This is a genomic window from Pantoea sp. GL120224-02 (assembly GCF_900215395.1).
Taxonomy (GTDB): domain Bacteria; phylum Pseudomonadota; class Gammaproteobacteria; order Enterobacterales; family Enterobacteriaceae; genus Pantoea; species Pantoea communis.
In genome coordinates, this window is record NZ_OBEC01000004.1 from 259600 (window position 1) to 317270 (window position 57671).

The 57671-nt window shown below is 53.8% G+C and carries 52 protein-coding genes, 1 tRNA gene and 1 pseudogene (2 of these 54 only partly in view); 22 read left to right on the forward strand and 32 right to left on the reverse strand.

All coding sequences use genetic code 11. The features are described 5' to 3' along the window. Positions 1-136: the 5' end (the start) of a winged helix-turn-helix transcriptional regulator gene (locus CRO33_RS10270; RefSeq protein WP_097118081.1), read on the reverse strand. 230 nt of this gene lie to the left of the window's left edge; the window shows 136 of its 366 coding nt (coding positions 1-136); its start codon is at positions 134-136; the stop codon falls past the left edge of the window. A gap of 101 nt (positions 137-237) precedes the next feature. On the opposite strand from CRO33_RS10270, the gene CRO33_RS10275 reads away from it, so the two are divergent. Both CRO33_RS10275 and treF read left to right on the forward strand, forming a co-directional pair. Next, positions 238-1092, forward strand: a complete 855-nt coding sequence (locus tag CRO33_RS10275) for an SDR family oxidoreductase (RefSeq protein ID WP_097118082.1) — start codon at positions 238-240, stop codon at positions 1090-1092. Positions 1093-1409: 317 nt separating this feature from the next. Continuing rightward, a complete protein-coding gene (gene treF, locus CRO33_RS10280; RefSeq protein ID WP_097118083.1) occupies positions 1410-3065 on the forward strand; it encodes an alpha,alpha-trehalase TreF in 1656 nt (551 codons plus the stop codon). Between the two features lie 126 nt (positions 3066-3191). Here treF and CRO33_RS10285 read toward each other — a convergent pair whose 3' ends face one another. Beyond that, entirely contained in the window at positions 3192-4016 is an 825-nt protein-coding gene (locus CRO33_RS10285; RefSeq protein WP_097118084.1) for an alpha/beta fold hydrolase, read from the reverse strand. 217 nt (positions 4017-4233) lie between these two features. Here CRO33_RS10285 and CRO33_RS10290 point away from each other — a divergent pair, with 217 nt between their 5' ends. Continuing rightward, positions 4234-5823 (forward strand): MFS transporter, encoded by a 1590-nt coding sequence (locus CRO33_RS10290; protein WP_097118085.1) that lies wholly within the window; start codon positions 4234-4236, stop codon positions 5821-5823. 6 nt (positions 5824-5829) lie between these two features. Here CRO33_RS10290 and CRO33_RS10295 read toward each other — a convergent pair whose 3' ends face one another. Further along, positions 5830-6738, reverse strand: a complete 909-nt coding sequence (locus tag CRO33_RS10295) for a LysR family transcriptional regulator (protein ID WP_058959305.1) — start codon at positions 6736-6738, stop codon at positions 5830-5832. A gap of 129 nt (positions 6739-6867) precedes the next feature. Here CRO33_RS10295 and CRO33_RS10300 point away from each other — a divergent pair, with 129 nt between their 5' ends. Together CRO33_RS10300 and CRO33_RS10305 are read left to right on the forward strand one after the other, a co-directional pair. Beyond that, entirely contained in the window at positions 6868-7428 is a 561-nt protein-coding gene (locus CRO33_RS10300; RefSeq protein WP_097118086.1) for an antibiotic biosynthesis monooxygenase, read from the forward strand. Positions 7429-7447: 19 nt separating this feature from the next. After that, on the forward strand, positions 7448-9316 hold the full coding sequence (locus CRO33_RS10305) for an amidohydrolase (RefSeq protein ID WP_441339539.1): 1869 nt from the start codon (positions 7448-7450) through the stop codon (positions 9314-9316). Positions 9317-9418: 102 nt separating this feature from the next. On the opposite strand, the gene CRO33_RS10310 is transcribed toward CRO33_RS10305, so the two are convergent. Continuing rightward, a complete protein-coding gene (locus tag CRO33_RS10310; RefSeq protein WP_097118088.1) occupies positions 9419-10366 on the reverse strand; it encodes a sensor domain-containing diguanylate cyclase in 948 nt (315 codons plus the stop codon). 394 nt (positions 10367-10760) lie between these two features. Between CRO33_RS10310 and uxuA the strand changes: the two genes are divergently transcribed. After that, positions 10761-11825 (forward strand): mannonate dehydratase, encoded by a 1065-nt coding sequence (gene uxuA / locus CRO33_RS10315; RefSeq protein WP_034823371.1) that lies wholly within the window; start codon positions 10761-10763, stop codon positions 11823-11825. A gap of 66 nt (positions 11826-11891) precedes the next feature. Here uxuA and fabF read toward each other — a convergent pair whose 3' ends face one another. The 12 genes and pseudogenes from fabF to CRO33_RS10375 form a co-directional block, all read right to left on the reverse strand. Beyond that, positions 11892-13166 carry a beta-ketoacyl-ACP synthase II gene (fabF, locus tag CRO33_RS10320; RefSeq protein ID WP_097118089.1) on the reverse strand — a complete coding sequence of 425 codons (1275 nt, stop codon included), beginning with the start codon at positions 13164-13166 and terminating at the stop codon, positions 11892-11894. Positions 13167-13176: 10 nt separating this feature from the next. Next, positions 13177-14733 (reverse strand): DHA2 family efflux MFS transporter permease subunit, encoded by a 1557-nt coding sequence (locus CRO33_RS10325; protein ID WP_255253266.1) that lies wholly within the window; start codon positions 14731-14733, stop codon positions 13177-13179. Beyond that, a pseudogene (locus tag CRO33_RS10330) lies at positions 14730-15769 on the reverse strand (HlyD family secretion protein). The gene CRO33_RS10325 and the pseudogene CRO33_RS10330 overlap by 4 nt, the downstream one beginning before the upstream one ends. Continuing rightward, positions 15766-16308: a winged helix-turn-helix transcriptional regulator gene (locus tag CRO33_RS10335; protein ID WP_097118090.1), complete on the reverse strand. Its 543-nt coding sequence runs from the start codon at positions 16306-16308 to the stop codon at positions 15766-15768. Before CRO33_RS10335 ends, CRO33_RS10330 begins: the two are co-directional and overlap by 4 nt. A gap of 223 nt (positions 16309-16531) precedes the next feature. Beyond that, positions 16532-17224: an amino acid ABC transporter permease gene (locus tag CRO33_RS10340; RefSeq protein ID WP_034823323.1), complete on the reverse strand. Its 693-nt coding sequence runs from the start codon at positions 17222-17224 to the stop codon at positions 16532-16534. A 16-nt stretch (positions 17225-17240) separates the two neighbouring features. Continuing rightward, positions 17241-17930 (reverse strand): amino acid ABC transporter permease, encoded by a 690-nt coding sequence (locus tag CRO33_RS10345; protein WP_197080186.1) that lies wholly within the window; start codon positions 17928-17930, stop codon positions 17241-17243. 79 nt (positions 17931-18009) lie between these two features. Then, on the reverse strand, positions 18010-18825 hold the full coding sequence (locus CRO33_RS10350; RefSeq protein WP_097118091.1) for a transporter substrate-binding domain-containing protein: 816 nt from the start codon (positions 18823-18825) through the stop codon (positions 18010-18012). A 20-nt stretch (positions 18826-18845) separates the two neighbouring features. Then, positions 18846-19583 carry an amino acid ABC transporter ATP-binding protein gene (locus CRO33_RS10355; RefSeq protein WP_097118092.1) on the reverse strand — a complete coding sequence of 246 codons (738 nt, stop codon included), beginning with the start codon at positions 19581-19583 and terminating at the stop codon, positions 18846-18848. A gap of 12 nt (positions 19584-19595) precedes the next feature. Further along, positions 19596-20162 carry a peroxidase-related enzyme gene (locus CRO33_RS10360; protein ID WP_045814738.1) on the reverse strand — a complete coding sequence of 189 codons (567 nt, stop codon included), beginning with the start codon at positions 20160-20162 and terminating at the stop codon, positions 19596-19598. Continuing rightward, the gene (locus tag CRO33_RS10365; RefSeq protein WP_097118093.1) at positions 20159-20641 is read right to left on the reverse strand and encodes a CMD domain-containing protein; all 483 of its coding nucleotides are present in this window, start codon (positions 20639-20641) and stop codon (positions 20159-20161) included. The genes CRO33_RS10360 and CRO33_RS10365 overlap by 4 nt, the downstream gene beginning before the upstream one ends. Next, the gene (locus CRO33_RS10370) at positions 20638-22092 is read right to left on the reverse strand and encodes an NAD(P)-binding domain-containing protein (RefSeq protein WP_097118094.1); all 1455 of its coding nucleotides are present in this window, start codon (positions 22090-22092) and stop codon (positions 20638-20640) included. The genes CRO33_RS10365 and CRO33_RS10370 overlap by 4 nt, the downstream gene beginning before the upstream one ends. 412 nt (positions 22093-22504) lie before the next feature. Then, positions 22505-23467 carry a LysR family transcriptional regulator gene (locus CRO33_RS10375; RefSeq protein ID WP_097118095.1) on the reverse strand — a complete coding sequence of 321 codons (963 nt, stop codon included), beginning with the start codon at positions 23465-23467 and terminating at the stop codon, positions 22505-22507. Positions 23468-23897: 430 nt separating this feature from the next. Between CRO33_RS10375 and CRO33_RS24405 the strand changes: the two genes are divergently transcribed. From CRO33_RS24405 to CRO33_RS10420, 10 genes are all read left to right on the forward strand, one after another. Beyond that, on the forward strand, positions 23898-24671 hold the full coding sequence (locus CRO33_RS24405; protein WP_141399011.1) for an MrpH family fimbial adhesin: 774 nt from the start codon (positions 23898-23900) through the stop codon (positions 24669-24671). Between the two features lie 153 nt (positions 24672-24824). Continuing rightward, a complete protein-coding gene (locus CRO33_RS10380) occupies positions 24825-26219 on the forward strand; it encodes an MFS transporter (protein ID WP_097118096.1) in 1395 nt (464 codons plus the stop codon). 534 nt (positions 26220-26753) lie between these two features. Beyond that, positions 26754-27293: a fimbrial protein gene (locus CRO33_RS10385; RefSeq protein WP_034823335.1), complete on the forward strand. Its 540-nt coding sequence runs from the start codon at positions 26754-26756 to the stop codon at positions 27291-27293. Between the two features lie 76 nt (positions 27294-27369). Continuing rightward, positions 27370-27918 carry a fimbrial protein gene (locus CRO33_RS10390; protein WP_141399012.1) on the forward strand — a complete coding sequence of 183 codons (549 nt, stop codon included), beginning with the start codon at positions 27370-27372 and terminating at the stop codon, positions 27916-27918. Positions 27919-27932: 14 nt separating this feature from the next. Beyond that, positions 27933-30446: an outer membrane usher protein gene (locus tag CRO33_RS10395; protein WP_176505752.1), complete on the forward strand. Its 2514-nt coding sequence runs from the start codon at positions 27933-27935 to the stop codon at positions 30444-30446. 51 nt (positions 30447-30497) lie between these two features. Continuing rightward, complete coding sequence (locus CRO33_RS10400; protein ID WP_097118098.1) at positions 30498-31268, forward strand: fimbria/pilus periplasmic chaperone; 771 nt, start codon at positions 30498-30500, stop codon at positions 31266-31268. A 33-nt stretch (positions 31269-31301) separates the two neighbouring features. Beyond that, positions 31302-31901, forward strand: coding sequence for a fimbrial protein (locus CRO33_RS10405; RefSeq protein WP_176505753.1), 600 nt, complete (start codon positions 31302-31304; stop codon positions 31899-31901). Further along, on the forward strand, positions 31894-32394 hold the full coding sequence (locus CRO33_RS10410; RefSeq protein ID WP_097118100.1) for a fimbrial protein: 501 nt from the start codon (positions 31894-31896) through the stop codon (positions 32392-32394). The genes CRO33_RS10405 and CRO33_RS10410 overlap by 8 nt, the downstream gene beginning before the upstream one ends. Positions 32395-32737: 343 nt before the next feature. Next, positions 32738-33355 carry a glutathione S-transferase family protein gene (locus tag CRO33_RS10415; RefSeq protein ID WP_097118101.1) on the forward strand — a complete coding sequence of 206 codons (618 nt, stop codon included), beginning with the start codon at positions 32738-32740 and terminating at the stop codon, positions 33353-33355. A 10-nt stretch (positions 33356-33365) separates the two neighbouring features. Then, positions 33366-35408 carry an FAD-binding oxidoreductase gene (locus tag CRO33_RS10420; RefSeq protein ID WP_097118102.1) on the forward strand — a complete coding sequence of 681 codons (2043 nt, stop codon included), beginning with the start codon at positions 33366-33368 and terminating at the stop codon, positions 35406-35408. 62 nt (positions 35409-35470) lie between these two features. Here the strand turns inward: CRO33_RS10420 and ymcF are convergent, their stop codons facing one another. The 4 genes from ymcF to CRO33_RS10435 form a co-directional block, all read right to left on the reverse strand. Continuing rightward, on the reverse strand, positions 35471-35689 hold the full coding sequence (ymcF, locus tag CRO33_RS24785) for a cold shock small protein YmcF (RefSeq protein WP_441339537.1): 219 nt from the start codon (positions 35687-35689) through the stop codon (positions 35471-35473). After that, positions 35625-35837, reverse strand: coding sequence for a transcription antiterminator/RNA stability regulator CspE (gene cspE, locus CRO33_RS10425; protein WP_097118187.1), 213 nt, complete (start codon positions 35835-35837; stop codon positions 35625-35627). The genes ymcF and cspE overlap by 65 nt, the downstream gene beginning before the upstream one ends. A gap of 360 nt (positions 35838-36197) precedes the next feature. Continuing rightward, entirely contained in the window at positions 36198-36365 is a 168-nt protein-coding gene (locus CRO33_RS10430; protein WP_071845640.1) for a YhfL family protein, read from the reverse strand. 512 nt (positions 36366-36877) lie between these two features. After that, positions 36878-36953, reverse strand: a tRNA-Phe gene (locus CRO33_RS10435). A 194-nt stretch (positions 36954-37147) separates the two neighbouring features. Here CRO33_RS10435 and CRO33_RS10440 point away from each other — a divergent pair. From CRO33_RS10440 to CRO33_RS10460, 5 genes are all read left to right on the forward strand, one after another. Next, a complete protein-coding gene (locus tag CRO33_RS10440; protein ID WP_097118103.1) occupies positions 37148-38470 on the forward strand; it encodes a methyl-accepting chemotaxis protein in 1323 nt (440 codons plus the stop codon). Between the two features lie 102 nt (positions 38471-38572). Further along, positions 38573-39796: a SpoIIE family protein phosphatase gene (locus CRO33_RS10445; RefSeq protein ID WP_034828500.1), complete on the forward strand. Its 1224-nt coding sequence runs from the start codon at positions 38573-38575 to the stop codon at positions 39794-39796. 10 nt (positions 39797-39806) lie between these two features. Next, entirely contained in the window at positions 39807-40358 is a 552-nt protein-coding gene (locus CRO33_RS10450) for a SiaB family protein kinase (protein ID WP_097118104.1), read from the forward strand. A 7-nt stretch (positions 40359-40365) separates the two neighbouring features. Then, complete coding sequence (locus tag CRO33_RS10455) at positions 40366-40752, forward strand: DUF1987 domain-containing protein (protein ID WP_034828496.1); 387 nt, start codon at positions 40366-40368, stop codon at positions 40750-40752. Beyond that, positions 40749-41459, forward strand: coding sequence for a GGDEF domain-containing protein (locus tag CRO33_RS10460; RefSeq protein ID WP_080748190.1), 711 nt, complete (start codon positions 40749-40751; stop codon positions 41457-41459). Before CRO33_RS10455 ends, CRO33_RS10460 begins: the two co-directional genes overlap by 4 nt. A 100-nt stretch (positions 41460-41559) precedes the next feature. Here the strand turns inward: CRO33_RS10460 and mrdA are convergent, their stop codons facing one another. From mrdA to CRO33_RS10510, 11 genes are all read right to left on the reverse strand, one after another. Continuing rightward, a complete protein-coding gene (gene mrdA, locus CRO33_RS10465; RefSeq protein WP_097118105.1) occupies positions 41560-43437 on the reverse strand; it encodes a penicillin-binding protein 2 in 1878 nt (625 codons plus the stop codon). Positions 43438-43723: 286 nt separating this feature from the next. Further along, complete coding sequence (gene deoD / locus CRO33_RS24590; protein ID WP_034828492.1) at positions 43724-44437, reverse strand: purine-nucleoside phosphorylase; 714 nt, start codon at positions 44435-44437, stop codon at positions 43724-43726. Positions 44438-44470: 33 nt separating this feature from the next. After that, positions 44471-45694 (reverse strand): phosphopentomutase, encoded by a 1224-nt coding sequence (deoB, locus tag CRO33_RS24595; protein WP_034828490.1) that lies wholly within the window; start codon positions 45692-45694, stop codon positions 44471-44473. A 91-nt stretch (positions 45695-45785) separates the two neighbouring features. After that, a complete protein-coding gene (deoA, locus tag CRO33_RS10475) occupies positions 45786-47108 on the reverse strand; it encodes a thymidine phosphorylase (RefSeq protein ID WP_097118106.1) in 1323 nt (440 codons plus the stop codon). 79 nt (positions 47109-47187) lie between these two features. Next, entirely contained in the window at positions 47188-47967 is a 780-nt protein-coding gene (gene deoC, locus CRO33_RS10480; protein WP_097118107.1) for a deoxyribose-phosphate aldolase, read from the reverse strand. Positions 47968-48257: 290 nt separating this feature from the next. Continuing rightward, positions 48258-49034: a TatD family hydrolase gene (locus CRO33_RS10485; protein WP_097118108.1), complete on the reverse strand. Its 777-nt coding sequence runs from the start codon at positions 49032-49034 to the stop codon at positions 48258-48260. Continuing rightward, a complete protein-coding gene (locus tag CRO33_RS10490) occupies positions 49031-50083 on the reverse strand; it encodes a patatin-like phospholipase family protein (protein ID WP_058959207.1) in 1053 nt (350 codons plus the stop codon). The genes CRO33_RS10485 and CRO33_RS10490 overlap by 4 nt, the downstream gene beginning before the upstream one ends. Before the next feature lie 178 nt (positions 50084-50261). Then, positions 50262-50423, reverse strand: a complete 162-nt coding sequence (locus CRO33_RS10495; RefSeq protein ID WP_007893192.1) for a DUF1328 domain-containing protein — start codon at positions 50421-50423, stop codon at positions 50262-50264. A 95-nt stretch (positions 50424-50518) separates the two neighbouring features. Continuing rightward, positions 50519-51106 (reverse strand): molecular chaperone OsmY, encoded by a 588-nt coding sequence (osmY, locus tag CRO33_RS10500; RefSeq protein WP_097118109.1) that lies wholly within the window; start codon positions 51104-51106, stop codon positions 50519-50521. A gap of 257 nt (positions 51107-51363) precedes the next feature. Further along, positions 51364-52953, reverse strand: a complete 1590-nt coding sequence (prfC, locus tag CRO33_RS10505) for a peptide chain release factor 3 (RefSeq protein WP_058959205.1) — start codon at positions 52951-52953, stop codon at positions 51364-51366. Between the two features lie 344 nt (positions 52954-53297). Next, positions 53298-54401 carry a M20 peptidase aminoacylase family protein gene (locus tag CRO33_RS10510; RefSeq protein ID WP_097118110.1) on the reverse strand — a complete coding sequence of 368 codons (1104 nt, stop codon included), beginning with the start codon at positions 54399-54401 and terminating at the stop codon, positions 53298-53300. A 238-nt stretch (positions 54402-54639) separates the two neighbouring features. Here CRO33_RS10510 and ftnA point away from each other — a divergent pair, with 238 nt between their 5' ends. Then, a complete protein-coding gene (gene ftnA / locus CRO33_RS10515) occupies positions 54640-55149 on the forward strand; it encodes a non-heme ferritin (RefSeq protein ID WP_097118111.1) in 510 nt (169 codons plus the stop codon). Between the two features lie 170 nt (positions 55150-55319). On the opposite strand, the gene CRO33_RS10520 is transcribed toward ftnA, so the two are convergent. After that, positions 55320-57671, reverse strand: the 3' portion of a protein-coding gene (locus CRO33_RS10520) for a sensor domain-containing protein (protein WP_097118112.1). It continues 492 nt past the right edge of the window; only the last 2352 of its 2844 coding nucleotides appear in the window; its start codon lies beyond the right edge, outside the window — the gene reads right to left on this strand; it ends in the stop codon at positions 55320-55322.

The following is a 57671-nucleotide window of genomic DNA, read 5'->3' on the forward strand; positions in this document are numbered from 1 at the left end:
GCAGCGTTTCTTCGCGCAGCGCTAATAATACTAATACGCTCCAGCGGCTGGTAATGCGCTTGAGCACGTCACGTGAAGGGCAATTGACGTTAAGCAGCTCGCCGCGGATAAATTTATTACTCAATTTTTCAGACATTTATGCTGCCTCTTCCAAACTAACAAATCTGTAAGTACTTACTAAAAGTTAGTTTATCCCTTAGGCTGATTTCATTCCAGCTCAAACTGAAGGAGAACATCATGATTGCGATTACCGGTGCCACAGGCCAACTGGGCCGTTTGGTGATTAACGAGTTACTGAAAAAAGTGCCTGCCAGTGAAGTGATTGCGGCAGTGCGTTCACCTGAGAAAGCAGGCGATTTGAAAGCGCTGGGCGTGACGTTGCGCGCGGCGGATTACAGTAAGCCAGACACGCTGAAAAGCGCGTTCAGCGGCGTCGACAAACTGCTGCTGATCTCTTCCAGCGAAGTCGGCCAGCGTGAAGCGCAACACCAGGCGGTGATTGATGCGGCAAAAGCGGCGGGCGTGAAGTTTATCGCTTACACCAGCCTGCTGCATGCGGACACCACCACGCTGGGTCTGGGCGTTGAGCACCGTGCTACCGAAGCGATGTTAAAGGCCTCAGGCGTGCCCTATGCCCTGCTGCGAAACGGCTGGTACACCGAAAACTATGCCGCCAGCATTGCCCCGGCGCTGGCGCATCACGCCTTTATTGGCGCGGTGGGTGAAGGCCGCATCTCATCGGCCGCTCGCGTGGATTATGCCGCCGCCGCCGCTGAAGTGATCAGCCGTGACGATCAGGCTGGTAAAGTGTATGAACTCGCTGGTGATGAGAGCTATACGCTGGCCGAGTTCAGCGCCGAGATTGCTAAACAGTCTGGCGAGCAAGTGGATTACATCAACCTGCCGCCTGCTGAGTTTGAGGCAGCATTGAAAGGCGCCGGTTTGCCGGATGCGTTGGCAGAACTGCTGGCGGACTCCGATGCCGGTGCCGCACAAGGCGGGCTGTTTGATGACAGCCGAGCGCTGAGCAAACTGATTGGTCGCCCGACCACGCCTTATGCCGAGGTGATTAAAGCCACACTGGCAAAATAATGCCTGTTCAGGCCAGCCCGAGCTGGCCTGATTCCCGTCTCGTATGCCATCAAATGATCAAAGCCAAACGCGGTATTTAAGTCAAATAATGGCGATTTTCTTATTTACAGATAATTCTGTGCACTGATTTGAACCAGCATTTAAAACACTGCTTTCATTTCCTGAAATATAGCTTGTTGTAATCGCTGAAAATTCACTAAAAAGCCGGATCAATCGACAAGATTTATTACGTTCATAGATATTTCGCATTGTTGTCTCGGCTATTCAAAGCTCTATAATTTGTCCTTTGAGCAACCAGGCAATTTCAGGAGGCCGCTATTAATACTAACCAGCAACATCAAGCTTTCGGGGAACACGAAGCCCATGCTGATCTGGGGTATCAATACGATCCTCACGAATTTATCCGCGAAGGCATGGAGGATTCCGAGCCGGAACCGGAGCTGATCCAGGGTCTGCCCGCGCCAGATGCGCTCACCCCTGCCGATCGCTACCTTGAACTGTTCGAGCACGTGCAGATGTCGCGCATATTTCCGGATGGAAAAACCTTCCCGGACTGCGCGCCAAAATATGATCCGCTGGATATATTAATCCGCTATCGTCGAACTCGTCGCTCGGCCGAATTCGATCTCGAAAAATTCGTGCACGACCAATTTTATTTACCTCAGGTGAATGAAAGCTTTTATGTTTCCAATCCTGATAAATCGCTGACGGAACATATTGACGAGTTGTGGCCGGTGTTAACCAAAATGCCGCAACAGCATTTACCGCACTCATCGCTGCTGCCGCTGCCAAAACCCTATGTGGTACCCGGCGGACGCTTTGGTGAGACCTATTACTGGGACTCCTATTTCAGCATGCTCGGCCTTGCCGATGCCGGGCGTGACGATTTGCTGCGCGACATGGCAGATAACTTCGCATGGCTAATCGATAACTACGGCCACGTGCCAAACGGCAACCGGACTTATTATCTCAGCCGCTCACAGCCACCGGTGTTTGCCCTGATGGTTGAGCTGTTTGAAGAGGATGGGATTCGCGGTGCCAAGCGTTATCTCGACCAGCTGATGAAAGAGTATCAGTTCTGGATGGATGGCGCGGGCGAGCTGATGCCACATCAGGCTTATCGCCACGTGGTGCGCATGCCGGATGGCTCGCTGCTCAACCGCTACTGGGATGACCGCGACACCCCGCGTGATGAGTCGTGGATGGAAGACGTGGAAACTGCCAGCAAATCGAGCCGACCGGCTAATGAGGTGTATCGTGATTTGCGTGCCGGTGCCGCATCCGGATGGGATTACTCCTCACGCTGGTTGCGCGATCCGCAACGTCTGGCCAGCATTCGCACTACGCAGTTTATCCCTGTGGACCTGAATGCGTTTCTCTACAAGCTGGAGCTGATGATCTCCACGTTGTCGCATGCTAAAGGCGAAGAGCTGACGGCGCTGGCGTGGCAGAAGAAAGCCGACACGCGTAAGCAGGCGATTCATCGTTACCTGTGGGATGACACCGCAGGCGTGTACCGTGATTACAACTGGCGCGACGAACGCTTTGGTGCCTTCACGGCAGCGGCTGTGGTGCCGCTGTTCCTCGGCCTGGCCACGCCGGAGCAAGCGCATCTGCAGGCGGTGGCGCTGCGCCAGTTGCTGCTGACGCAGGGCGGTCTGGTGACATCGATGGTAGAGAGCGGTGAACAGTGGGATAAACCCAACGGCTGGGCACCATTACAATGGATGGCGGTAGTGGGTCTGAATCATTACGGCGAAGAGACGCTGGCGACAGAGATTGCCGTTAACTGGCTGACCACGGTGAAGAACTTCTATTCGCTGCATCACAAACTGGTGGAGAAGTATGACATCAGCGGCGATCGTGCCCGTCCGGGTGGCGGCGGTGAATATCCACTGCAGGATGGATTTGGCTGGACCAACGGTGTGACCCGCAGGCTAATGTCGATGTACGGGCATCTGCTGGCGGATTAAAACAGAAAGGGCGCATCAGCGCCCTTTCTTTTTGGTGGTCATTATCGCAGCGGCTTATTGCGCATCTGTAAGCGGCGATGCAGCCCTGGATTCGCGCGATAAATTGCGCCGCTATGCAACCTGCGCTTATTTATTTCCCTGCAAGAACGCCAGTAAGTCGTCGTTCAACTGATCCTGATGCGTCACCGCAAAACCGTGCGGGCCGTTTTCATACACTTTCAGCTCCGAGCCTTCGATCATCTCGTGTACCAGCTTACCGGTGGCTTCAAAGGGTACAATCTGGTCGTTGCTGCCGTGGATCACCAGCGTCGGCACATCCACTTTGGCGATATCGGCGCGGAAATCGTTCTCCGCAAAAGCCGTGACACAATCAATTGTGCCTTTCAGTGAGGCCAGCAACGCAATATTCAGCGTCTGCGTCATTACGCCATCTGAAATAGTCTGGCCGGCATTGGCACCATAAAACGGCGTGGCGAAGTCTTTGATAAACTGCGCACGATCTTTACGCAAGCCGTCTTTGATACCATCAAATACTGCTTTTTCAACACCTTCCGGATGTTCATCGGTTTTGCCGAAGATTGGCGTCACCGCGCCCAGTAGTACCAGCCCTTTCACTTTCGCCGTACCGTAGCGACCGATATAACGTGAGACATCACCACCGCCCATTGAGAAGCCCACCAGCGTGATGTCATCCAGTTGCAGATGCTCAATCAGCGCATGAATATCATCGGCGAAAGTATCGTAATCGTAGCCTTCCCACGGCTGCTCAGAGCGACCAAAACCGCGACGGTCAAACGCAATCGCACGATAGCCGCGTTCGGCGAGGAAATTCAGTTGGCTATCCCACATATCCGCATCCAGCGGCCAGCCGTGGCTGAACAGCACGGGCTGTCCTTTGCCCCAATCTTTGTAATACAGGTTAACGCCGTCTTTTGCTTTGAATGTGCTCATGTTTTTTGCTCCGTTTAGTGAGTGATGTTGTGTCTGCCAATCAAACTACATTCGGTTGCTGTAAAAACCTAAAGCAGAGATTTTGACAACTTGTTCAAAGATTTTTGCCCTGCAAAGCTGTCAAAAAAGCCTGAACAAGTTGGCCGATTTTTTCCACTATCAAGCGTCTGGCGGGATTCGTAAGGTGCATACATCGCACATTTACAGGAACACGATGATGAGCCAGCAAAACCCAACGACGCCACGCGGCGGTGCTTTTTCTCCCTTCGCCTACGGGCTGTTCGCCCTGATCTGGACCGCCTCGGTACTCGGTAATACCGGCAGCTTTATTCGCGACGTCGCCAGCGCCTGGTTAGTCACCGGCTTATCCGATAATCCGACCGCCGTGGCGTTGATGCAAACCGCCGCCACCCTGCCGGTGTTCCTGTTGGCACTGCCCGCGGGCGTGCTCTCTGATATCGTCGATCGCCGCCGTCTGCTGATCGTGGTGCAGATTCTGATGGCCAGCGTCAGCGGCACTCTGCTGGTGCTGTCGCACAATCACTGGCTCACCGTGGAATGGCTAATCGGCCTGACCTTTGTCGGTGGCATTGGTGCTGCGCTGTTTGGCCCGGCCTGGCAGGCGATTGTCCCTGAACTGGTGCCGCGTCATGAGCTAAAAAACGCCGTAGCGCTTAACTCGCTCGGCATCAATATTGCCCGCGCCATCGGGCCTGCCACTGGCGGTTTACTGCTGGCAAGTTTAGGCGCCATGGCGGCCTACGGTGCCGATGTGGCGAGTTATTTTTTCGTTATTGCTGCCCTGCTGTACTGGAAACGTCCGGCGAAAGCTAAAACCGAACTGAATGAGCACTTCTTTGGGGCCTTCCGCGCGGGCCTGCGCTATGTCAAAGCTAGCCGTGAACTGCACCGCGTGCTGTTCCGTGCCGCGATGTATTTCGCCTTTGCCAGTGCCATCTGGGCGCTGCTGCCGCTGGTAGCGCGCACCATGCTGCACGGTACCGCCGGTTTTTATGGTTTGCTGCTGGGCGCAGTGGGCGGCGGCGCGATTGCCGGTGCGCTGCTGTTACCGCGTCTGCGTAGCAAGCTGAGTAACGATGGTTTGATGTTGCTCTCAGCGGTGCTCAGTGCGCTGGTGATGCTGGCCCTGGCGATGAGCCCGCCGCAGTGGCTGGCGCTGCTGTTGATGCTGGTGCTCGGCATCGGCTGGATTATTGCACTGACCACCTTGAACGGCGTAGCGCAGGCGGTATTGCCGGATTGGGTGCGCGGCCGCGGTTTGGCGGTGTATCTGATGGTGTTTAACGGCACATTGGCCGGTGGCAGTCTGGCCTGGGGTCTAATCGCGCAGCAACTGGGGCTGGCCGCCACTTTGCTGATTGCCGGGGCCGGTCTGGTGATCACTGGCGTACTGCTGAAACGTCTGGCACTGCCTGCGGGTGAAGCCGATCTGCAACCCGCTGAGCATTGGGCCATGCCGGTGGTGCACGATGATGTCGATGTGCGTCATGGTCCGGTGTTGATTCAGATTCGCTACCGCGTGCCGCAGGAAGATCGCGCCGCGTTCAAAAAGGCGATTCACAAATTGGCACAGTCTCGCCGCCGTGATGGCGCCTATTCATGGGGACTCATGGAGCAAACCGACGATCCGACAGCATTGCTGGAGTGGTTTATGGTGGAGTCCTGGCAGGAGCATATGCGTCAGCACCAGCGTGTGTCGCACGCCGATGCCGAACTTCAGCAGGCCGTTCTGCAATATCATCAGGGTGAAGAAGCCCCGCAGGTCAGCCATCACATTGCGATATAACAGCCTTTACGCGGGAGAATAAATCTCCTGCAATCCTGGCAGCGTGAGCAGGTGCTCACGCCACCAGGTTGCCGCATTGCCGGTCGCGGTTTCATTCCACGCCAGATACGCCATATCGCGGCGGCATTCGCTATCCAGCTGACGCGCCACCAGCGCGCCACTCTCCAGATGCGGTCTTGCCAGATACAGCGGCAGATAACCACAGCCCAAACCATCCAGCTGCGCCTGCAGTTTCGCCGGGAAGTCATGCACGCTCAGCGTCTTCTGCTCATCCAGCACGCGTAAATCAATACCTGCACCGTGACGAGACGAGTCGTGCACTGTCACCGCGCGGTACTGACGAATCTGCTCGCGCAGCAGTGGTTCAGGTGCGGAAGCGAGAGGATGCTCCGGTGCGACAGCAAACACATAATCCAGCCAGCCGAGCGGCTGGCAGACAATCTCTTTGCGCGTGGCGGGTTCCTGCACCGCGCCAAAGACAATGTCCGCTTCGCCATAGTTAAGCGCTTCCCAGCAGCCAGCCAGCACGTCCTGGCGGAATTGCAGCTGAGTATGCGGATGCTCCTGATAAAACTGATCGATTAACGGGGTCAGAATGCGAAACGGCAGCGATGCATCGACGCTGATCACCAACTGGCTTTCCCAGCCGCTTTCGACGTAGCGCGCCTGTTGCTCTAACTCATTCACCGCGCGCAGCAGGGTGCGACCTTTTTCCAGCATCAAACGCCCGGTCGGGGTGAAGGTGGCGCGATGGCCAGAGCGATCCAACAGCGTGATCTTGAGATCGCTCTCCATCTTCTGCACGGTATAGCTCAACGCCGACGCGGTTTTAAACAAGCGCGCAGCCGCAGCGGCAAAGGTGCCGTGGCGATCCAACGCGTCCAAAATCAGCAGCGCCTCAAGGTTTAAACGCATACCCCATGCCTCCCCAAAAATTGTTGAACAACAACCCAAATTCTATCCGTTATCAATAAACGCTCTCATTTCGTATTTTTTTACTCAACGACGCAAGCACTTTCACCAGCGGAAACTCAGGAACTTACGATGAATTACTCACAACAAGCCAACCATGTGACGCTGGTGATTACCCACAGCATCCTGCCAGAACAGCAGGCCCATTATGAGCAGTGGCTCGACACCATCATGCCGCAGGCTGCGAGCTTTCCTGGCCATCTTGGCGTCAACGTGCTGCGCCCGGTGCACGGCGACAATGCTTACACCGTGCTGATTCGTTTTACCGGATTGGATGAGCTGTACGCCTGGCTGAAATCGGATCAGCGCAAAACGTTAATCCAGAACCTGCCAGCGATGCTGGCACTGCCGGAACACATTGAAGTGCGCCCCGGCGCCGCGTTCTGGTTTACCCCGACGCAAAAAGGCCAGGTCAAACCGGCGAAATGGAAACAATACTTACTGACGCTGGGGGTGATTTTTCCCTCTACCAACCTGGTGCCGTGGTTCTGGAATCAGGTGTTGCCCGCCGCGCACGGCACGCTGTGGGGCCACTTACTGAATGATGCCAGCGTGGTGGCACTGGTGGTGTTCTTGTGGATGCCGATCGTTACCCGTGTTTTAAAACAGTGGCTTATTGGCCGCAACGCGTAATCTAACTGGAGAAGAGATGATGACAACGGCCTCACTGATTTTTACCAACGGCAAATTCCATACCGTGGATCGCGCCAACCCGCTCGCCACTGCGGTGGCGATCAAAGACGGCAAGTTTCTCGCGGTAGGCAGCGAAGCGGAAGTGATGCGCTTTGCTGGTAACGACACGCAGATTATTGATGCCAAAGGCCACACCGGTATTCCTGGCCTTAACGACTCACACCTGCACCTGATTCGCGGTGGCCTTAACTACAACCTTGAACTGCGCTGGGAAGGCGTACCGTCACTGGCAGATGCGCTGCGTATGCTGCGTGAACAGGCGCTGCGCACCCCTTCACCGCAGTGGGTGCGCGTCGTCGGCGGCTGGAGTGAATTCCAGTTTGCTGAACGCCGCATGCCGACGCTGGATGAGATCAATGCCGCCGCGCCGGATACGCCAGTGTTCATCCTGCACCTGTATGACCGTGCCCTGCTGAACCGCGCTGCGCTGCGCGTGGTCGGTTACACCAAAGACACGCCGAACCCACCGGGCGGTGAAATCCAGCGTGACAGCAACGGTAACCCGACCGGCATGCTGATTGCGCGCCCTAACGCCATGCTGCTGTACGCCACGCTGGCGAAAGGACCGAAGCTGCCGCTGGAACAGCAGGTTAACTCCACACGTCAGTTTATGCGTGAGCTGAACCGCCTCGGCCTGACCAGCGCCATTGATGCGGGTGGCGGCTTCCAGAACTATCCCGATGATTACGATGTGATTTCGGAACTGCACGCCAAAAAGCAGCTGACGGTGCGCATTGCCTACAACCTGTTTACCCAGCGCCCCGGCCATGAACTGGAAGATTTCGAGAAGTGGACCGACATGCTGAAGCCGGGCCAGGGCACCAATTTCCTGCGTCATAATGGAGCGGGCGAGATGCTGGTGTTCTCGGCGGCCGATTTCGAAGACTTCCTCGAACCGCGCCCCGACCTGGCCCCCGGCATGGAAGATGAGCTGGAGCGCGTGGTGCGCCATCTGGTTGAGCATCGCTGGCCGTTCCGTCTGCATGCCACCTACAACGAATCGATCAGCCGCATGCTGGACGTGTTTGAAAAAGTAAACCGCGATATTCCGTTTAACGGCCTGCACTGGTTCTTTGACCACGCCGAGACCATCACCGAAGCCAACATTGAGCGCGTTAAAGCGCTGGGTGGCGGGCTGGCCGTGCAGCATCGTATGGCGTTCCAGGGGGAGTACTTCGTCGATCGCTACGGTAAAGAAGCCGCCAAACAGACGCCGCCGGTGGCGCGCATGCTGGATGCGGGCGTGCCGGTTGGTTTGGGCACCGATGCCACGCGCGTCGCCAGCTATAACCCATGGACCGCGCTCTACTGGCTGGTTTCTGGCCGCACCGTCGGCGGCATGCAGTTGTACGATGACAATGCGCGTATTGCCCGCGAAACCGCGCTGATGCTGTGGACCAAAGGCAGCGCCTGGTTCTCCAGCGAGCAAAACGCCAAAGGGGAAATCAAAGTGGGTCAGTTAGCGGATCTGGTGCTGCTGTCGAAAGATTTCTTCAGCGTGCCGGAAGAGGAGATTAAAGGAATTGAATCGGTATTGACGCTGGTCGATGGCGAAGTGGTGTATGCCGCAGGCGGCTTCACGCCGCTGTCACCGCCACCGGTGCCAGTGTTGCCAGAGTGGTCTCCGGTGGTCACCGTGCCGGGCCACTACCGTAGCGCGCCACCGCAAGCCAGTGGTCGTGCGGCGATGATGCCGAAAGTGCACCAGTGCAGCGGCCCTTGTGGGGTACACAGCCACTCACACGATGTGGCACGCCAGTCTTCGGTGCCGGTGTCGGATAACCATGCCTTCTGGGGTGCGCTGGGCTGTTCGTGCTTCGCGTTTTGAGTTAAAGGCGGTTTATGGCCCTCTCCTGGTGAGAGGGCTTTGCTGCAAATGGGGGCACAGACTTTGGCGGTGGCGCGGGTCTATTTCCGCAACCGCAAAAGATTACCCCGCCAGGCCAAACCCTTGCTTGCCGTTCTTCTTAATCTGGTACATCGCTTCATCGGCACGCGTCAGCGCCTCATCAAAACTAAAGTGCGGCTGCACCGTCGCCACGCCAATGGAAGCACCAATCTGCGCATGGCCGTTATCGACATCGAACGGCGTCAGTGCGGCATCCAGCACCGCCTGCATCATGATGCGCACTTTGGGGAAATCAATCAGGAACGGCATCAGCAGCACAAACTCATCACCACCTAAACGGCCCACCACCACGTTTGGCGGCACCTGGTCAAGAATGCGCTGGCTGAGCTGAATCAACACTTCATCGCCACTGCGATGGCCGAGCGTGTCGTTAACATGCTTAAAGTTATCGAGATCGATAAATGCCACGCACAGCGGCCCCTGCGCTTTCATTTTAGCGAAATGCGTTTGCAGCGCGTGGCGGTTGGTCAGACCGGTTAGCGGATCGTGATGCGCCAATGAAGAGAGCTGCGCTTCATACTGCTTCTCTTTGGTCATATCGATGTGCGTGCCGGTGACTTTAAGCGGATTGCCTTCTTCGTCCCACTCGGTCACACGCCCACGATCCAGCACCCAGGTAATTTTATCGTTCTTACCCAGCATGCGATGCAGCGCCTCATAGTAAGGCGCGCGCCCTTCGATGTGATCGTAAAACGCCTTGAGCACTTCATCGGCGTCATCGGGGTGCAGGCGTTCGCGCCAGACTTCAAACTGCGCTTTGGTCTCTTTCGGCTGGAAACCCAGCATCGAACCCCAGCGTCGATTGAAAATCACCAGCTTGCCGCTGGGAATATCCAGCTGCCACAAACATAAACCGGTTCCGTCCAGCGCCGCACTCAGCTTGTTTCGCGCGTCATGCGCTATGCGCTTTAAGCGCGCATTATGCTTTTTCAGGTTCTGAATCTGCTGACGCAGCGCTTCTTCGGACATGATGGCTGACGGAGAGGAAATAAGGGTTATTCTGCCTGCCAGGAAGTTTCTGATAAATAAAACAAATGAAAAGCCGATCAGTAGCGGAAAATTGCATCAAGCTCAGAGGGAACGGCGAAGCATTGAGGTTATTTCAGCTAACAAAACTTTCTTTATTCCTGCAAGGCAGTAGAAAACGCGCCTGGGAAAAGGCGTACCTCTTCTTTCCGTTCTCGTTGCGCTAGCACCCGAACTAAATTTAGGCCGCGTAAATCCGCCACACCGCCTGCTTTTCCGAAGAAATTGTGTTCTGTGACGCGGATCAAGAGATATTCGTTAGTCGATGCTGTGATCATGTTTACTAGAATGGTAGTTTAACAGTTATCGCAGCAACACGATGACGGTGGATGAGATTATGCAACTGACAATGCGTTGGTTTGGTCCCAAAGAAGATAAAGTTTCGCTGGAATATATTCGCCAGGTGCCGGGTGTGCGTGGCGTAGTCGGCGCGCTGTATGACGTGCCGGTCGGGGAAACCTGGCCGAAAGATAAGATTAAAGCACTGGTTGATCAGGTACATGCCGCCGGTCTGACGGTGGAAGTGATCGAGAGCGTCAACATTCATGACGACATCAAGATCGGCCTGCCGAGCCGCGATCAATATATTGAGAACTACAAGCAGAGCATTCGTCACCTCGCTGAAGTCGGCGTGAAAGTGATCTGCTACAACTTCATGCCGGTATTTGACTGGATGAAGACCGACATGAACTACGTGCTGCCAGACGGCTCACTCACCATGGCGTTCGAGAAGAAAGGCATCGATAAGAGCCTCGACGAAGTGGTGCAGGAAGTGTTGGGTAACTCAAACGGTTTCGCGTTGCCAGGCTGGGAGCCAGAGCGTCTGGCGAAAGTGCAGGATCTGTTTGCGCAATACAAAGACGTTGACGACAACAAGCTGCGTGAAAACCTCGCTTACTTCCTGAAAGCGGTGATCCCGGTATGTGAAGAAGTGGGCGTGAAGATGGCGATCCATCCTGACGATCCACCGTACTCGATCTTCGGTCTGCCACGCATTGTGAAGAATCGCGAAGACCTCGACTGGATCTGTAACGTGGTGGATTCAGAGGCTAACGGCATCACGCTGTGTACCGGATCGATTGCGGAGGATCCGCAGAATGATGTGTACGGTATTCTGGCCGAGTTCTCACGCCGCAAACGTATTCCATTTGCGCACGTACGTAACATCAAGATTATTCAGGACAAAGATTTCTACGAGTGCGCACATCCTACTGAGTATGGCTCGCTGGATATGTACAAGGTGCTGCAATCGATGCACGACAACGGCTTCGATGGCTACATTCGTTCCGATCATGGCCGCTTTATCTGGGGCGAAACCGGACGTCCGGGCTACGGTTTGTATGACCGCGCACTCGGCACCACTTACCTGATGGGTCTGTGGGAAGCGCTGGAAAAGCGCTAATTCACCCTGCCCTCCAGGCCGCTGATAACAGCGGCCTTTTTTATTGCCGTCAGTCTTCCCAGCACGTTAACGAGAAACCTCATCCCAACCCTTAAACAGCAAGCTGGCATTCACGCCGCCGAAGCCAAAGCCGTTCGACAGCACATGCTGCATCACCATCGGCAGAGGTTTCAATGCCACCAGATTCAGCCCGGCAGCGGCTTCATCGGGATTTAGCAGATTGAGCGTGGGCGGTGCGATTTGATCGCGCAGTGCCAGGATCGAGAAGATCGCCTCCACGCCGCCCGCGGCACCCAGCAGATGCCCGGTGGCGGATTTCGTCGAGGTGATTGCCACATTGCTGTCCGCAAACAGCGTGCGAATGGCCGCCAGCTCGCCTTTATCGCCCACCGGCGTGGAGGTGGCATGAGCGTTGATATGCTGCACCTCGGCTGGGGTGATGCCCGCCTGCGCCAGCGCAGTCTCCATCGCACGGCGAGCGCCCTCACCGGTTTCCGGTCCGGCGGTGAGATGGTAGGCATCGGCACTGGTGCCATAGCCGACCAGCTCCGCCAGCGGTGTCGCACCGCGTGCCTGTGCATGTTCCAGAGATTCAATCACCAGCAAACCCGCGCCCTCACCCATTACAAAGCCATCGCGGTCACGATCAAACGGACGAGATGCCTGTTCAGGATGATCGTTAAATCCGCCTGACATCGCTTTCGCAGCCGCAAAGCCCGCCAGACTGACGCGATGGATCGCCGCCTCGGTGCCGCCGCACAGCGCGATGTCTGCCTCGCCGCTGCGGATCAATCGTGCCGCATCGCCAATCGCCTGCGCACCCGCCGCGCACGCCGTGACAGGGGCGCCAATCGGGCCGCGAAAACCGTGGGCAATCGACACATGTCCCGCCGCCAGATTGGCAAGGAAGGAGGGAATGGTAAACGGCGATAAGCGGCGCGGGCCACGATTGGCGGTGGTTTCAACCGCGTTGGCAATCTCGTTGAAACCACCAATGCCAGTGGCGATCACCGTCGCGGTGCGCTGGCGATCCGCCTCATCCTGTGGGAACCAGCTAGCTTGCGTCAGCGCTTCATGCGCCGCCACCAGCGCAAACTCAATAAAGCGATCCATTTTCTTGCGATCTTTTGGCGCGATCACGCACTCGGGATCGAAGCCATGCTGTGGATCTTGTTCCAGCGTGGGCACTTGACCCGCCACTTTGCAGCTGATGTCCTGCACCATCTCGTCCGGTAAGGCGCTGATGCCGGATTTCCCTGCCAGCAGTGATTGCCACACCGCTTCTGTACCGCAGCCGAGCGGGGAAACCATCCCCATACCAGTAATCACAATACGTTTCATCGATAACTCCTTAAGCTGCGGGCTTTTTCATCAAAGGCACCAGCAGCGCAGCGATACAAAATCCGACCATGATCAGCCAGAATGCGTCCGAAAAAGCCTGCGTGCGCGCCTCGCGCAGGGTGAGTGAAGCCAGCGATTGCAGCGCCGCCGTGTGCGCCGCATCCAGGCTTAATCCGTTAAACATCAGGGCTGCGGTGCGCGATTGCAGATAGTCGCCGAGCGACAAACTGGCGCTGTTGAGGTGATCGGCCAGGCGGCTGAAGTGCAGATTGGTGCGGTCATTCAGCACGGTGCCGCACAGCGCAATGCCGATAGCGCCACCGAGATTACGCATCAGATTAAACAGTCCTGAGGCTAATTTTAGTCGCGCGGGTGGCAAGCTGCCGAGCGTCAGCGTCACGGTGGGCGCCACCGCAAACTGCTGCGCCATGCCGCGAAACGCCTGCGGAAACAGCAGCTCTTTTGCGCCCCAGTCATGGGTAATCGGCACAAAGAAAAACATCGATACACCAAAACTCATCAGGCCAAACGCCAGCAAAATGCGCAGATCGACGCGGTTCGCCAGCCAGGCATAAAGCGGGATCGACAGGATCTGAAAAATGCCGGTGGAGAAGATCGCTAGCCCGATCTCCAGCGCACTAAAGCCGCGCACCTGGCTGAGAAACAGCGGCGTGAGATAGATGGTGGCGAAGATCCCCACGCCAGCCATAAACGAGAAATAACAGCCGAGGCTAAAGCCTGGATCTTTTAACGCGCGCAGATCCATGATCGGCTTGGCGTGGTTTAGCGTGCGGAAGATAAACAGCACGCCACACAGCAATGCGATCCAGCCTGTGGTGGTGATGGTGCTATCGTCAAACCAACCCCAGCGCGGCCCCTCTTCCAGGGTGTACTCCAGACAGCCCAGTGATAGCGCCAGCAAGACAATGCTGAAGTAATCTGCACCGCGCAGTAACTCGGGATTCGGCGAGTCGATCCTGACCAGCAGCGGCACCGCGATGGCGATGTAAATACCGGGAATGATGTTGATGTAAAACAGCCAGTGCCAGCTGAAGTTATCGGTGATCCAACCGCCTACCGTGGGCCCTAGCGTCGGCGCTAATGAAGCCAGCGCACCCACGGTGGCGGCCGCAATCACCCGCTGCTTACCCTGGAAAAAGGCAAAGGCGGTAGTGAACACCAGCGGAATCATCGAGCCGCCCGCCAATCCCTGCAAGGCGCGAAAGGCGATCATGCTCTGAATATTCCACGCCCAGCCACACAGCAAACTCATTACCGTAAATCCGCAGGCGGAGACGGCAAACAGCCAGCGTGTGGACATCACGCTCGCCAGCCAACCGGAAAGCGGGATGATGATGATTTCCGCGATCAGGTAGCTGGTTTGCACCCACACGGTTTCGTCGTCACCCGCCGAGAGCCCCCCGCCGATATCCCGCAATGAGGCGGAGACAATCTGGATATCCAGCAAGGCGATAAACATGCCGATGCACATGGTGGCAAAGGCGAACACCTTCTTGCTGACCGGCATCTCCGCCGGTGCCATCAGCGGTGCAGCCACGCTGCTCATCGCGCGCTTCTCTCATCCACCGTCACCGTGACGGAAAGACCAGGGCGTAACAGACCCAGCACCGCCGCGTCGCCGTCCAGCACAATGCGCACCGGCACGCGCTGGACGATTTTGGTGAAGTTGCCAGTGGCGTTTTCTGCCGGAAGAATGCTGAAGCGTGAACCGGTGGCTGGCGACAGGCTGCCAACATGGCCATTAAAGGTGCGACCGGGTAACACGTCCGCGACGATGCGAGCCACCTGCCCCGGCTTCATATTGGCTAGCTGGCTCTCTTTGAAGTTGGCATCGATCCACAGCCCTTGAACAGGCACCAGCGACAGTAGCTGCGTGCCGCTGCTGACATAAGAACCTGACCAGGCGCGACGATTGCCCACCACACCATCAAAGGGGCGCGGATTTCAGTGTATTCAAGATTGAGCTTCGCCATCGCCAGCCCCGCTTGAGCCTGAGTTAAGGCGGCTTTGGCCTGCTGCTCACGGGCATCCAGCACCTGCAACTGGCGCTCGGCAACGGTTTTGTCGGCGCGGGTTTTGCTCTCTTCCGCCATCGCCTGATGGTAATCGGCCTGAGCATGATCGCGGATCTGCTGTGAGACCGCGGAGCTACTGGCCAGCGCACTGTAGCGGCGCTGATCGGAGGTGGTTTTCAGTGTTACCGCCTGCGCTGCCAGCAGAGAGGCGTGCGTGCCCGCAATAGTGGCAAGTTGCAGCTGGCGCGTGGCAGCGATATCGCTTAACGCGGCTTGCTGTGCTGCCACTTCACCCGTTGCCTGATCCACCGCCGCCAGATAATCACGGTTATCCAACTGCACCAGCAGATCGCCTTTTTTCACCTGTGCGTTGTCCTGCACCGCCAGCGTGTGAATGTAACCGGAGACTTTGGCGGAGATGGCGCTGATATCTGCCCCGACATAGGCATCATCGGTTGAAGGCATAAAGCGCGCGGTGTGCCACCAATAGTAGCCGTAACCTGCCGCCGCTAAACCGCCGATTGCCACTGCCAGCAGCAGAGCGGATTTTTTACGCGAGCGGGTCATGGCTTTTTCTCTGTAAGAGGCGGAGAGAATTTCAGCGTGCTGTCACCCGCGCGTTTTTTCTGCAAATAATCATGGCGATAGTGCATGATCGGCGCCGCTGCCGGGCCGGGCACCATTTGGTATTTATCGCTGGTGAGCGGTTGGCCGTTTTCGCTATCGACCAGCTGCGGTTTCACTGGACGCTGGGTGGCGGTTTCCACCAGCTGCATCTGCCTTCCTTCCGGCGAGAAGTGGGTGCTGCCCCACTCGGCCAGCGCCAGGATAACGCCACGCAAATCACGTCCGGCGGGCGTAAGGTGATATTCGAAGCGCATCGGCGTGGTGCTGTAACACACCTTTTCCAGCAAACCATCTTCCACCAGCTCTTTCAGGCGGCGCGACAGGATGTTCGGCGCCACGCCGCTGTTTTTCTGGAATTCATCAAAACGGGTAAAACCGGCCAGCGCATCGCGCATGATTAGCATGCTCCAGCCATCGCCGACACGGCCAAGGCTGCGCGCAATCGGGCAGGCCATTTGATAAAGCGGTTCGTTTTTCATGGTGGGTATTCCGCAAAGGATCTTATGCGGCATACTGTTGCAGAGTGACTATCATTTTGCAAGTGACTTGCATAATGATAGCAAGGAGTGTTCATTGTGAAGCGCAATGAATTGCGCCGCTACCCAACCCGTGCAGGCCCTGTAGCAGCACGATTTATCGCGCAAATTTGCCAAAAAAACGGCAGCCACACTGGGCTGCCGTTTCATCACAACTTAGCCATCTCTAGGTGCGCACGCGCAGCGCCGCCTCAATCTTGTCGGCGATCTTAGTGACCACATAAGCAATCACCATGTAGAACACCACCGCAATCAGGAAGGCTTCGAGGTAGTAGAAATTCAGCGCCGCCGTCAACTGCGCCTGGGCAAAGATATCCACCACTTCAATCGCAAACGCCAGCGACAGGGCTTTCATGATCACCATAAACGCATTCGCCAGATCGGGGATCGCCGCCACGATAATCTGCGGGAACATCACCCGACGGAACAGCTGTCCACCGCTGTAGCCGAGTGATAAGGCTGCATCGGATTGTCCACTGTCGAACGAGTTCAGCGCGCCTTTCCACACTTCGGCCTGGAATGCCGCGACACAGGCACTCAGTGCCACAATGATGATCACCCAGTTCGGCAGTGAATGGGCATTCACCTCGACGCCAAACAGCGTGGCAACAAAGTGCAGCGCCGGTGGCAAGCCGTAATAGGCGAGGAAAATCACCACCACCATCGGCACGCCTTTGAAGGCGATTTTGTAGGTGATCACCAGCTGGCGCAGCACGGGAATGCGGCGATGTTCGATAAAGGCAAACAACCCGCCCAACAGCGTCGAACAGATAAACACCGTCACCGCCATCAGCAGCGTCACCGGTACCGCATCGAGAATGCTCCAGAAGTCCGGCAGCAAAACCTCAGCATCAAACATGGTTTGTCTCCCCGACTCAGACGCTGGTGGTGAACTTCACGCGCGGTGCAGACTTGGAGCTGTACTTCGCATGACGTTGTTCAAAGAAGCGGATAACCAGCCACGCCACACCGCACAGCAGTGAATAGAGCACGGCCAACACCAGATAGGTGCCGAACTGATACTGGTTGTAATCGCGTTCCATAATCAGGTGCGCGGTCGCCATCACATCTGCTGCACCGATGTACATCACCAGCGCCACGTTGTGAATCAGATAGATAATCGCATTGCCGTAACCCGGCAGCGCAAAGTGCACCGCTTGCGGGCCAATCACCCGCAGCATTTTCTGGCGGAAGCTGTAGCCAAGGCTGTCGGTGGCATCATGCTGACCCCGTTCCACTGCAAGGTATGCCGGGCGCATCACTTCCGACAGATATCCGCCGTGATACAGGCTCAGGCCGATCATCGCCGCCACATTGGCGGTAAAGAAGTCACCAAAGCCAAAATTATCGGTGATCAGCGGCATGCCGTAGAAGGCCACAAACAGCTGCAGCACCACGGGCACGCTGCGCGCATAGGAAACATAGAGATCGGCCAGCTGGCTGATCACGGGAATACGGCGCACGCGAAAAACGGTGGCGATCAGCGCCAGAAAGAACCCGGCAATCATCGCGACAAACATGATGCCGAGCGTCAGTGGCAGCGCCGACAGCAGTTCTGGAATCATGGAGGATAGATTCACGGTGAAACACTCCTGCTAAAAAGGACAGCATGCGCCCGGCTCAGCACCGGGCGCAGTGAATCTATTACTTCATGTACTTAGTGACTTCTTCGCCAAACCACTTCTGCGCCAGCTTATCCAGCGTGCCGTCGTCTTTCAGTTCTTTCAGCGCTTTGTTCACGTCATCGTTCAGGGCCTGGTTTTCGGCAGAGCGGTGGATCAGCACATAGGTATTGTTGATCACCACTGGCTCACTGGCTTTGATCGCCAGTTTCTGGTTGTCGATCACCGTCTGCTCACCGAGGTTTGAAGGCAGGATCAGCGCATCGTATTTACCGTTCTGCACTTCTTTCAGGCGATCCGGGTAAGGCACACCGGCGCTGGACGCTTTGATGGTGATTTTGTCGTTCGGGTTGTCCTGCTGCCACTGGGTGACGAACTTATACACGCCGCCGCCTGCGGTCACTGGCACGATGTTCTTGCCGACCAGATCTTTCATGCCGTTGATATTGCTATCGCTGCGGCTGTAAATCTTCATCAGGCTGGCACCGATCGGTGCATCCGGGATCAGGAACTGTTTGCTGCGCGCTGGCGCTTTGTAGTAACCGCCAGTCGCCATGTCGTATTTGCCGGTCACCAGGCCGGTTTCCTGCGCGATATCCGCCGCGCCTTCCATCACGAATTTGTACTGTGGCAGTTTGGCGTTGATGGCTTTCAGCACGTCCGGCTCGTAACCCTCAGGCTCGTGACCGATCGCGCCCCATGACAGCGGTTTGGATTCCGCAGCGGTGGCGATTTTGATGGTGCGTACCGCGTCAGCAAAGCTGTTACTGCTGATCAGAGCCAGGGCGATGATACCAGGCGCGGCCAGGCGACGTAATGTGGTTTTGATTGCAGGCATGTCTTTGATTCCTTAAATTATTAGAATGCTCGTTCTGAACTGAGGAACTGTGCAAGGCGCGGCAGGGTTGGGTTATCAAACATCTCTGTCGGACTGCCCTGCGCGGCCACGACACCCTGATCCATAAACACGATGCGATTCGAAATGCTCTTCGCGAACTGCATCTCATGCGTCACCAGCAGCGAGGTAATGCCGGATGACGCCACGTCTTTAATCACTTTCAGCACTTCACCCACCAGCTCAGGATCGAGCGATGAGGTCGGTTCATCAAACAGCATCACATCCGGACGCACCGCCAAAGCACGGGCGATACCGGTACGCTGTAACTGGCCGCCAGACAGCTGCGACGGATAGTGATCGAGCTTGGCACCCAGACCCACACGCTCCAGCTCCTGCACGGCGATGTCGCGCGCTTGCTGTTTGGTTTTACGCTGGATGACGATCAGCGGATCCATCACGTTTTCCAGCACCGTCATGTTTTTGAACACGTTAAATTGCTGGAACACCATGGCGGTGCGCAGACGGATCGCCTGGATCGCCGCTTTATCCGGTGACTGATAATCCATGCGGATCTGATCCAGTTGAATGGTCCCGGCTGACGGCTTCGCCAGATAGTTAATGCAGCGCAGCAGCGTGGTTTTACCGGTGCCGCTTGGCCCGATGATCGACACCACATCGCCGCGTTTTACCGACAGATCAACCCCTTTCAGGATCGGATTGCTGCCGTAAGCGAGCGTAATATTGTTGAGTTCTAACATCCGGTGCAGCCCTTATTTGTTCAGGTCAGCATGGCCGAGCACATGCATCAGACGGTTGGCCCAGCCGAAAATGGCGATGGCGTGGATCAGATCGATAATCTCCTGATCGTTCATGCCGACGGCACGCAGTGCCGCCACATCTTCCGGCGTGGCCTCAGAAGGCGTAACCGATAAACGGCGGGCAAAGCGGTAGATCGCCGCATCGCGTTCACCTAATACATCCGCTCTATCAAAATAGATGGCACTGACCACGGCGTCACTGTCGGCCAGCTGCGCATGACGCCGCGCGTGCACTACCGCACAGTAGCGGCAACCGTTGACGATCGAAGCACCTAATGCGCCCAGCTCACGATCCGCACGATCGAGGCCACCTTCGACATACATAATGGCGTTGAACAGCCCGGTACGTGCGGTGTAGCTCTCGGGATCGTGCACCAGCGTGCGCACGTATTCTGAGATCTTCTTGTTGGACGGCGTGACTTTCATCGCATCTAGCTGCGCCGGTGTCGCCTGTTCAACATCCACTGGCGTGATATACGGATGCCAGTGCAGCGGCTTGAGATTTACCGACGGAATCATGCGGACCTCATCAAACGTAAGCCAGCCGCCACGCGCGTCTGGAAGTTAACAAAGGCGATCAGCTCAGAGAGCGCAACAATTTGCGGGTTGCTCAAACCGGCCTGCTCCAGCAAGCGAATATGCTGTTCGGTAGCCTGAATGGGCTGCTGCGTCACCATGTCAGCATGGCGCGCAATCGTGGCCAGTGGTTCTTCCGACACAGCACAACCCGAGGCCAGCGCCAGCAAGGCTTCAGACGGATTTAACGCCGCCAGCTGCGCCTGGTAATCACGTTGCAGCGGCGCATCGTAGTTCAACACCGCCATACGCTGCGCCAGTGCCAGACGCAGATCCGCAGGTAAACCCTGATCCTCTTCCGGCGCGAGTACTGACACACGGCACGCTTCCGCGCCCTCAACAAATTCGGGACGCAGGCGGCGCGTCTGATACAACGCCTCTTCTGGTGTTAATCCGGCTGCTTGATCAATAGCGTCGCTCACAACGCGTTCTCCTGTTTTAGTAACGGGGTTGAATCCACCCATTCATCGCCCTGTAATTCAGGGGTGTCAAAAGCTTGTAAGTTGGCGTAGTGCTGCTCGACGTCCTCGGCAAACAGCGAGGCGGTAATACCGCGCACCAGGCGATCGGCACCGGCGCTTACCGCAGGAATGTCGCCGGAGACTTTGCCGTGCGTCAGCATGGCGGCATCGTTGAAGCAGTGGATGTGTGCCAGCATCGGGCAGGCATCAGGCGTCAGTTCGCGGAACTCGAATGAAGGGCCGAGATCCGGCGCTTCCAGCAGGCTGTGGCGCGGATTGCCCATCTCAGGTTGATAGCGACCGTCAGACCAGCTGCGAATATGCGGCGCAATGGCAGCAAACTCCGGGCGGCCGTGGAAATCGTTGGTGAAGCCGGTGGCGGCGATCAAAAAGTCGTAGTGCAGTGCGCCCTGGGTGGTTTCAATCAGCAGGCCGTTTTCTTCCTGTTTAACGGCGTTAATGCCGCAATCGAGGAAGAAGCGCGCGTTCTCATGACGGGATACGCGCAGGGTGGAAGAGCGCGGCGGTGGCGTTTGCGTCGCGGCGGTGTAATCGACAAATTTCCATTTCCACACATCCGGCAACTGATGCATGCCGTGCACCACGCCCTGGCTGCCAATGCCGGTCATCTTGTTGATGCGTGGCATTTCTTTGCGGCGAATCAGCAGATCGACGGCAGCAGCGCCCTGTTCCAGCGCGGTGGCCGCGTTATCCATCGACGAGGCGCCTGCACCAATCACCGCAATGCGCTTGCCTTTTAAGGCCGTGAAATCGATGTCATCAGCGGAGTGTGCCCAGAACTGGCGATCAATGCCCCGCAGGAAATCCGGCACGGCGAAGCCACCGAGGCCTGAACGTCCGGTGGCGAGCACCAAACGGCGCGTGTAAACACGCTCGGTTTCAGCACCCTCCAGATCCAGCGCAATCAAATCCCCGGCCTGTGCAATGCTGGTGACGCGCACGTTGTTGTGCACCGGCAGATTTAGCACTTTGCGATACCAAATCAGGTAATCCATCCACTGCGCTTTAGGGATTTTGTCCAGCTCCTGCCACGCCTCCTTGCCCCACTGCGCCGTGAACCAGGCGCGGAAGGTCAGTTGCGCGAGGCCGAGAGCCGGGCCGTGCAGCGTTTTTGGTGAGCGCAGGGTTTCCATACGCGCAAAAGTGATCCACGGCCCCTCCAGCCCAGCGGGTGCGGCGTCATAAGCCACCACATTGCTGATGCCGGTGAACTGTAATTTGGCGAGTGCCGCCAAACCGCACATACCCGCACCAATCACCACTACATCACGGACCGGTGCACTCTGAAAGGTGCGTTCCGGTACCCATGATTTGGCGGGCAGTTCCAGAAATTCCAGATCCTGCTGAAGCTGAGCTTCTAATGCAGCAAGACCTTTGGCGGCATACGTCATAGAGAGATTTCCCCGGTGTCAGCGATCGCGTTGAGAGCGAGCGAAAACGGTTAAAACGCGCCGATGACCCTGCCTTTTTAATTATCTATATAACGCATAATAGGCAGCCAACAATCATCAATACGCATAATAAAAACTAAGTTTTCGCATAATCCTCTTGCCCTAAATGTGAGTCAAGATTTTCGCTCAGGATTTGACCAATGGATTTCTTATATCTTATGCCGAAAAAGTTATAAGCGTTGAAAATGAAGGGATTCATCGCGCCTGATAAGTCAGGAAGCCGCGGTACTTTATCCTGCCGCTGTAGTGTAATAGGGCTATTGCGTGCCTAATGCATTCGGTTCAGATGCGTAGCGATGCGCTTCATCTCTAATTGAAGCGCTAATGCAGTTGGATGAACTCAATTGCCCCGCTATGACTCCTGGTTTATCACTCGCATGATGCGCGGATGTTCACTGGCAGGCAGACGTTCAAACCCTGGCAGCAGCTGAGTAGCGGCGTCTGCCAGCGCTTCCACCAGTGCCTGGGCGGCGCTGGAAATCTGCCGGCCTTGCGGCGTGATCACGCCAAAGAAGTAAGGGATGTCTTCCTGAATCGGACGAATCGCCACACCGGCCAGCGGCATGCCCCAGCCGGTGACCGGTTCGAGGATCGCCACGCCCAATCCGGCACGCACGCAGCCCAGAATATTTGCCGATGAGTTGGTTTCAATAGTTTCCAGCAGCGGCGCTTTGACTTTCTTCAGCGCCTTTTCGTAACGACTACGCAGGCGTTGCGGACTCCACGGTGCAATCAAACGGCGGCCAGCAAGCTGGCTCAGCGAAAGCGCACTGTGTGCCGCCAGTTCATCCTCTTCCGGTAGCGCAATTACGCACTGTGATTGCCCAATCCAGTGCAACTCCACCGCATGATGCTCCAGCGGCAAGCTGCACAAACCGATGTCTGCTTCAGCGGTAATCACCGCATGTGCCGTCTGTACGGCGGACTCACTGATGATTTGCACTTTGTTCTGTAAATTGAGTGCGGCCAGTGCCTGCGGCAATAACCCGGCGGCCAGCGCGGGCGTGGCGGCAATACTGAGTGGGCGATGCTGCTGATGGGCGATCTCTTGTGCACGGAGTCGGATCTGTTGCAGCGACAGCAGTGCTTTCTGCACATACTGATGCAGCTGCAGTGCTTCTTCCGAGGGGTGAATACGCGGGCCGTTGCGGATAAACAGCGGATAACCCAGCGACTGCTCCAGCTCCTGAATCAGGCGGGAAACGGCGGGCTGCGAGCGGTTTAGTGCTTTGGCGGCCGCCGTCACGCTGCCGGCTGAAATTACCGCCGAGAAGGCTTCCAGCTGACGCAGATCGAGGTCGTTTAATGGAGTCATCGCGTGGTTACTTCCCTAAGTCATTGATCGTTCCCGACAATCACGCGGGAAAAAATCCATCATAGAGAGAGTTACGCGAATTAGCCACTCAATGAATACTGCCAACGATGCCCATTAAAAATGAGTGAGGCCAAGGTGTCGAATGAGAAGTATATGCAATGTCTTTACGAGTAATCACAATTTTAGCACAGCCTATTGGAGTCGGAGTTTAGCAAGCAGTGGATTAACAAGCTGTAGGGCATACATTACATAAATAGCGGGTGATAATGACATATACAATCTCATCCACTGACATATTTAAAATACAATAAAAAATACAATCAAAAAGTCATTACAGATTCAACTACTCGTTATTACTCCAGTGAAATAACAAGTTTGCACATTTTTTAGTTTCAATTTCTCCTGACTTACCTTAACCACCAGGAATAATATGAAAGTCTCATATGTATTCATTTTGTTATTTCTTTCACTCATTTCTCTAAGTGCGAAGGCAGTGATCAGTATTACTCGCGCTGAAATTCCTGCGGGTTCCTCCAGAATTGAAATAAGCTACAGCGCTTCCGGTGGAAATGCCACTTCACACATTGGATGTGGCGTTAGGTATTGTGGATTCGGCATTTGGGTAGTGAACAGCTCGGGAGCAACTGCAACAACACGCTATGCGCTACATAGTGGCAGCGGCGGAATGCCCGCTACAGATACCTGGTCAAATGCCAACATTACTTTTTTACGCAATTACCCCGCTAGCGCCTCTTTTACCGCAAGTTTACCTTTAGGTTCCCCACCCTATTCGATTTGTGTGGGTGGCGGAACAAATGCTTTAGGCGCTAATTATCGAAACCAACCTGGCACTTCATGCCGCACAGTTTCTCTCCCCCCGGTTCCTACCAGTTGCTCATTCTCTGGATCTCCTAACATCAATCATGGCTCACTGCAGGCTGACAAAGTGAACGGAAAGCAGGATAGCGTTTCTATCAATGTATACTGTAATCGCGCCACCTCAGCCACTATCGGCAGCCTGGGCGGTACCATAAACCTGGGTGGCGGAGTGACTTCAACACTCACTTTTGATGGGCGCAGCTCAGGTTCTATTTATCTGTCCAGCGGCAACTCTACCCATACAGTATCCTCAACATTAAGGGCAACAAATCCCACGCCCGGTGATAAGAGCGGCAGCGGCACCATTGTGATCAACCTACCCTGAGCCGTCAGTAAAGAGACCGCATCTAATCAGCTCCTGTCCTCACGGCCCGGCAATTGCCGGGTTTTTTATCGCTAAACTTGCATAGAAAACGATTGCGCCCGAAACTATTCTCTCCCTAATCCTGATTCACATGGAAGAGAAAGGAATGGCGTTATGACGCAGAATGGCATCCCAGCTAACAGAACCTTGCTGCTCGCACTGCTGGTTGCAGTCACCTTTTTTATGGAAAACCTCGACGCCACCGTCATTACCACTGCTATTCCACAAATGGCGCGCGATTTCGCTGCCAGCCCGGTAGCGCTTAACGTGGGTGTGAGTGCTTATTTACTGGCAGTAGCGGTGGGTATTCCGATGAGTGGCTGGTTAGCGGAACGCTACGGAGCACGCACGGTGTTTGCCTGTGCGATTCTGGTATTTACTGTTGCGTCGATACTGTGTGGACTCAGCGATACCCTGCCAATGTTCACGTTAAGCCGCGTTTTGCAGGGCATTGGTGGCGCGATGATGGTGCCAGTCGGTCGTATGGTAGTGCTCCGTGTGACCGAAAAAAAAGACATGGTGAAAACCATCGCCTTTATTACCTGGCCGGGATTGATTGCCCCGGTGCTCGGTCCACCGCTCGGTGGCTTAATAGTGACTTACGGACATTGGCCGTGGATCTTCTGGCTCAATATCCCACTTGGCATTATCGCCATTATTGCCACCGTTTATCTGGTGCCCCAGTTTAAAGCAGAACAACCGCGTCCGTTTGATGTGCGCGGATTTGTGCTGACCGCTACCGCCTGCACGGCGCTGATTATCTCCCTGGAAGCGCTAGGACAAATGCATCTCAGCCTTGGCATTCCATTGCTGTTACTTGGCGTGTTGTGCAGTGTGCTGGCCTATCGCCACAGCTTCAGCCATCCGCAACCGCTGTTGCCGTTCAGTGCCATGACTATTGATACTTTCCGAAATGCCGTTGTCGGGGGATCACTGTTCCGCGCATCCATTAATGCCGTCCCTTTTCTGTTGCCATTGCTGTTTCAGCTTGGATTTGGCTGGAGCGCCGCGCAGGCAGGCGCCATGGTGCTGTGGGTATTTGCCGGCAATCTGGCAATGAAACCCGCGACCACCTGGCTGATGAAACGCTTTGGCTTCCGGCGGGTATTGATGGTTAACGGCGTCATCAGCTTGGGCGCAATGCTGGGCTGCTTGCTGCTCAGCCCTTCACTTGGGTACTTTGCGATTGCTGGGATTCTGTTTATCGGGGGCTTGTCGCGCTCGCTGCAGTTCAGTTGTTACAACAGCTTAGGGTTTGCCGATGTACCCCAGGCCAAAATGAGTGACGCCTCTGTGGTGTTTAGTATCTTCTTCCAGTTCAGCATGAGCGCCGGCATTGCACTTGCCGCCCTGTTCTTACGCGGAGCCATGCTGTGGCACGAACATGCAACCATTAAGCAGAATGACATTCATATCGCTTTCGCGGGTGTAGCTTTGCTGGTGCTGGTGTCCTTGTTTGATGTCTGGCGGCTGGAGAAAAATGCCGGAGCACAGGTGCTGAGTCGTTAACAATAAAACTGCCTGCGCGGATAATGCGTGGGCGGCTTTATTCATGGCTAGCTCATCAGGAGAATCATGGCTTATTAATAAGTATCATTAACTGTTCTCGTAATATTTCCGACGCTGCTCACATTAAACGCTATCTTGCGATGTTATAGTTTTCAGCAATTGGATCGATAGGTTATTCAGATTAAAATATCGACATCCTGCTTCCTCTATCCTTTTATCACTTCATTTGTAATACATCCCTGACAAATAGCCCATTCACTCACTACATCATCAGAAAATAAATCTTATTTTCATCAGATTGATCGCTATTCATAATACCTTCCAACGACGCCAATAAAAAGAATCATAAGGCTGAGCGAAAATGAATCGTGCAGTTTCTAACCTGCATATTCAAGGAGCACCTGATAGCAGTGTGCAAATACTGACACTTCGTCAATATAAAGGCGTAATACATCGCTTACACCTCTGATGAAGCATCAGTGAACACCATGTTTTAAATATAAAAACATCGGCAAACAAAATGGAAGATATTAAATGAAAAAGTGTATTATCGCCCTGTCCGTATTAAGCCTGTTTACTGCTTCCTCTGTCTACGCTGCAGGAAACACAGGTAAAGTGACTTTCACCGGTTCAATTATTGATTCTCCGTGTTCTATTGCTCCAGGATCATTAGATCAAACTGTATCGCTGGGTGCTATTTCTAACGTGCTGCTGGCAGACAGTGGCAACACGGGTAGCTCAACCCCTCAGATTTTTAAAATCGAACTGGAAGATTGTGTTATCGCCACTGCCGGTACGAATGACAAAGTGACTGCACGCTTCACCGGTGCAACCTCTTCCTATGATCCAGAAAGCCTTGCGTTGACCGGCGGTACCGCACGAGGTGCATCAATCCAGATGTTCACCAATGACGGTGAGAAAGTGAAAATTAATACCCCAACTGCCGCCCAGCAAGTATTCAACGGCAGCAATACCCTGACCTTCACCGCCAATGTTAAGGGTGGTGGATCTACTGCAACCATCGTTCCCGGCACATTCCAGGTGCCTGCGAACTTTGTGCTGAGCTACAACTAATCGGCCATTTCTCTCCCCTTAACCTGCGGCGATTTTGTCGCAGGTTTTTTCAACTGGATAAACTGGGAACGAATCTTTGAAGCGTATGATTTCAGGTAGTTTTAAACCCGTGATTCTACTGACCATCATACATATATCGATGCTGGCGAAAGGTGCCTTTGCCGCGGGTGAAAGTATCTCACAAGTGCACATTACTGGGTCCATTGTTGGAGCCGCTTGCAGTATTAGTTTAGGTTCGCCCGACCAGACGATAAATATCGGAAACCATCCCGTTAGCGAAATAATAAAAGTAGGTCGTGGGCCAAACCACTTCTTCTCAATCGCTTTGTTAGGTTGCATGTTGTTTGAAAACGACACACAGCAAGCTGAAATAACCACGATTAAACTCATGTTCGATGGTGAGGAAGATGGGGGGCATTTTAAAGTATCAGGTTCTGCAAACGGCATAGCAATGATGATTAGCGATCACCATGGAAATCTAGCCTTTCCCGGAAAACATCTGAGTCAGAGCAAATTAAACAGTGATATGCAATTTAACTACCGACTAAACCTGATTGGTAACAAGGACGTCATTCGCTCAGGCGACCTACATTTAACACTTCGATTTAGAATAGATTACAATTAAAAAGGGAAACTATTATGCTGATGCGTTTTTTTTGGCATGCATTTGCCATTTCATTAATAAGCATATTAGTATTTTTTTCCTGCATCCTGGGAGCGAGAAGCACGCTCGCTGGCTCAGACATTCAGTTCAATACTGATGTGCTGGATCTTAAAGATCGTAGCAATATCGACATTAGCCAGTTTGCACGTAAGGGATTTATTTTACCTGGTGCATATACTCTCGCAATAAACATCAATTCAATCACGCTGCCAGAACGCGTGGTCAATTTCTATGCCTCTGAAGAAAACGAAAATGAAACCTTAGCCTGTATCACTCAGGAACTCATTCCTCTTCTGGGTTTGAAGGATAAGTTCTCCTCGCAGCTTCAATGGTGGCATCACGGGGAATGCTTAAATCTGAACAGTGTTGCAGGGATGTCAACGCGAGCTGATTTAGGTAAATCAACGTTACTGATCAACATTCCTCAAGCTTTTTTGGAATATAGCAGTTCTTCATGGGATCCCCCCGCACGATGGGAAGAAGGCATAGCGGGTGCGCTGTTTGACTATAACCTCAATTTTCAGACCATTAAGCAAAATGCGGTAGGCAGTAAAAGTCATACAAATTTATCGGGTAATGGCACGACCGGTGCCAATCTGGGTGCCTGGCGCGTACGTGCGGATTGGCAGGGTCGATATGACCATCAATCTGCAGGTGGCGGCGCACAAACTCCGCAGAACTGGGACTGGAATCGGTTTTATGCGTTTAGGGCAATAAAAAGACTGGGTGCCAAATTAACGCTGGGCGAAGACTATCTGAACTCATCGATTTTCGATGGCTTTCGTTTCACGGGTTTAAGTCTGGCGACAGATGACAACATGCTGCCCCCGAACCTCCGCGGCTATGCTCCTGAGATCAGTGGTGTGGCGAAAAGTAACGCCAAAGTCATCATCAGCCAGCAGGGTCGCGTCATTAAAGAGGTGCAAGTAGCGGCAGGCCCGTACCGCATTCAGGACCTTGATAGCGCCGTTTCCGGCAATCTGGATGTTCGCATTGAAGAACAGGATGGCAATATTGAACAATTTCAGGTCAATACAGCGACTATCCCTTACCTGACCCGCCCAGGACAGATTAGATACAAGTCCTCAATAGGCAGACCTTCAAATTTCGCACATCACACTGAAGGGCCACTCTTCGCGACGGGCGAACTTTCATGGGGAATCAGTAATGGTTGGTCCCTGTACACCGGTGGAATGGGCGGTAGTGACTACCATGCCCTGTCTCTTGGCGTCGGCCGGGACTTACTTGCACTGGGCGCAATTTCCACAGATGTCACTGTCTCAAATTTAAAAGACCATAACCGTGACACGCAGAGAGGCAATGCCTGGCGCGCAAGTTATGCCAAACGATTCGAGGATACAGGTAGCCAGGTATCATTCGCTGGCTATCGTTTTTCGGATGATGGTTTTCGTTCGATGGGAGATTACCTCAATGGTTTAAAAGGTAATGTCGATAACGGGCGCAGCAAAGAAATGTATACGGTTTCTTTGAACCAGCAATTTGAATCGCTAAACCTTGCCACTTATCTCAATTACAACCATCAGACGTATTGGAATCAGCAGTCAAATGACCGCTATGATTTCTCATTGTCAAAAAACATGGATTTGATGAAGTTTAAAAATGTCAGCCTGTCATTAACTGCATATCGAAGCGCATTGGGTCAAAACAATGACAAAGGCGTATATATGTCATTATCACTACCTTGGGGGCAATCTGGCACCGCCAGTTACAATAACTCTTACTCAAAAGGTAATAACCTCAATAGCGTGAGTTATTATGATCGTATTGGTGATGCTGATTCCTATCAGATTAGTGCTGGCGTGGCTAACAGTGATGCTGATATCGGAGGTTACTACACGCACAAAGGCAGCCTCGCCCAATTAAACACGTCAGTGAGTTACCGTGAGAGTCAATATCAAGCATTAGGTATGTCACTGCAAGGCGGTGCAACCCTCACTCCAAATGGTGGCGCATTTCACAGTAGCAGCGTTGCGGGTAGAACACGTATGTTAGTTGATACCGATGGCGTTGCAGGTGTGCCTGTTTCCGGCTACGGTCACTCGATCAACACCAACTATTTTGGTAAAGCCGTTATTACGGATATCAATAGTTATTATCGTAATAGTATCCGAATCAACCTCGATAAATTAGCTGATGACATTGAGGTAATGAAATCCGTTTCCCAAGGTACTTTAACTGAAGGTGCTATTGGCTACCGCACGTTCAATGTTACTCATGGTGGAAAAGCCATTGCCACGGTCCGTCTTGAAGATGGTTCAGCACCGCCTTTTGGTGCAAGCGTATTTAATCTAAAAAATCAGGAAACCGGCATTATCAACGATGATGGCAATGTCTATTTGAGCGGTATTCAGCCTGGCGAAGCGATGACGGTGCGCTGGAACAATGCCGATCAGTGCACCATAACGCCTCCACTGAATCTAACCAATGAAATAACCACAAACTTACTGCTTTCTTGCATTAAAGTTTAATCAAGAAATCACTTATAAATATTACATTTAATAATTAAGAGATGAATTCTCATGAAAAAAATAATATTGAAAAAAGCCCTCATTATCACATTAACACTCAATACTGGCGTTCAATCTGCCGTTGCAGCTGTCTCTCTTGACCGAACGCGAGTCATCTATCCGGGTTCAGAAAAATCAGTCAGTTTAACAGTCAGTAATAAAAATGAATCACTGCCTTATCTCGCCCAGGGCTGGCTTGAAAATGATAAAGACGAAAAACTTGAAAATAACAGTCCTTTTATCGTCGTTCCTCCGATTCAACGTATCGAACCGAAAGAAGAAAGCCAGGTCAAAGTTCAGGCTTTAACCTCATCTGAGGCATTTAAAAAACTTCCTAACGATCGTGAATCGCTCTTTTACTTTAATTTAAGAGAGATCCCACCTAAAAGTGACAAACCTAATGTCCTGCAGATTGCATTACAAACACGGATCAAGTTTTTCTATCGTCCGGCAGATTTAGCCGAAGCCGCTGCGGCTCAGCATGCAACGCCTTTTCAGGAAAAAATGACATTAATAAAATCGGGTGACCAATATACAGTTAAAAATCCCACTCCTTATTACATTACCCTGATTGGTGCAAGCGCCAAGAAAGAAGGCAACGTTATTAAAGGTTTTGAATCCATTATGATCCCTCCTTTCAGTCAGGCTCCACTGGGGGGAAGTGCATCATCTTTGGGTAAGAGCCCGGTTTTAGTTTACGTGAATGATTACGGTGGCCAGCCATCGCTGATATTCAGTTGTAAGGGAAACGAATGTCATGTGGATCCGCAACACAATGGATAATTTGGCACAATGAATATGAGAATAAATCCGTTTATGAAGAAATCCACTCAAAAATGCATGGCATTGCACATATGCGTTTCCATCATGGCATTATTATTTTCACCGCTGGCATTAGCAGTGTTTAAAAATGGCACAATTGAGAGCCACTTTGGTGTATTGCGCGTTTATGGGACGTTAACTGAAAGTGCATGCTATCTGGATATGCATTCAGCCGACCAGTCGATTGATTTAGGTAACATTACGACAGCAAACTTCCATAATGTCGGTGACCAGGGCCCATTAATTCCTGTGTCGCTAAAATTACATGATTGTTTACGTAATGCATCAGACCCTCAACGGGAGAGAGATAATGTTGCCTGGAGCGCGCATCAACCGGCTGTGTCGTTTTCTTTCACTGGCGTAGAGGATGCGGCTAATCCACAGCTTTTTCAGGCCCAGGGGGTTAAGGGCATCGGATTACGTTTAAAGGACGCATCATTCAATAATATTATTATTGGCCAACGAGGCAAACCAGTGTTATTGCAACCTGATGATAGTCAGGTCGTTTATTACATTACTGCGGAACGTACCCGAGGAGAATTAAGTGCCGGGAATTATTCTGCCAATATAAACTTCAGGTTAAGCTATGAATAGTCAGGTCTCTCCATTTGCATACACTTGTGCTGCCATATGCTTAATGAGCCTGGCTCCGACTAAGTCTGCATATGCTTTTTCTGTGGGAGCCACCGTTAAAGTTAAAGTCCTCGCGCCGCCCTGTGATCTCAACAAAGGAAACGACATTGCTGTCGATTTTGGTAAAGGTATTCTCGCTTCGACGATTAACGGGAAAAATTACGAAAGAACGCTATCGTACACGCTTGAATGCCCTGCAACGGTATCAAAACTGCTAAAAATGCAGTTTTCAGGCACGGGAGCTGCGTTTAACTCAACCCTATTGAGTACCAGCAAGAATAACCTGGGAATTGAGATTAAATATGACGGCGTTAAGGTGCCCGTTAACGACTGGTTCAACTTTACCTATCCTGACCAGCCTGTTTTAACAGCTGTCTTAGTAAGAAACAGTACGGGTGGGATTAGCCTGGGATCATTCTCTGCGACAGCAATGCTGACGGTTGAATATCAGTAGATGGTACATGTGTATGGTTAATGAAGTTTTTTAATCTTTTCAATTTCATTGAAAAATATCCAGAGGAATGGCTATAAATGTAATTAAGTTTCCGTGTGAAGGCATCGCATTCCGAAAAACTGCTTAGCAGCAAAGCTTTGCAAGCCTATTGCACGCGATGCCGTCAGATGGATTAATAATGGCAAATACCAGTTAATTTCAAAGCAGCATCAACACCGCCCACCATTCTTCCATTTTCCGCAATAATGACTTCGCAAACCCGGCTATTCTGCCGCGCCACAGGCTGTGCCAACCTTTAGACAGGGTTCGGGATCATCCCGGCCACCACTAAAGGACACTGATGATGAAACTCTACCACTTCCCGCTTTCTGGTCATGCGCACCGTGCACGTCTGTTCCTGTCCCTGCTCGACCTGCCACACGAGGTGATTGATGTTGATCTCGCTAACGGTGAACACAAATCCCCGGCGTTTCTCGCCATCAACCCATTCGGCCAGGTGCCGGTGCTGGAAGATGACGGCGTGTATATCTCCGACTCCAACGCCATTCTGGTTTATCTGGCGAAAAAATCAGGCCGCAGTGAGTGGCTGCCCGAAGATGCGCTGGGCGCGGCGCAGGTACAGCGCTGGTTATCGGTGGCGGCAGGCGAACTGGCTTATGGCCCTTGTGCGGCACGCTTGATTACCGTTTTTGGCCGCCCGTTCAACCCTGACGAAGTGATCGCCCGTGCGCACACCATTTTGGCGCTGATGGATCAACATCTGACAGGACGTGAATGGCTGGTCGGCGATCGCCCAACCATCGCGGACATCGCTCAGTACAGCTACCTGATCGGCGCGCCGGAAGGCAATGTGGATCTCTCTGGCTATCCGGCGATCAATGCGCTGTTACGCCGTATTGAAGCGTTGCCGGGCTTTGTTCCCTTCCCGCAAACCGCTGCCGGTCTGCGCAGCATCGCGTGAGTTAACTATCATGGGCGAGAAACTTCCGGTATGGCATGCAGGTGAAATAGCCCTGCAGCAGCAAGCGGGCGTGGCCGAACGCATGGCGGAGGTCGGTCAGCGTGTGATTCGCGATTATATGCCCGACCAGCACCGCGACTTCTACGCGCAACTGCCGTTTATCGTGGTAGGCAGCGTGGACCCGCGAGGCGATGCCTGGGTTACGCTGCTGGAAGGCCAGCCCGGTTTTATTTTCTCGCCCAATGCCAGCACGCTGGATATTGCCGCCCAGCCGGATCCCCGCGATCCGGCTGCTGCCGGGTTCACTGATGGCGCTCCGGTTGGCCTGCTCGGCATTGAGTTGCACACCCGTCGCCGTAACCGCATGAATGGCATGTTGAGCGCCATTGGCGGTGGCTTTCGGGTACAGGTGGAGCAGAGTTTCGGCAACTGTCCGCGCTATATTCAGCTGCGCGATTTCCGCTTTGCTCGTTCGCCCAATGAGCCGGCTACCGGTGAGGTTGAGGAGCTGAGCAAGCTCGATGAGGCAGCCCGCACCACCATCGCCACCGCCGATACGTTTTACGTTGCGACTTATGCCGAGCATCAGGTTGATGCCTCGCATCGCGGCGGCAAACCCGGCTTTGTTAGAGTCGATGAAGATGGCCTGCTGACCATTCCCGATTTTAACGGCAACCTCTTCTTCTCCACGCTCGGCAACATCCACCAGAACGGGAAAGGCGGTCTGCTGTTTGTCGATTACCACAGCGGCGATACGCTGCAAATGACCGGCGATGCCAGCGTAATCCTCGACTCGCCGGAGATCGCTGCATTCCAGGGCGCCGAACGGTTGTGGACATTCCTTCCGCGCCGCATCATGCGACGTCATGCCGCTCTCGCCTTGCGCTGGGAAAAGGAAGCAGGCGGTATCTCACCGGCGTCAGAAATGACGGGTGACTGGCAATCGGCTGCCGAACGCCTGCGCGCTAACGAACTGGCACGACGCTGGCGGCCGTTTAGGGTGACGAAGATTGTGGATGAGAGCGCGTCGATTCGCTCGTTTCATCTGATGCCGGATGATGGCGCCGGTTTGCTGCCACATCAGGCAGGACAACACCTGCCGATTCGCGTGCAGTTGCCCGGTACAGACAAACCGCTGATTCGTCACTACACCCTGTCGGTTGCGCCGTCGGACGGTTTTTACCGCATCAGCGTCAAGCGCGATGGTGTGGTCTCGCGCTATCTGCACGATCATCTACAGGTTGGCGACAGTCTTGAAACGCGAGCGCCAGCCGGTGATTTCACTATCAATGCGCAAGAGACACGCCCAGCGGTTTTAATTGCGGCGGGCGTCGGCATCACCCCGATGCTGGCGATGCTGCGCCATCTGGTTTATGAAGGACGCAGCAAACAGCGCATGCGCCCCACTTACTTTATCCAGTCCGCGCGCAACAAAGCGGAACGCCCTTTTGTCCGTGAACTGGATGCGTTGCTGGCGGCCTCACAGGGCGCATTCAAACTGGTGCGCGTGTTGAGCCAGCCAGAGGAGGCAGAATCAGGATTCGATTACGATGTCGTAGGACGCATCGATATGGCGCTGCTTTCACAGGTGCTGCCCTTTAACGACTACGACTTTTACCTGTGTGGCCCGCCGCAGTTTACTCAGGCGTTATATGACGGGCTGCGCAGCTACAATATCGCGGATAGCCGTATTCACGCCGAAGCCTTTGGCCCGTCCTCGCTGCAGCGCCGCATGGATGCGCAGCAAACAGAACAAACCTTACTTCCGATTTCGACGCAATCCATACTCGTGATGTTCATGAACTCAGCCAAAGAGGCGCGCTGGACGCCGAATAGCGGATCGCTGCTGGAACTGGCCGAAGCACGCGGTCTTAGCCCGGAGTACAGCTGTCGTGAAGGACATTGCGGATCGTGCAAAACGCGGATTCTAAAGGGAGCGGTAACCTACCCAACTGCGCCGAGTGCCAGTGTGGCAGAGGGGGAAGTATTAATCTGCTGCGCGCAGCCGGCACAGCAGAATGGCGATATCGAGCCGATTCAGCTCGAGTTATAACGCGGGATTGTCGTTCAGATACAGCGTGAGGACGTTACACGAAAAGGAGTGCAAACCTGCGTTTATGCAGCAATATTTTTAAGCTCAATCATCGAGGACTTGCAGAAAATGCAGGTCGCACCGTGAGGATTTTTTTGGCTGACATCAAATACTGACTTACGGTATTGAGAGCCCTGACACTGAGGACATCTCATAAAATAGGTGAACAAATTAATATTAGAGACCTGTAACATTGATTGCTGAAGGGCCTTTCGGTCCATCTTGTACGGAGAATTCAACATGCTGACCCTCTTCAAGGGAGCGGAAATCACTACCGGTGATAGCAGAGAAATGTACGAAGACATCTTTGCCGCCATTTTCAGGGGTAATAAAACCGAAACCTTTTTCAGAATTAAACCACTTTACAGTACCGAGAATTTTATTAGACATAATTAATACCTTTTCTTTTTTTGCCGTGAGGCTGAGTAAACTGAATCGCAGAGAAAAATCAGGACTGAGATAAAACTCAAAGAGAAAGGGCTTGTTTTCGGCACTGACGTAGATGAGAGATAAACTGTGAACTAACTTTGAAACTGTCTGCATATCAGACTGAAGTTCATTTACGCATGTCTAATGCAACATTGCAAGATAAAAGAACAATAAATTTTCCATCCTTATGATTAATACTCTTAAAATAAAATAAACCCCTTCTAAAACAACATGATATTTGTTTTTCTTTCAGATTTTTCAGGGTTTTAAAGGTGTTGCGGCCAGTTAACTGGCATAACTGGCCGCTGATCATCATGCAGACTATTTATCTACTGGCCCACAACCGCCAATAATTTTCGAGATAGAAACAGCCGGATGAAGCAGATAATCGTAATCACAGTTCTTTTCTTTGTTGTACACGCTTCCAGTACACCCAGACAGCAGAGTCACTACCGCAGCGGCAATTGAAAACTTAATGAGCTTATTCATAATAACGCGTCCATTTGTTAAAAGTGTTTTTAACTGATTAATTTCATCTCGTGAGTATTAACAGGAATTAATAAAACCTTTAATAATCATTAGAGTGTGAAGTTAAGAGCTCAAGGCTCTTAAGCCGGAAATTATCGATTAATCCCACTATCAAACACAATATTCATAATCCCTTTTCAATGGACACATTATCTGAAAAATTTGTAGTCAAAACCTGACAATAATAAAAGCGTCAGATATGCCTTAAAATAATACGCCTGATATAGACTAAACACCTAACTCATCCATATTAACAATGGATCGATCATAGGGTTATCACGTCGATTAGAACTTGGTCATTTTTATATGAATACAGGATAAAGAGTGGTGATACAGGGAAGTCTTACCTTAAACAATGCTGATGACGTGGCTATCAGTTTTTTAGAGCACGAGCATGATGTGAAGTGGAGCTAACGATTTCACCACCCCACAATAGCAAAAACCCAGCCATAAAGGCTGGGTTTTCAGAATGTTGGTGCCCGGACGCGGAATCGAACCACGGACACGGGGATTTTCAATCCCCTGCTCTACCGACTGAGCTATCCGGGCAACGGGGCGCATTAAACCCTACTCAGGCCGCACCGTCAAACGCTTTTCAGCAAAAATCCGCTGACTGCTGGCTTTTACAGCAACCTTCAGACCATCCGGTAAAAAATTTCTGCAACTACCAACTTTAGTGGTGAATTTTTAACCGCACCCGCCGATAACCGATGTGACAACAAATTCCAATTATAAGGTCCACCATGTTTAGCACTATTACATCGGGAATAATGTCACGCCTGGCGTGGCAGAAGCGCGCTCGCAGCAGCGCCACGCTCAGCTCGTTGCAGGAGGCGATTGCAATGGTTGAGTTTACGCCGGAAGGCCACATTCTCGCCGCCAATGAACTGTTTCTGGAGCGCATGGGATACACGCTGAAGGAAATTGCCGGCCAGCATCACAGCATGTTCTGTACGGCTGATTTAGTCCAATCCCCGCAGTATCGCGATTTCTGGCGCCGCCTGAACCGGGGCGAAGGCTTCAGCGATAAATTCCTGCGCGTTGCCAAGCACAGCCGTCCCATCTGGCTGGAGGCTAACTATGTGCCGGTGCAGGATCGCAGCGGCCGGGTGATTAAAATCGTTAAGCTGGCGAGCGACATCACCGCACGGATTATTGATGCGCAAGAGCAGCGCGCCATGACCACCGCCATTGAACGTTCGATGGCGGTCATCGCTTTTAACCTCAAAGGCGAAGTGCTGATGACCAATGACAATTTCCTCAAAACCATGGGTTATCGCAGCGATGAGGTGATTGGCGTCCATCACAGTCAGTTCTGCCCGCCGCAGATGCGCAACAGTGACGAGTATCGCCGCTTCTGGCACAAGCTGAATCAGGGTGAATTTATCTCCGGTCAGTTTGAGCGCGTGAACAAGCTGGGTCGCACCGTGTGGCTACGTGCCACCTATAACCCGGTGTTTAACGAAGCCGGCGAACTGTACAAAGTGGTGAAATTCGCCACCGATGTGACTGCACAGGTGGAGAAGAACCATCTGGAGCGCGAGGCGGCACAACAGGCGTATCAAACGGCGCTGCAAACCAGCGAAAGCACGCGCCTCGGTGCCACGGTGATTGAAAACAGTGTGCAAACCATCAATGAGCTGGCGGGCGAACTGCACGGTATTTCCGGCGATATCAGTAACCTCAGCGAATCCTCAGACCGCATTGGTGCGATTGTCGAGAGCATTCGCCGCATCGCCGATCAGACCAATCTGCTGGCACTCAATGCAGCAGTGGAAGCCGCACGTGCTGGCCAGCACGGTCGCAGCTTTGCTGTGGTGGCTAACGAGGTGCGCACGCTGGCGGCAAACATCAACCGCGCCACCACCGAGATCGAGAATATGGTGCAACATAACCACACTCTCGCCGAAAAAGCGTTAAAAGGCATCGAATCGAACCTGAAACGTGCCGATCATGGCGTCGTGTTAGCCAAAGAAGCGGGTGGCGTGATCTCTGAGATTCGCGGCAGCTCCAGCGAAGTGGTGCGCGCCATCAGTCATGTGGCTGAGGCCTTGAAAGAAGAGTAATTTTTCCTGCTTTCTCTTCTTCTATTGCACTGCTGTGACATAAAACTGTCATGGCAGTGCAGTAATCTAGGATAAATCCTAATCAATGCCAGAATAATTCTTATGCAGCTGCCTGATTTACGCGCAGGATTAAACTCCCTGTCGAGCCGTTCCCGTGCGCGTTCGCTGTGCATTGAGGTGCCGTTTGTCAGTCCAGCCATGGACAACACAGCGGTCATGGCTCTGTTTACTGAACACAAAGATTTGATCGGTTTGCCAGTGATCGAGAACGGTACGCCATTCGGCATGATTAACCGCCATATCTTCCTGTCACAGATGACGCGTCCCTTCTTCCGCGAACTCTATGACCGCAAAAGCTGTATCGCTTTTATGGACAAAGAGCCGCTGGTGATTGATGCCGATACCGAGTTGGATCAGGTGGCGCATCAGGTGGTGGCAACCGGTGATAAATCGGTCACCGACGGATTTATTCTGACCGAACAAGGCCGCTATATCGGCATCGGTTTGGGGATCGATTTGATCCGCACCGTCTCCGATTTGCAGGCGCAACAGCATCAACAAATTTTGCAAAGTATCGATTATGCGCGCGTGATTCAGGACGCGATGCTTGATCGCTCAAAACAGCAAATGGCCCAGCAGCTCAATGACTGGTGCCTGCACTGGCAGCCGCGCGATGGCGTGGGCGGCGACTATTATGCATTCCATCAGGATGAACACGGCTGGCTGGCATTGATTGCCGACTGCACCGGCCATGGCATTCCGGGTGCCTTTATGACGGTGATCCTGCAATCCGCGCTGGAAAACGCGCTGCAGAAAAACCGTCGGGCACCGTCCGATCTGCTGCAATCACTGAATCGTCATATTAAACAAACCCTTGGGCAGCTCAATGCCACGCAGCAAACGTCGCTCTCCAATGACGGCTGTGATGCTATCGCGCTACGCCTTGATACTCACCAACATCAACTCAGCTGGGCCAGCGCACGCATGCATGCGCTGTTACATCCGGCCGCTGGCGAAGCGGAATCGCTCAAGGCCGATCGCGTCGGTGTGGGTTACACCGATACGCCGCAGGATTACATCTGGCCGGAACATCAACGCACGCTGCATCCCGGCGATATGTTGTTGGTGATGACCGATGGCGTGACCGATCAGCCCGGCGGTGAACGCCATATTATGTTTGGCAAAAAGCGCATTCAGACGCTGGTAACACAATATCAAACCCTGCCGATGGACGAGTTGTCAGCGACCTTTGAGCGGGAATTTCTCAACTGGCAAGGCAACCAGCCGCGACGCGATGACGTCACCTGGTTTGGCTTCCGTTATTAATGAGCACCTTATGAACTCAGGTTCAACCCTTAGCCGCGTACCGCCAGAAAGCGTTGCACTGCACTATACTGGCTTCTTCTCGCCGCAGAACATCACCGCCATGGGCGAGGTGATTAAGGTCTTTCTGGAGAACCAGCAGGCACCGGTGAAAGTGCGCCGCCGCTTGTTCTCCAGCTTTGTTGAAATCGTACAGAATATCCTGCGTTATTCGCAGGATAGCCGCGTCATGAACCACGCCGAGCAGGATTTTCGCTTCGGCACCGTTACGCTGCGCGTAGATGGCGACACCTACGTGCTGGAAAGCAGCAATCAGGTCGATGAAGTCGCCTGTGAGCAGCTGCGTTACTGGCTGGATTTGCTGCGTACCATGAGCAATGAAGAGATCAAACAAGCATACCGCGTAGGTCTGCGAGCTGAGAGCCCTGCCACAAGCAAAGGGGCCAACATAGGATTACTGACACTTGCCCGTGATGTCAGTGAACCGCTGGAGTATGAACTGCGTCCGCTGGAGTCCAGTGGTTACGCCACGTTTTGGCTCAAAGCCACCATTCACCAGGATTGAATTGTTTATGCAAAACCTTGTTATTGCTGCCACAGAAAGCACTCCCGAGGTCAATTTTGACTTCGAAAGCGGTCAGTTTTCCCTGCGTGGAGAATCCTGGCCGGAAAACGCCGCCGCCTTCTACCGTCCGTTGCTGGATGCGCTGGAAAGCTGGCAACCCGCACAAAGCGGCCAGATCGAAGCCAATATCGCCCTGCGCTATTTCAACAGCTCCAGCACCAAAATGCTGTTCAGCCTGTTTGATCTGTTCAATCAGCTGGCGCAGAAAGGCCAGAAGGTTGAACTCAACTGGTTCTTTGATGAAGAAGATGATGTGTCTGAAGAGTTCGGCCAGGAACTGGCGCTGGACTTTACCGATCTGCAGGTGAATCTGCGAGCGGAAATGGCCTCATGATGGACCTGAATGAGCTGTTTCGCGAAGAGAGCGAGGTGCTAACGCGCGCTCAGGATGTTGCGGCTCAGACCTCGCTCAGTGCAGACGATTATCGTAATGCGTTGCTGAACGTTAATCGCCACTATCAGCGCCTGATGCGCGAGACCTATCGCATGATCTCGCGCAGTGACCGTGCTGAACGCGAGCTGAACCGCGTCAATGAGCAGCTGCATCAACTGGCTCAGGAGCTGGAATACAAAGCCAGCCACGACCCACTCACTGCTGTCTGGAACCGCGGTGCCATCATTCAGCGTATTACGAATACGTTGAGCAATGGCCCGGCGGCGCTGATCATTCTCGATATCGACCACTTCAAGAAGATCAACGATGAGTTCGGACATCCGATGGGCGATAAGGTGATTTGCGGCCTGGTGTCGCGTATTCAGACGCACTGTCCGGAAGATGCCAGCATTGGTCGTATTGGCGGTGAAGAGTTTACCGTGCTGCTGCCGCACTACCGTTTATCGGACGCGGTGATTGTCGCGGGCGCGATTCACGCCTCCCTGAACGCCTCGCCACTGGCGGTGCTGCCGGGTCAGTTAGTAACGGCCAGCCTCGGCGTGAGCTACGGCAAACCGGGTTCTGATTTCGAAACCCTGTATAACAATGCTGATGCCGCGCTATATGATGCGAAAAACCACGGTCGCAACCGGGTTTTCTTCCGCTAGAAGAGCCTTGTCGCGACAGCTTTATAGCGCAGAGATCAGCATTACCGCTCAGGATCGCGCGATAAATCGCACCGCGACGTTGGGTGCGATCTCGCGCAAATTAATTTTTCTGCGCCGTTTCTACCGGCGGCTCAGACGGTGGCGGCAGGAAGATGTGATCGAGAATATTGCGCATCAACGGTGCTGCCGTCACCCCTTCACTTCCCCCGTTTTCCAGAATCAACGCCACTGCGACTTTCGGATCATTAAACGGTGCGAACGCGGTATAGAAGATGTGGTCACGCAGGCGCGTCGGGATCATTTTCGCGTTGTAGACCTGGTTCTGCTTCAGACTGAACACCTGAGACGTCCCCGACTTCGCCGCAATGCCGTAAGGCGCGGTGTGGAAATACTTATAACCGGTGCCGTTCGGTACATTGGCCATACCGAACATCGCGTGACGCACCAGCGACCAATACGGTGATTTTGGATCGCCAATTTGCGGTTGCGGCAATTTAGGTTGATAAAGCTGTTGTTCCTTACCACGCTGCGATTTTTCCAGCAGGTGCGGATTAATCACCCGGCCATTATTGAGCAGTGCCACCAGCGCTTTCAACATCTGAATCGGCGTCGCAATCCAGTAACCCTGCCCAATTCCCACCGACACCGTATCGCCCTGATACCATGCGTGTTTATGCACTTTCTGCTTCCACTCACGACTAGGCAGCAATCCTGAATACTCTTCATTAAGATCGATGCCGGTGGGTTTGCCGTAGCCAAACTGGCTCAGCATGGTGTGAATACGATCGATGCCCATCATAAACGCCACCTGATAGAAGAAGCTGTCCGCCGACTCCTCAATCGCCTTGGTGACATCCAGCGTGCCATGCCCCGACTTTTTCCAGTCACGATATTTACGATCGGTGCCTGGCAGGGTCCAGGTCGGCGCGCCATAAATAGTAAAGCTTGGGGTGATCACCTTGGTCAGCAGCGCGGACATCGCCATATAGGGTTTAACTGTCGAGGCCGGTGGATACAGGCCTTGCGTGACACGGTTGATCAGCGGCAGATTTTTGTCCTGCAGCAACGTTTTGTAGGCTTTGTAGCTGATGCCTTTTACAAACGGATTCGGGTCATAGCTCGGCGCAGATACCATCGCCAGCACGCTGCCATCGCGCGGATCTTCAATCAGCGCCGCCGCACGCTGGCCGGCGAGCTGGCTCTTAACGTACTGCTGCAGATGCAAATCCAGCGTCAGATAGACGTTCTGGCCGGCAACCGGCGGCACTTCTTTCAGCACGCGCACAATGCGACCGTGGTTATCCACTTCCACTTCCTGATAACCGGTTTTGCCGTGCAAAATGGACTCGTAATAGCCTTCAATGCCCTGCTTACCGATGTTGTGGTCAGCAGCATAGTTTTCGCCGACGCCTTCGGCATTCAGGCGTTTGAAATCGTTATCGTTGATCTTGGAAACATAGCCCACCACATGGGCTAAATCGGCGCCATAGGGATACTCGCGGTCCTCATAGGTGTCGATAGCCACGCCGGTGAAACGGAACTGATTGACGGAGAAGCGCGCCACCTGCTCATCGGTGAGTTCTGCTTTTAGCTCGACCGGCTTATAGCGGCTGTTCTGTTTGAGTTCGTGCTCGAAGGTTTCAATTTCTTCCGGCGTCAGGTCGACAATGGGCGTCAGCTGCTTCAGCGTTTCCTGCATATTGTCGATTTTGTAAGGCGTCACGAGGATGTCGTACCAGGTGACGTTACGCACCAGCGGAATACCGTTGCGATCGTAGATCAACCCTCGCGTCGGCGCGATGGGGATCATTTTGATGTCGTTTTCGTTGGACCGCGTCTGGTAATAGCTGTGCTGATCCACCTGCAGACGATACAGGTTAACGCCAAGGATAATGAAACAGATGACGACCAGAGCAAAAGCGACAAGCGCACGGCGGACAAACAGTTTTTCTTCAGCTTCGAAATTACGGAAATTCATCAGGGGGGCTTAGTCTCTTTGTTATCACGCTAATGATAAGCAGAGATGGCTTTAGAGCCAGCACGAAGATGCACAAGCCTGGGTAAAAGTGTGTCAGATGTTTACGAGGAGAGGTTCAGGTCGCCCTGAGTGGTATCGATGATTCCGAGCGGTGAGTAACGAGGTGGTGATAAATGGCAGGGTTCATTTCGCGCGAAGAAGAACAAGGTCGCCACCCATGACGACCCTGTGCGCTGTTGGGTTTCGTCAGGTGCGCGTTGAAGCGCACCGAACAAAACAGACGGGATTAATCCCCCAGCAGCACCGACTCCAGCGCGATCTTGATCATATCGTTGAAGGTGGTCTGTCGCTCAGCCGCCGTGGTCTGCTCGTGCGTGCGGATGTGATCCGACACGGTGCAGATGGTCAGCGCTTTAGCACCGAACTCCGCCGCCACACCGTAAATACCGGCCGCTTCCATTTCCACGCCCAGAATGCCGTATTTCTCCATCACATCGAACATCTGCGGATCTGGTGTGTAGAACAGGTCAGCAGAGAAGATATTGCCAACGCGTGCGTCCACACCCAGCGCTTTGGCGGCATCAACCGCGTTACGCACCATGTCGAAGTCAGCAATCGCCGCAAAATCGTGATCCTTGAAACGCATACGGTTCACTTTGGAATCGGTGCAAGCACCCAGACCAATCACCACGTCACGCAGTTTCACATCGGCACGCACCGCGCCGCAGGAACCGACACGGATGATTTTCTTCACGCCGAAATCGGTGATCAGCTCTTTGGTGTAGATCGAGCAGGATGGTATACCCATACCGTGGCCCATGACCGAAATCTTACGGCCTTTGTACGTCCCGGTGTAACCCAGCATGCCGCGCACGTTGTTCACTTCAACCGCATCTTCCAGGAAGGTTTCTGCGATGTGCTTAGCGCGCAGCGGATCGCCCGGCATCAGCACCACGTCCGCGAAGTCACCCATTTCTGCATTAATATGAGGCGTTGCCATGGTTATTTTCCTTTTTAAAATTGGTGGGCTGTTTTACAGCAGGCTTTTGCCGTAGTCCATGCTGGACAGGCCAAAATACTTCGCAATGGTCTGGCCGATATCCGCAAAGGTATCGCGATAACCCAGCGATCCTGGCTTCACTTTTGGACCGTAAATCAAAATCGGGATGTGCTCGCGCGTGTGCTCGGTGCCCTTCCAGCTTGGGTCACAACCGTGGTCGGCGGTAAGGATCAGAATATCACCCTCTTTCACCAGCGCCATCAGCTCCGGCAAACGACGGTCGAAGAACTCTAAACCCCCCGCATATCCGGCGATATCGCGACGATGGCCCCAGGTGGAGTCAAAATCAACGAAGTTGGTGAAGACAATGGAATTGTCCGGCGCCTTTTTCATCTGCTCGATGGTGGCGTTAAACAGTGCATCCAGCCCGGTGGCTTTCACTTTCTGAGTGATGCCCTGCTCGGCGTAGATATCCGCAATTTTACCCACGGAGATCACTTCGCCGCCCTTCTCGTCCACCAGCTTTTTCAGCATGGTTGGCGCAGGAGGTTCCACGGCGAGATCGTGACGGTTGCCGGTACGCTCAAAGTTGCCCGCTTTGTCGCCGACAAACGGACGCGCAATTACACGGCCGATGTTGTAGCCACCGTTGGTCAGTTCTTCACGCGCGATTTCGCACAGTTCGTACAGACGATCCAGACCAAAGGTCTCTTCGTGACAGGCAATCTGGAACACCGAGTCCGCCGAGGTGTAGAAAATCGGCTTGCCGGACTTCATGTGCTCTTCGCCCAGTTGGTCGAGGATCACCGTACCGGACGAATGGCAGTTACCAAGATAACCCGGCAAATCGGCGCGTTTTACCAGCACGTCGAGCAGCTCCTGCGGGAAGCTGTTCTCTTTGTCGCTGAAGTAGCCCCAGTCAAACAGTACCGGCACGCCGGCGATTTCCCAGTGGCCTGACGGCGTATCTTTACCGGATGACAGCTCGCTGGCGTAAGCGTAGGCACCAATGATTTCAGCATTGGCGTCGAGGCCCGGCGGAAAGCGGCCGGTAGAGAGTTCAGCCGCTTTACCCAGACCGAGCGCGGTCAGGTTGGGCAGATGCAGCGGGCCTTCGCGACCTTCATTGGCGCGGCCTTCGAAGCACGCTTCGGCGATATGGCCGAGCGTATCCGATCCTTCATCACCGAATTTATCGGCGTCTTTGCTGGAGCCGATCCCGAAGGAGTCGAGAACCATAATAAAAGCACGTTTCATGCAAGTCTCCTGCGCAATGGCGCGATGACAAGTCAAAAAAAAGCGATCAGATCAGTATACCCGAATGGCCGCTGCCTGGCACGAAGAAGCGTTACTCGCTGACGCGGCGATAGACCACCGGCGTTTCCGCAGGCGCGCTATCACTCAACGTGATAGCTGCTTTGACCGCTTCCGCAGCCTGCTGCCACTGCGCTTCCGACGCGGCATGAATCACCGCCAGCGGGCGCTGTGCATCAACCTGCGTGCCGAGCGTGGTCATGTCACTTAAGCCCACGCTGTAATCAATGCTGTCGCTGGCACGCTGACGCCCCCCACCCAGCGACACCACTGCCATGCCCAGCGCACGGGTATCCATGGCGCTGACAATCCCGGCGCGATCGGCATACACCGCTTTGCTCAGGGTCGGGGCAGGCAGATAGCTGTCCATCCGCTCGATGAAATCCACCGGACCATTCTGCGCCGCCACCATGCGCGCGAACACTTCCGCCGCTTTACCGTTATCCAGCACGTTCTGCAATTTCTGTCGTGCTTCGGCGTCGTTGTCGGCCAGCTTGCCGGAGATCAGCATTTCCGAGCACAGCGCCATGGTCACTTCCAGCAAGCGCGGGTTGCGCGCCTCGCCGGTGAGGAACTGCACTGCTTCGCGGACTTCCAGCGCATTACCGGCGGTGGATGCCAGCACCTGATTCATATCAGTGAGCAGCGCAGTGGTTTTGCAGCCCGCGCCGTTCGCCACGCCAACAATCGCCTGCGCCAGGTTTTCGGAAGCCTCGAAGGTCGGCATAAAAGCACCGGAACCGACTTTCACATCCATCACCAGCGCATCCAATCCTTCCGCCAGTTTCTTGGCAAGGATCGATGCGGTGATCAGCGGGATCGAGTCAACGGTAGCGGTGATATCACGCGTGGCGTATAAACGTTTATCGGCGGGGGCCAGTGAGTTGGTCTGGCCGATAATCGCGATACCGACATCCTTGATGATCTGGCGGAAACGATCGTCGCTCGGGAAGATATCGAAACCGGGGATCGCTTCCAGCTTATCCAGCGTGCCGCCGGTGTGGCCGAGGCCGCGCCCGGAGATCATCGGGACATAACCGCCACATGCTGCCACCATCGGGCCGAGCATCAGCGAAGTCACATCGCCCACGCCGCCGGTGGAGTGCTTATCAACAATCGGGCCGTTGAGGTTCAACGACTTCCAGTTGAGCACCGAGCCGGAATCGCGCATCGCCATGGTCAGCGCCACGCGCTCTTCAAGATTCATATCGTGGAAGTAGATGGTCATTGCCAGCGCGGCAATCTGACCTTCTGATACGCTGTTGTCGCGCACGCCATTGATAAAGAAACGGATCTCCGCTTCGCTCAGTGGCTGGCCGTCGCGTTTTTTTCGAATAATTTCTTGTGGCAGGAACAAGGTTGCCTCCCCGGGAGATTGCTGTGAAATGCACCAAACATTATTTGGGTCGCCATTGATGGCGACCCTGAGGCTGGGATCAGTAGCCCGCTTTGCTGGTCGCTGTCGCGTGGCCCAGCGTATTCAGCAGGCTCGCCAGCAGGCTTGAAGCACCAAAGCGGAAGTGGCGCGCATCCGCCCAGCCTTCGCCCAGAATGTCATCCGCCAGTTTCAGATAGATCGCGGCATCTTCCGCCGTGCGCACGCCGCCCGCAGGCTTGAAGCCCACCTGCTGCTGCACGCCTTTATCGTGAATCACCTGCATCATGATCGCCGCCACTTCTGGCGTGGCGTTAACCGGCACTTTACCGGTTGAGGTTTTGATGAAATCCGCACCGGCATCGATAGCGATTTCAGAAGCGGCGCGAATCAGCGCTTCTTCTTTCAGTTCACCGGTTTCGATGATCACTTTCAGCAGCACGTTGGCAGCGGCGCAGGCTTCTTTACAGGCTTTCACCAGCGTAAAACCGATGTCGCGATTACCGGCAATCAGCGCGCGATACGGGAAGACCACATCCACTTCGTCTGCACCGTATGCAATCGCCGCACGGGTTTCTGCCAGCGCGATCTCAACGTCATCGTTGCCGTGCGGGAAGTTGGTGACCGTGGCGATGCGAATATCAGGCGTGCCCTGCTCGCGCAGTGCTTTACGTGCCGCAGGGATGAAACGTGGATAGATGCAAATGGCCGCAGTGTTACCGGCTGGCGACTTCGCCTGATGACACAGCGCGATCACCTTCTCATCGGTGTCATCGTCGTTCAGGGTGGTCAAATCCATCAGTTGCAGGGCGCGTTGTGCAGCCGCTTTAAGATCGGTCATGATGCTCTCCAAAAGGTGACCGGCAGACGACGCCCACCGGATAATGTGATAATTCTAACAAACCACACCTGAATGAATTGCGCTTCATGTCACATGAAAAAGAAAATTCGTCATATGAATACAATTATTTAGTGATTTAAATCACAAATAACCGCCAGCACACCCGTTTCAGGCGCAATACAGATTGTGAATATTATCACAAAAAAGAGCAGAAAAGGGTAATGCCGATTTTATTACTGTAGCCAATACCCGCCAAAACCGCGGGAAATCCAGATTGTGTCGGGAGGAGGTCAGGCAGGCAGGGCAAACACGCGCAGGCTGTTCTGCCACAGCGTATCAGCAATGATATCGGGCGATTCACTGCGCAACTGACACAGCACATCAAACACGTTACGCGCGCGCTCAGGACGGTTGGGCTGCCCCTGATAACCCTGCAACGGCATATCAGGCGCATCGGTTTCCAGTAACAGTGAGGTGAGCGGCAGATTAGCAATAGTGTTGCGGGTTTTACTGGCGCGTTCATAGGTGATGGTGCCGCCCACGCCGATCGCATAGCCAAGCTGGATAAAACGTTCCGCCTGCTGCTGGCTGCCAGCAAAACCGTGTACCACGCCACGGCGCGGTAAATCATGGCGACGCAAATGCAGCGCCAGCTGATCGTGGGTGCGACGTGAATGCAGGATCACAGGCAAATCGTATTTTTTCGCCAGTTTAAGCTGTGCATCCAGTAATCGCGTCTGCTTATCAAATTGCGCGTCCTGCATATACAGATCGAGGCCAATCTCGCCGATCGCCACGCGTTTACTATCAGGCGTTTTCAACCACTGTTCCAGCTGATCCAGATGCGCATCCTGATGCTCGGCAATATTGATCGGATGCAGCCCTAATGCGGCATACAGCGCCACGTGCTGTTGCGCCAACTGGCTGACCAGTGCAAAGCGGCTGGCATCGACGCTCGGCACAATAATGCGTTCCACACCCGACTGCGCCGCACGGGCGATGCTGCCTGCGGCGTCATCGACAAAAGGCGGGAAATCGAAATGGCAGTGGGTGTCGATAAATCTCATGCCAGCGATCCTGCATCAAAATCGGCATCATTATCCGCCAGCGGCGGCGTATGCACGGCGCGATTGTCTGGTGCATTCGCCACGGCGGCAGGTGGTGTCACGGTAGTCTGGCGCAGGAACGGTTCGGCATCGCTCAGCCATTGACCTAGCGTCGCGAGGAAATAGCGGCCGCTGCGGCGTCCTAAATGGTAATCCTGATTCAGTGAAGCCAAACGGCTGCCCAGCGCCATACTCGCCAGCGGTTTCGGCGGGTAAATTTCAATGATGCGCAGGTCGTCTGGCGGCTGTTCGATAAACTGCTGAATCTCACGATAGCTCTCTTCATGGTGATGCAGGATGTTGATCATCGGCTGCAGTGCGCTGTCACCCAGCCAGCGCTCCATACGTTTGAACCATTTAGGCGTGTAAGACATTTGTGATGGCACGGTGCGGATCACCACAATGGTATCGGCACCGCGTCGTGCCGCTTCACGCACCGGAATGGCATCGCTAATGCCGCCATCCAGATAGTTCACCCCATCCATCAGTACGCCGCTGCGATAGAACCCCGGAATGGCGCTGGAAGCTTTGATCACGTCATGCCAGTTCAGGCTGGTAGGATTGAAATATTCGGCACGATAATCGTCACCGCGACAGGCGCACATATAGAACTCGCTGCCTTTGGCAAACAGCCCTTCGGCGGTGCTCAGCGACAAGGGAAATTCTTGTTTGGTGATGTCGATCAGCCAGTCGAGATCGATAAGATGGCCACCGCGCACAAAGCGCAACGGATCAAAAAACAGTTTGCTGGTGGTATAACGCGTGATGACGCGGCGCGCGTAGCCCGGTTGGGCGCAAACAAACGCAGACAGGTTTTGTGCTCCTGCGGAGGTGCCCAGCATCAATTGAAACGGGTTAAAACCGGCACGTTGAAACTCATCCAGCACGCCTGCGGTGAAGATGCCGCGTTGACCGCCGCCTTCGCAGACCAGGGCAATTTTTTTGGATTTAAATGGGGTGAGCGCCAGGGGCTCAAAGGTGTCCAGTGACACCGGGATGCGTATTCCCAATGGATGTCCCTCAGTTTTCCTGCTCTGAGGGAGCCGCTGACGGCAGCATCCCGGAGAACCAGTCATTGTCATTCCCTGACCTATTGCATCGTGCAATCGGTGCGGCTAACTATTATGCCGCAAATGACTGGTCTCCGCTTTAGTGACTCGCGGGTTAGCGTTGTGTTAACGCAATCGGTCAGGGTCGTTTACGCCCGGTAAACAGGCTTACGAGGAACAGAATAATACCGACAATGAAGACAATTTTAGCTGCCCATGCTGCCGTACCCGCCAGACCGCCGAAACCTAACGCTGCAGCAATCAGAGCGATGACGAGAAAGATAATACCCCAACGAAACATAAGCCTCTCCTTACCGTAGTGAAAATCGAACTGCTTATTCATACAACATTGTTTTTATTACGAAACGGCACCGAAACAGTGCCGCTTCGCTCGCGTTAAGATTTCACCTTCAGGTCATTCTTCACGCTTTTGACGCCTTCAATGGCTTTGGCGATTTTCTCAGCACGATCGGACTGTGCCTGGTTCGCCACTTCTCCTGATAACTGCACCACGCCATCGGTGGTTTCCACCTTCACGTTGCGCGATGGCACAATGTCATCTGCTAAAAGCTTAGCTTTGATTTCACTGGTGGTTGCGGTATCCCCCGCATAACCTTTCAGTGTGGTCTCTTTGCTGTCTTTAACGTGCAGTTTGTCACTGACGGATTTCACACCCTCAACTTTTTGCACCAGCGCCACGGCTTTTTCCGCCTGATCCTGCGAAGCGACAAAGCCGCTCAGCGTGACCACGCCCTGATGCGTTTTTACTGAGATATCCGTACTTTTAATCGCTTCATCATCCACCAGCGCCGCTTTGGCTTTAGCAGTGATGCCGCTGTCATCCATAAAACCATCGACTTTTTTCATAGAACTATCGATTTTAGAACCCGTGCTGCTGGTGTCCGCAGCGAAGGCTGCGCCGCCCAACAGAGCAGTGGTAGCCAGAGCGGCAATCAGGGTTTTAGCAATCTTAGTCTTATTCATCGATATCATCCTTCTATCAGTTAACTCACTCGCAACTGCGAATGCGCCAGCAACAAACGGCGTTGCTGCATTCATAGACGTAATGAAACCAGAGGTCTCTTTTCTCGTCCGACAGGATAATCATAGTAGGGATTACAGGTTTTGCTGGCTTTTGTGGTTGATATCTCGCCAAAAAGCGATAAACGCAGCGCAATTAGGAGGAGTCTGTAGGATAAAAATAGGGCCAGTAAAATCACTGGCCCTGTTGTGATGCGGGATTAATGCTCGCGCGTTTTGCGGAACTTCACGTCAGGATAGCGTTCCTGCGTGATGTTGAGGTTTACCATAGTTGGGGCGATGTAAGTGAGGTTATCACCGCCATCCAGCGCCAGGTTCACTTCGTTTTTGCGTTGGAAATCGTCGAATTTCTTCGCATCGCTGCACTCCACCCAACGGGCGGTTGAGACGTTGATGGCTTCATATATCGCTTCGACGTTGTATTCGCTTTTCAGACGCGCCACGACCACTTCGAACTGCAGCACACCAACCGCACCCACAATCAGATCGTTGTTGTGGACCGGACGGAACACCTGCACCGCGCCCTCTTCCGACAGCTGAACCAGACCTTTCAGCAGCTGTTTCTGCTTCAGCGGATCGCGCAGACGGATACGACGGAACAGTTCCGGCGCGAAGTTCGGAATACCGGTGAACTTCATGTTTTCACCCTGGGTAAAGGTGTCGCCGATTTGAATGGTGCCGTGGTTGTGCAAGCCGATGATATCGCCAGGGAAAGCTTCTTCTACGTGCGAACGGTCGCCGGCCATGAAGGTCAACGCATCCGAAATCACCACGTCTTTGCCAGTACGCACCTGGCGCAGCTTCATGCCTTTCTCGTACTTGCCAGAAACCACACGCATGAAGGCAACACGGTCACGGTGTTTCGGATCCATATTCGCCTGGATCTTAAACACGAAGCCGCTGAATTTCTCCTCGCTGGATTCCACCAGACGCGCATCGGTTTTACGTGGCATCGGCGTCGGTGCCCAGGCCACTAAGCCATCGAGCATATGATCGACGCCGAAGTTACCCAGTGCGGTGCCGAAGAACACCGGGGTAATTTCACCGCTCAGGAACAGCTCCTGATCGAACTCGTGGGACGCGCCCTGTACCAGTTCCAGCTCATCACGCAGTTGTTGTGCCAGGTCTTCACCCACCGCCGCGTCGAGATCCGGGTTCGCCAGACCTTTGACAATGCGCACATCCTGAATGGTATGGCCCTTACCGGTTTGATACAGGTAAGTTTCATCTTTGTAGAGGTGATACACGCCCTTGAACAGCTTACCGCAGCCAATCGGCCAGGTGATTGGCGCGCAGGCAATCTTCAGCTCGCTCTCAACTTCATCCAGCAGTTCCATCGGATCGCGGATGTCACGGTCAAGTTTGTTCATAAAGGTGATGATCGGCGTATCGCGCAGACGGGTCACTTCCATCAGCTTACGGGTACGATCTTCAACACCTTTCGCGGCATCGATCACCATCAAACAGCAGTCAACCGCCGTCAGCGTACGGTAGGTATCTTCAGAGAAGTCTTCGTGCCCTGGGGTATCCAGCAGGTTCACCAGACTGTCGCGATAGGGGAATTGCATCACCGAGGTGGTGATGGAGATACCACGTTGTTTCTCCATCTCCATCCAGTCAGATTTAGCATGCTGGCTGGAGCCGCGGCCTTTGACGGTACCGGCGGTTTGGATCGCCTGCCCGAACAGCAGCACTTTTTCGGTAATGGTGGTTTTACCGGCATCCGGGTGCGAGATGATCGCAAACGTACGGCGGCGCGCCACTTCATCTAAAAAGGAAGCAATAGACATGTGTGAATTCTTCTTCAAGGGCAACGCGCGGGCGGCGCGCTGCGAATAAATCGTTCCGGGCAAAGCCGGGGGATAACGGAACCCATGGTGACGCAGTGGTGTCAGTTCACAGCAAGATGTGCGCGATCTACATTGGCGGCAGTCCGGTTATCCAGTCAGCATTAAGGCGGCATAGCATACAATATTTCAGCAGGTGGGGAAATCGCGGGATGGAACCTGTGTACACCCTCGCCCTGCCGCTTTCCTGCAGGCGATAAGAAGAGACTGCTCGAGCGAGGCTTTCATTCAGGGTTACAGCCTCGCCCATTTGCGGGAGAGGCTGGGGTGTGGGAAACGACACACGACTAACCCAATATGCGCACCACTGCCGCCTTAAAGATCTTCACCCCAATCTCCAGCGAACTCAGTTCAAAACGCATATCAGGATGATGCAGTCCCGGCACCAGATTGGTACCCAGCCCCCAGAAACCGGCTTTCACCTGCGGTCTTTTCACCGGGTAGTAGAAGAAGTCTTCACTGCCTGGCGTGGATTTGGTGTCGAGCAGTCCTTCTTCCCCCAGTACATCGACGATCGCTGCCCGGATCACTGCCGTGGCTTCCTCGTGGATTTCTGCGGCGGGCATCTCTTTCAGTACCACCACTTCAGCGCTCGCACCCAATGCAGCCACGCTGTGCTGAATCGCCTGCGTCACTTTCTGTTTCAGCACCTCCATCGGTGCGTTCTCCTGCGAACGCAGATCCCACACCACGCGCGCCTCATCCGGCACGGAGTTGGTGACACCGGCATCACACAGGAAGCGGGTGGCTTTCACGCTCCATGTCAGACCCGGCGCCAGATGGATACTGTTCACCGCCTGTACCGCTTGTACTGCGGCATCCAGCGCATTGACACCCAAATGTGGGCGCGCGGCATGAGCAGGCACACCTTTAATTGTCGCTTCCAGCGTACTGCACGCCGAATAGAGCACGGCTGGCGTGGCTTGTCCGACATGGCACTCTTCCAGTGGACGCACATGGAAACCGAGGATCATCTCGACATCCTCCAGCGCACCGCCCTCAATCATCGATAACGCACCTGCACCGAGTTCTTCCGCAGGCTGGAACAGCAGCTTAAGCTTGCCGCGCTTGATCGCACCCTCTTTCAGCAACTCCTGTGCCGCCGTCAGCACCACCGAAGAGTGCCCATCGTGGCCGCAGGTATGGCGTGCACAGGCGACGCCGTTAATGATGTGGCCGAGTGCATCCATATCTGCACGTAGCGCCAGTACCGGACCCGGCACGCCGCTGTCAATTTCCGCCACGATGCCGGTGGTGTGATTAATGCCGCGCGTCACGCTGATGCCAGCCTGCTCAAGCTGGTCGGCGATATAGGCGGAAGTTTTGAATTCTTCGAATCCCAGTTCCGGGATTTCATGCAGGTAATGGTAATGATCTAATACGTTCGACACCGCTAAGCTCCTGACAAGTAAAGGCTCATCACAGCATCCGCCGATGTACGGCTATAATCAATCCAGGGTGAATGAAAATGAGTCAAACCTGAGAACTCTTCGCATTCAATAAATGAAATAATTCCATTTACAATCAATAAGATAATTTCAACTTTTTGCTGAAAAAGCCTTCACAAAAAAGTATAGATTGATGCATAATTCACCGTACTTCACCTGACAAATTAAAAAGGACTCAGCCATGTTAACTGCTGAAATGACCTCTCGCCTGAACGATCAACTGAACCTCGAATTCTTCTCTGCCAACCTGTATCTGCAGATGAGCGCATGGTGCAGCGACAAAGGTTTTGAAGGTGCTGCCGCTTTCCTGAAGATGCATTCTCGCGAAGAGATGGAACACATGCAGCGCCTGTTCGATTACGTTAGCGATGCCGGTTCTCTGCCGGTGCTGGGCAGCATTGCCGCCCCTGCCGTTAGCTGGAACTCACTGAATGACGTGCTGGAAGAAGCGCTGAAGCATGAGCAGCTGATCACGCAGCGCATCAACGACCTGGTACACACCGCGTTGATGTCTCAGGACTACTCAACCTTCAACTTCCTGCAGTGGTATGTGGCTGAGCAGCACGAAGAAGAGAAGCTGTTCAAAACCGTACTGGATAAACTGGCGCTGGTGGGCAACAAAGGCGAAGGCCTGTTCCTTGTGGACAAAGACCTGGGGCGCATGAACGTCGAAGGCCACGGCCAGTCATAATAAAGACGACACACAGCTGAAAACACCACGCCCGGCAATGTCGGGCGTTTTTTTATGCTGAAATCGTACGCTTAGATGGCGACGAGCGTACAAACGATCAGGAACATAGACTCAACCAGGGGCGCATCAATGCCCCCCTGCGTTGTCGCATCGCCATACATGGCGACCGCTTACTCCAGCTCTTTCAGACGCAGTTCTGAAGGCTGCGGGCGGCCAAAGAAATAGCCCTGGAACAAGGTACAACCCTCTTCACGCAGCTTGGCGAACTGCTCGCTGCTCTCCACCCCTTCGGCGGTGATCTGAATATCCAGACTGCGGCTCATGCCGGTGATCGCCCGGATAATCGCCAACGCTTCGCGACTGTCACCCATATCGTTGATAAACGACTTGTCGATTTTGATCTTGTCGAACGGGAAAGATCGCAGATAACTCAGCGATGAGTAGCCAGTGCCGAAATCATCCAGCGCAATCTGCACGCCAATCGCCTTCAGACTTTGCAGAGTGCGGATATTGCCCAGGGTGTCATCCAGCAGTACCGATTCCGTGATCTCCACCTCGAGGCGATGCGGGGCCAGCCCGGATTCGCGCAACGCGCCTTCCACCACCGACACCAGCGAGCTGTTCTTGAACTGCAGCGGCGACAGGTTCACCGACACCGACTGCTCGGTGCCCCAACTCTGCGCCTCGCGGCAGGCTTCATACAGTGCATAAGCGCCCAGCATGTGGATCAGTCCGGTCTCTTCAGCAATCGGGATGAAATCATTTGGCATGATCAAGCCCTTAACCGGATGGTGCCAGCGCATCAGCGCTTCATAACCAATGATTTCGTCCTCATTGGTGATCGGCTGATAGTAGAGTTTCAGCTGACGCCCGGTGATGGCCTCACGCAGATCGTTTTCAATCACGCGGCGACTGCGCGCCACATCATCCATTTCCATGGTGAAGTGTTCATAGCGGTTACGTCCGTTGCGTTTGGCTTCGTACAACGCCATATCCGCACAGCGCAGCATGTGCTCCGGCGTGTTGGTGACCTGTGACGTCAACGCAATGCCCACGCTCAGCCCAACGGAAAGATTGTGCCCTTCAACGTTGATCGGCGGACGGATCGCTTCGATAAGGCGTTGAGCCACCACCGCCGCTTCCTGCGCGTTATTGATATTCGGCAGCACGATAGCAAACTCATCGCCGCCAATACGTGCCAGCGTGTCGTGATCGCGCAGCACACTGCGCAAGCGTTTTGCCACCACGCGCAGCAGATCGTCTCCAATCTGATGGCCCAGCGCATCGTTAACGTTCTTGAAGTTATCAAGATCGAGGCACAGCGTGGCGCTCAACGCATGGTGATGATTATCCTGACGCAGCGCTTCACTCAGCTTCTGCCGGAACAGAATACGGTTTGGCAGGCTGGTAAGGTTATCGTGGTGCGCCATGTGGTGAATACGCGCATCGGCTTCACGCTGATCGGTAACGTCCTCAACAATCAGCATCACGTAGTTCTGACGCATATCTTTGCCACTGATGGTGGTGGCGCGGGTATGCAGAATACGATCACCGCCTGCGGTCAGCAGCAGCTGCTCGCGTGAATGGATGCCTTCGCTGCGCAGCGCGATATCCGCCAGGCTGTTGAAATAGTCGCTCAGCTCCGCCGACATACACTCGTGCGGACGCTTGTGCATAATCAAAGATTTACTGACGCCAAACAGCTGCTCGGCTTTGTCATTAACCATCAAAATTTCGCGGCTGATGGCGTCTTCCACAATCACGCAAGACGGAATGTTAGCGATGATGGTATCGAGGAAACCAGACATCTCAGACATCTTAGCGCTCTGCGCCTGCGCCAGATCCCGCGCGCGCAGTAGTTGCTGTTCATTCTCACGACGCTCGGTGACATCACGCGTGATTTTGGCGAAGCCGATCATCTTGCCATCTTCATTATGGATAGCATCGATCACCACATGCGCCCAGAACGCCGAGCCATCTTTACGATAGCGCCAGCCTTCATCTTCGAAGCGACCGGTTTTCAGCGCGATACCTAGGTTGGCTTCCGGCGTGTTGGCGATGCGCTCCTGCGAACCGTAAAACACTGAAAAATGCTGGCCGACAATCTCCTCGGAAAGATAGCCTTTGGCACGCTGTGCCCCGGCGTTCCAGTTCACTACACGGCCCTGCAAATCGAGCATATAAATCGCGTAATCGGTCACGCCTTCCACCAACAGACGGAAAGTTTTCTCGTACTCCTGCTGTTTGCGCTGCAGCTCACGCTGCTCGGTGCAGTCACGGGTGATTTTGGCGTAGCCAATCAGCTTGCCCGCATCATCACGGATGGCATCAATGATCACATGTGCCCAGAACGCGCTGCCATCTTTACGATAGCGCCAGCCTTCATCCTCAAAGCGCCCGGTTTTGAAAGCGGTGCTGAGGTTTTTCTCAGGGATATGATTTTTGCGGTCCTGCGCACTGTAGAAGCGTGAGAAGTTCTGACCAACAATCTCTTCGGCCACGTAACCTTTGGCACGCTGCGC

Bases quoted from the DNA above. Each gene is read 5' to 3' on its own strand.
- osmY (WP_097118109.1), bottom strand. From the start codon at position 51,106: ATGAATAAGACTAAGATTGCTAAAACCCTGATTGCCGCTCTGGCTACC.
- CRO33_RS10455 (WP_034828496.1), top strand. From the start codon at position 40,366: ATGCAAAACCTTGTTATTGCTGCCACAGAAAGCACTCCCGAGGTCAAT.
- CRO33_RS10405 (WP_176505753.1), top strand. From the start codon at position 31,302: ATGAAGAAATCCACTCAAAAATGCATGGCATTGCACATATGCGTTTCC.
- CRO33_RS10345 (WP_197080186.1), bottom strand. From the start codon at position 17,930: ATGATTCCAGAACTGCTGTCGGCGCTGCCACTGACGCTCGGCATCATG.
- CRO33_RS10495 (WP_007893192.1), bottom strand. From the start codon at position 50,423: ATGTTTCGTTGGGGTATTATCTTTCTCGTCATCGCTCTGATTGCTGCA.
- CRO33_RS10360 (WP_045814738.1), bottom strand. From the start codon at position 20,162: ATGATTCCGTCGGTAAATCTCAAGCCGCTGCACTGGCATCCGTATATC.
- CRO33_RS10295 (WP_058959305.1), bottom strand. From the start codon at position 6,738: ATGCGTTTAAACCTTGAGGCGCTGCTGATTTTGGACGCGTTGGATCGC.
- CRO33_RS10380 (WP_097118096.1), top strand. From the start codon at position 24,825: ATGACGCAGAATGGCATCCCAGCTAACAGAACCTTGCTGCTCGCACTG.
- CRO33_RS10415 (WP_097118101.1), top strand. From the start codon at position 32,738: ATGAAACTCTACCACTTCCCGCTTTCTGGTCATGCGCACCGTGCACGT.
- CRO33_RS10430 (WP_071845640.1), bottom strand. From the start codon at position 36,365: ATGAATAAGCTCATTAAGTTTTCAATTGCCGCTGCGGTAGTGACTCTG.
- cspE (WP_097118187.1), bottom strand. From the start codon at position 35,837: ATGTCTAATAAAATTCTCGGTACTGTAAAGTGGTTTAATTCTGAAAAA.
- ftnA (WP_097118111.1), top strand. From the start codon at position 54,640: ATGTTAACTGCTGAAATGACCTCTCGCCTGAACGATCAACTGAACCTC.
- CRO33_RS10335 (WP_097118090.1), bottom strand. From the start codon at position 16,308: ATGAAAAACGAACCGCTTTATCAAATGGCCTGCCCGATTGCGCGCAGC.
- deoC (WP_097118107.1), bottom strand. From the start codon at position 47,967: ATGACCGATCTTAAAGCGGCTGCACAACGCGCCCTGCAACTGATGGAT.
- CRO33_RS10410 (WP_097118100.1), top strand. From the start codon at position 31,894: ATGAATAGTCAGGTCTCTCCATTTGCATACACTTGTGCTGCCATATGC.
- ymcF (WP_441339537.1), bottom strand. From the start codon at position 35,689: ATGTTGAATTCTCCGTACAAGATGGACCGAAAGGCCCTTCAGCAATCA.
- CRO33_RS10420 (WP_097118102.1), top strand. From the start codon at position 33,366: ATGGGCGAGAAACTTCCGGTATGGCATGCAGGTGAAATAGCCCTGCAG.
- deoB (WP_034828490.1), bottom strand. From the start codon at position 45,694: ATGAAACGTGCTTTTATTATGGTTCTCGACTCCTTCGGGATCGGCTCC.
- fabF (WP_097118089.1), bottom strand. From the start codon at position 13,166: ATGAAACGTATTGTGATTACTGGTATGGGGATGGTTTCCCCGCTCGGC.
- prfC (WP_058959205.1), bottom strand. From the start codon at position 52,953: ATGTCTATTGCTTCCTTTTTAGATGAAGTGGCGCGCCGCCGTACGTTT.
- CRO33_RS10370 (WP_097118094.1), bottom strand. From the start codon at position 22,092: ATGACGTATGCCGCCAAAGGTCTTGCTGCATTAGAAGCTCAGCTTCAG.
- CRO33_RS10450 (WP_097118104.1), top strand. From the start codon at position 39,807: ATGAACTCAGGTTCAACCCTTAGCCGCGTACCGCCAGAAAGCGTTGCA.
- mrdA (WP_097118105.1), bottom strand. From the start codon at position 43,437: ATGAATTTCCGTAATTTCGAAGCTGAAGAAAAACTGTTTGTCCGCCGT.
- CRO33_RS10275 (WP_097118082.1), top strand. From the start codon at position 238: ATGATTGCGATTACCGGTGCCACAGGCCAACTGGGCCGTTTGGTGATT.
- CRO33_RS10460 (WP_080748190.1), top strand. From the start codon at position 40,749: ATGATGGACCTGAATGAGCTGTTTCGCGAAGAGAGCGAGGTGCTAACG.
- CRO33_RS10385 (WP_034823335.1), top strand. From the start codon at position 26,754: ATGAAAAAGTGTATTATCGCCCTGTCCGTATTAAGCCTGTTTACTGCT.
- CRO33_RS10350 (WP_097118091.1), bottom strand. From the start codon at position 18,825: ATGCCTGCAATCAAAACCACATTACGTCGCCTGGCCGCGCCTGGTATC.
- CRO33_RS10285 (WP_097118084.1), bottom strand. From the start codon at position 4,016: ATGAGCACATTCAAAGCAAAAGACGGCGTTAACCTGTATTACAAAGAT.
- CRO33_RS10395 (WP_176505752.1), top strand. From the start codon at position 27,933: ATGCTGATGCGTTTTTTTTGGCATGCATTTGCCATTTCATTAATAAGC.
- CRO33_RS10440 (WP_097118103.1), top strand. From the start codon at position 37,148: ATGTTTAGCACTATTACATCGGGAATAATGTCACGCCTGGCGTGGCAG.
- CRO33_RS10485 (WP_097118108.1), bottom strand. From the start codon at position 49,034: ATGAGATTTATCGACACCCACTGCCATTTCGATTTCCCGCCTTTTGTC.
- CRO33_RS10325 (WP_255253266.1), bottom strand. From the start codon at position 14,733: ATGAGCAGCGTGGCTGCACCGCTGATGGCACCGGCGGAGATGCCGGTC.
- deoD (WP_034828492.1), bottom strand. From the start codon at position 44,437: ATGGCAACGCCTCATATTAATGCAGAAATGGGTGACTTCGCGGACGTG.
- CRO33_RS24405 (WP_141399011.1), top strand. From the start codon at position 23,898: ATGAAAGTCTCATATGTATTCATTTTGTTATTTCTTTCACTCATTTCT.
- uxuA (WP_034823371.1), top strand. From the start codon at position 10,761: ATGCAACTGACAATGCGTTGGTTTGGTCCCAAAGAAGATAAAGTTTCG.
- CRO33_RS10290 (WP_097118085.1), top strand. From the start codon at position 4,234: ATGAGCCAGCAAAACCCAACGACGCCACGCGGCGGTGCTTTTTCTCCC.
- CRO33_RS10305 (WP_441339539.1), top strand. From the start codon at position 7,448: ATGACAACGGCCTCACTGATTTTTACCAACGGCAAATTCCATACCGTG.
- CRO33_RS10400 (WP_097118098.1), top strand. From the start codon at position 30,498: ATGAAAAAAATAATATTGAAAAAAGCCCTCATTATCACATTAACACTC.
- CRO33_RS10300 (WP_097118086.1), top strand. From the start codon at position 6,868: ATGAATTACTCACAACAAGCCAACCATGTGACGCTGGTGATTACCCAC.
- CRO33_RS10375 (WP_097118095.1), bottom strand. From the start codon at position 23,467: ATGACTCCATTAAACGACCTCGATCTGCGTCAGCTGGAAGCCTTCTCG.
- CRO33_RS10355 (WP_097118092.1), bottom strand. From the start codon at position 19,583: ATGTTAGAACTCAACAATATTACGCTCGCTTACGGCAGCAATCCGATC.
- CRO33_RS10445 (WP_034828500.1), top strand. From the start codon at position 38,573: ATGCAGCTGCCTGATTTACGCGCAGGATTAAACTCCCTGTCGAGCCGT.
- CRO33_RS10340 (WP_034823323.1), bottom strand. From the start codon at position 17,224: ATGTTTGATGCTGAGGTTTTGCTGCCGGACTTCTGGAGCATTCTCGAT.
- CRO33_RS10310 (WP_097118088.1), bottom strand. From the start codon at position 10,366: ATGTCCGAAGAAGCGCTGCGTCAGCAGATTCAGAACCTGAAAAAGCAT.